Source organism: Xanthobacter sp. NM-25 (genome assembly GCF_022138605.1).
GTDB lineage: Bacteria > Pseudomonadota > Alphaproteobacteria > Rhizobiales > Xanthobacteraceae > Xanthobacter.
Map to the genome: position 1 here is coordinate 57,672 of NZ_JACBFS010000007.1, position 57,329 is coordinate 115,000.

Annotated in this window: 49 protein-coding genes (2 of these 49 cut by a window edge); 19 read left to right on the top strand and 30 right to left on the bottom strand. The window is 68.8% G+C overall.

The genetic code is table 11. The features are described from left to right. Window positions 1–919 carry the 5' portion of a nucleobase:cation symporter-2 family protein gene (locus tag MEU52_RS18270; protein WP_238123737.1) on the bottom strand. It extends 473 nt beyond the left edge of the window, so only the first 919 of its 1,392 coding nucleotides appear in the window; it begins with the start codon at window positions 917–919; its stop codon lies beyond the left edge, outside the window. 293 nt (window positions 920–1,212) lie between these two features. Between MEU52_RS18270 and uraH the strand changes: the two genes are divergently transcribed. The 3 genes from uraH to MEU52_RS18285 are packed head-to-tail and all read left to right on the top strand — an operon-like array spanning window position 1,213 to window position 4,325. Continuing rightward, the gene (gene uraH, locus MEU52_RS18275; protein ID WP_238123738.1) at window positions 1,213–1,566 is read left to right on the top strand and encodes a hydroxyisourate hydrolase; all 354 of its coding nucleotides are present in this window, start codon (window positions 1,213–1,215) and stop codon (window positions 1,564–1,566) included. 5 nt (window positions 1,567–1,571) lie between these two features. Beyond that, entirely contained in the window at window positions 1,572–3,044 is a 1,473-nt protein-coding gene (puuE, locus tag MEU52_RS18280; protein ID WP_238123739.1) for an allantoinase PuuE, read from the top strand. Window positions 3,045–3,056: 12 nt separating this feature from the next. Next, entirely contained in the window at window positions 3,057–4,325 is a 1,269-nt protein-coding gene (locus MEU52_RS18285) for an allantoate amidohydrolase (protein WP_238123740.1), read from the top strand. A 75-nt stretch (window positions 4,326–4,400) separates the two neighbouring features. Here MEU52_RS18285 and MEU52_RS18290 read toward each other — a convergent pair whose 3' ends face one another. From MEU52_RS18290 to MEU52_RS18300, 3 genes are all read right to left on the bottom strand, one after another. Then, window positions 4,401–5,399 carry an Hsp33 family molecular chaperone gene (locus tag MEU52_RS18290; RefSeq protein WP_238123741.1) on the bottom strand — a complete coding sequence of 333 codons (999 nt, stop codon included), beginning with the start codon at window positions 5,397–5,399 and terminating at the stop codon, window positions 4,401–4,403. Window positions 5,400–5,510: 111 nt separating this feature from the next. Further along, window positions 5,511–6,440, bottom strand: coding sequence for an ornithine carbamoyltransferase (gene argF, locus MEU52_RS18295; protein ID WP_238123742.1), 930 nt, complete (start codon window positions 6,438–6,440; stop codon window positions 5,511–5,513). Then, window positions 6,437–7,645 (bottom strand): aspartate aminotransferase family protein, encoded by a 1,209-nt coding sequence (locus MEU52_RS18300; protein WP_238123743.1) that lies wholly within the window; start codon window positions 7,643–7,645, stop codon window positions 6,437–6,439. Before MEU52_RS18300 ends, argF begins: the two co-directional genes overlap by 4 nt. Before the next feature lie 604 nt (window positions 7,646–8,249). Here MEU52_RS18300 and MEU52_RS18305 point away from each other — a divergent pair. Beyond that, window positions 8,250–8,774, top strand: coding sequence for a GcrA family cell cycle regulator (locus tag MEU52_RS18305; protein WP_238123744.1), 525 nt, complete (start codon window positions 8,250–8,252; stop codon window positions 8,772–8,774). A 271-nt stretch (window positions 8,775–9,045) separates the two neighbouring features. On the opposite strand, the gene phoB is transcribed toward MEU52_RS18305, so the two are convergent. The 7 genes from phoB to MEU52_RS18340 all read right to left on the bottom strand — a co-directional run bounded on the left by phoB (window position 9,046) and on the right by MEU52_RS18340 (window position 16,130). Next, window positions 9,046–9,747, bottom strand: a complete 702-nt coding sequence (gene phoB, locus MEU52_RS18310) for a phosphate regulon transcriptional regulator PhoB (RefSeq protein WP_238123745.1) — start codon at window positions 9,745–9,747, stop codon at window positions 9,046–9,048. Between the two features lie 107 nt (window positions 9,748–9,854). Beyond that, window positions 9,855–10,583 carry a phosphate signaling complex protein PhoU gene (phoU, locus tag MEU52_RS18315; protein WP_238123746.1) on the bottom strand — a complete coding sequence of 243 codons (729 nt, stop codon included), beginning with the start codon at window positions 10,581–10,583 and terminating at the stop codon, window positions 9,855–9,857. A gap of 19 nt (window positions 10,584–10,602) precedes the next feature. Beyond that, window positions 10,603–11,427 (bottom strand): phosphate ABC transporter ATP-binding protein PstB, encoded by an 825-nt coding sequence (gene pstB, locus MEU52_RS18320; protein ID WP_238123747.1) that lies wholly within the window; start codon window positions 11,425–11,427, stop codon window positions 10,603–10,605. Between the two features lie 108 nt (window positions 11,428–11,535). After that, entirely contained in the window at window positions 11,536–12,369 is an 834-nt protein-coding gene (pstA, locus tag MEU52_RS18325; protein WP_238123748.1) for a phosphate ABC transporter permease PstA, read from the bottom strand. A gap of 15 nt (window positions 12,370–12,384) precedes the next feature. Further along, entirely contained in the window at window positions 12,385–13,362 is a 978-nt protein-coding gene (gene pstC / locus MEU52_RS18330) for a phosphate ABC transporter permease subunit PstC (protein WP_443267607.1), read from the bottom strand. A gap of 227 nt (window positions 13,363–13,589) precedes the next feature. Next, window positions 13,590–14,630, bottom strand: a complete 1,041-nt coding sequence (gene pstS, locus MEU52_RS18335; RefSeq protein ID WP_443267609.1) for a phosphate ABC transporter substrate-binding protein PstS — start codon at window positions 14,628–14,630, stop codon at window positions 13,590–13,592. Between the two features lie 174 nt (window positions 14,631–14,804). After that, window positions 14,805–16,130: an ATP-binding protein gene (locus tag MEU52_RS18340; protein WP_238123751.1), complete on the bottom strand. Its 1,326-nt coding sequence runs from the start codon at window positions 16,128–16,130 to the stop codon at window positions 14,805–14,807. A 389-nt stretch (window positions 16,131–16,519) separates the two neighbouring features. Here MEU52_RS18340 and MEU52_RS18345 point away from each other — a divergent pair, with 389 nt between their 5' ends. After that, window positions 16,520–17,224 carry a hypothetical protein gene (locus MEU52_RS18345; protein WP_238123752.1) on the top strand — a complete coding sequence of 235 codons (705 nt, stop codon included), beginning with the start codon at window positions 16,520–16,522 and terminating at the stop codon, window positions 17,222–17,224. Between the two features lie 74 nt (window positions 17,225–17,298). Here the strand turns inward: MEU52_RS18345 and MEU52_RS18350 are convergent, their stop codons facing one another. Together MEU52_RS18350 and MEU52_RS18355 are read right to left on the bottom strand one after the other, a co-directional pair. Next, on the bottom strand, window positions 17,299–18,399 hold the full coding sequence (locus MEU52_RS18350; protein ID WP_238123753.1) for a lysylphosphatidylglycerol synthase domain-containing protein: 1,101 nt from the start codon (window positions 18,397–18,399) through the stop codon (window positions 17,299–17,301). A 166-nt stretch (window positions 18,400–18,565) separates the two neighbouring features. Then, window positions 18,566–20,452 (bottom strand): potassium transporter Kup, encoded by a 1,887-nt coding sequence (locus MEU52_RS18355; RefSeq protein WP_238123754.1) that lies wholly within the window; start codon window positions 20,450–20,452, stop codon window positions 18,566–18,568. Between the two features lie 327 nt (window positions 20,453–20,779). On the opposite strand from MEU52_RS18355, the gene trmD reads away from it, so the two are divergent. Together trmD and rplS are read left to right on the top strand one after the other, a co-directional pair. Next, on the top strand, window positions 20,780–21,499 hold the full coding sequence (gene trmD / locus MEU52_RS18360; protein ID WP_238123755.1) for a tRNA (guanosine(37)-N1)-methyltransferase TrmD: 720 nt from the start codon (window positions 20,780–20,782) through the stop codon (window positions 21,497–21,499). A gap of 122 nt (window positions 21,500–21,621) precedes the next feature. Beyond that, entirely contained in the window at window positions 21,622–22,041 is a 420-nt protein-coding gene (gene rplS / locus MEU52_RS18365) for a 50S ribosomal protein L19 (RefSeq protein ID WP_238123756.1), read from the top strand. A 104-nt stretch (window positions 22,042–22,145) separates the two neighbouring features. On the opposite strand, the gene MEU52_RS18370 is transcribed toward rplS, so the two are convergent. The 5 genes from MEU52_RS18370 to MEU52_RS18390 all read right to left on the bottom strand — a co-directional run bounded on the left by MEU52_RS18370 (window position 22,146) and on the right by MEU52_RS18390 (window position 27,671). Then, on the bottom strand, window positions 22,146–23,081 hold the full coding sequence (locus tag MEU52_RS18370; RefSeq protein WP_238123757.1) for a hypothetical protein: 936 nt from the start codon (window positions 23,079–23,081) through the stop codon (window positions 22,146–22,148). A 2-nt stretch (window positions 23,082–23,083) separates the two neighbouring features. Beyond that, on the bottom strand, window positions 23,084–24,004 hold the full coding sequence (locus MEU52_RS18375) for a hypothetical protein (RefSeq protein ID WP_238123758.1): 921 nt from the start codon (window positions 24,002–24,004) through the stop codon (window positions 23,084–23,086). Window positions 24,005–24,008: 4 nt separating this feature from the next. Continuing rightward, window positions 24,009–25,769 (bottom strand): hypothetical protein, encoded by a 1,761-nt coding sequence (locus MEU52_RS18380; protein ID WP_238123759.1) that lies wholly within the window; start codon window positions 25,767–25,769, stop codon window positions 24,009–24,011. Window positions 25,770–26,192: 423 nt separating this feature from the next. Beyond that, on the bottom strand, window positions 26,193–26,414 hold the full coding sequence (locus tag MEU52_RS18385; RefSeq protein ID WP_238123760.1) for an FmdB family zinc ribbon protein: 222 nt from the start codon (window positions 26,412–26,414) through the stop codon (window positions 26,193–26,195). Window positions 26,415–26,585: 171 nt separating this feature from the next. Continuing rightward, window positions 26,586–27,671, bottom strand: a complete 1,086-nt coding sequence (locus tag MEU52_RS18390) for a PA0069 family radical SAM protein (protein WP_238123792.1) — start codon at window positions 27,669–27,671, stop codon at window positions 26,586–26,588. A 582-nt stretch (window positions 27,672–28,253) separates the two neighbouring features. Between MEU52_RS18390 and MEU52_RS18395 the strand changes: the two genes are divergently transcribed. The 5 genes from MEU52_RS18395 to treY all read left to right on the top strand — a co-directional run bounded on the left by MEU52_RS18395 (window position 28,254) and on the right by treY (window position 34,706). Then, on the top strand, window positions 28,254–28,406 hold the full coding sequence (locus MEU52_RS18395) for an aa3-type cytochrome c oxidase subunit IV (protein WP_238123761.1): 153 nt from the start codon (window positions 28,254–28,256) through the stop codon (window positions 28,404–28,406). A gap of 34 nt (window positions 28,407–28,440) precedes the next feature. Beyond that, window positions 28,441–29,601, top strand: a complete 1,161-nt coding sequence (locus tag MEU52_RS18400; RefSeq protein ID WP_238123762.1) for a Re/Si-specific NAD(P)(+) transhydrogenase subunit alpha — start codon at window positions 28,441–28,443, stop codon at window positions 29,599–29,601. Next, the gene (locus MEU52_RS18405; protein WP_238123763.1) at window positions 29,598–30,056 is read left to right on the top strand and encodes a proton-translocating transhydrogenase family protein; all 459 of its coding nucleotides are present in this window, start codon (window positions 29,598–29,600) and stop codon (window positions 30,054–30,056) included. Before MEU52_RS18400 ends, MEU52_RS18405 begins: the two co-directional genes overlap by 4 nt. Window positions 30,057–30,066: 10 nt before the next feature. Beyond that, window positions 30,067–31,473 (top strand): NAD(P)(+) transhydrogenase (Re/Si-specific) subunit beta, encoded by a 1,407-nt coding sequence (locus tag MEU52_RS18410; RefSeq protein WP_238123764.1) that lies wholly within the window; start codon window positions 30,067–30,069, stop codon window positions 31,471–31,473. Window positions 31,474–31,943: 470 nt separating this feature from the next. Next, on the top strand, window positions 31,944–34,706 hold the full coding sequence (gene treY, locus MEU52_RS18415) for a malto-oligosyltrehalose synthase (protein WP_238123765.1): 2,763 nt from the start codon (window positions 31,944–31,946) through the stop codon (window positions 34,704–34,706). Between the two features lie 85 nt (window positions 34,707–34,791). Here the strand turns inward: treY and MEU52_RS18420 are convergent, their stop codons facing one another. Further along, window positions 34,792–35,745 (bottom strand): pirin family protein, encoded by a 954-nt coding sequence (locus MEU52_RS18420; RefSeq protein WP_238123766.1) that lies wholly within the window; start codon window positions 35,743–35,745, stop codon window positions 34,792–34,794. A 148-nt stretch (window positions 35,746–35,893) separates the two neighbouring features. Here MEU52_RS18420 and MEU52_RS18425 point away from each other — a divergent pair, with 148 nt between their 5' ends. Then, on the top strand, window positions 35,894–36,172 hold the full coding sequence (locus tag MEU52_RS18425; protein WP_238123767.1) for a TM2 domain-containing protein: 279 nt from the start codon (window positions 35,894–35,896) through the stop codon (window positions 36,170–36,172). A gap of 89 nt (window positions 36,173–36,261) precedes the next feature. Here the strand turns inward: MEU52_RS18425 and typA are convergent, their stop codons facing one another. After that, on the bottom strand, window positions 36,262–38,091 hold the full coding sequence (gene typA, locus MEU52_RS18430; protein ID WP_238123768.1) for a translational GTPase TypA: 1,830 nt from the start codon (window positions 38,089–38,091) through the stop codon (window positions 36,262–36,264). Window positions 38,092–38,250: 159 nt separating this feature from the next. On the opposite strand from typA, the gene MEU52_RS18435 reads away from it, so the two are divergent. Next, the gene (locus MEU52_RS18435) at window positions 38,251–38,679 is read left to right on the top strand and encodes an ion channel (protein ID WP_238123769.1); all 429 of its coding nucleotides are present in this window, start codon (window positions 38,251–38,253) and stop codon (window positions 38,677–38,679) included. 298 nt (window positions 38,680–38,977) lie between these two features. Beyond that, window positions 38,978–40,222, top strand: a complete 1,245-nt coding sequence (locus MEU52_RS18440) for a PP2C family protein-serine/threonine phosphatase (protein WP_238123770.1) — start codon at window positions 38,978–38,980, stop codon at window positions 40,220–40,222. Window positions 40,223–40,244: 22 nt separating this feature from the next. Here the strand turns inward: MEU52_RS18440 and MEU52_RS18445 are convergent, their stop codons facing one another. Further along, window positions 40,245–41,717, bottom strand: coding sequence for a hypothetical protein (locus MEU52_RS18445; protein WP_238123771.1), 1,473 nt, complete (start codon window positions 41,715–41,717; stop codon window positions 40,245–40,247). Between the two features lie 411 nt (window positions 41,718–42,128). Between MEU52_RS18445 and MEU52_RS18450 the strand changes: the two genes are divergently transcribed. From MEU52_RS18450 to MEU52_RS18465, 4 genes are all read left to right on the top strand, one after another. Further along, window positions 42,129–43,265, top strand: a complete 1,137-nt coding sequence (locus MEU52_RS18450) for a helix-turn-helix transcriptional regulator (RefSeq protein WP_238123772.1) — start codon at window positions 42,129–42,131, stop codon at window positions 43,263–43,265. Window positions 43,266–43,426: 161 nt separating this feature from the next. Continuing rightward, complete coding sequence (locus MEU52_RS18455; protein ID WP_238123773.1) at window positions 43,427–45,148, top strand: di-heme-cytochrome C peroxidase; 1,722 nt, start codon at window positions 43,427–43,429, stop codon at window positions 45,146–45,148. After that, the gene (locus MEU52_RS18460; protein WP_238123774.1) at window positions 45,132–46,379 is read left to right on the top strand and encodes a cytochrome P450; all 1,248 of its coding nucleotides are present in this window, start codon (window positions 45,132–45,134) and stop codon (window positions 46,377–46,379) included. Before MEU52_RS18455 ends, MEU52_RS18460 begins: the two co-directional genes overlap by 17 nt. A gap of 132 nt (window positions 46,380–46,511) precedes the next feature. Beyond that, window positions 46,512–47,252: a TetR/AcrR family transcriptional regulator gene (locus tag MEU52_RS18465; protein WP_238123775.1), complete on the top strand. Its 741-nt coding sequence runs from the start codon at window positions 46,512–46,514 to the stop codon at window positions 47,250–47,252. A 62-nt stretch (window positions 47,253–47,314) separates the two neighbouring features. Here MEU52_RS18465 and bktB read toward each other — a convergent pair whose 3' ends face one another. The 9 genes from bktB to MEU52_RS18510 form a co-directional block, all read right to left on the bottom strand. After that, window positions 47,315–48,499, bottom strand: coding sequence for a beta-ketothiolase BktB (bktB, locus tag MEU52_RS18470; RefSeq protein ID WP_238123776.1), 1,185 nt, complete (start codon window positions 48,497–48,499; stop codon window positions 47,315–47,317). Window positions 48,500–48,657: 158 nt separating this feature from the next. After that, window positions 48,658–49,728 (bottom strand): 3-hydroxyacyl-CoA dehydrogenase family protein, encoded by a 1,071-nt coding sequence (locus MEU52_RS18475; protein ID WP_238123777.1) that lies wholly within the window; start codon window positions 49,726–49,728, stop codon window positions 48,658–48,660. Between the two features lie 176 nt (window positions 49,729–49,904). Beyond that, window positions 49,905–50,933 carry a phosphotransferase family protein gene (locus MEU52_RS18480; RefSeq protein WP_238123778.1) on the bottom strand — a complete coding sequence of 343 codons (1,029 nt, stop codon included), beginning with the start codon at window positions 50,931–50,933 and terminating at the stop codon, window positions 49,905–49,907. Then, on the bottom strand, window positions 50,930–52,147 hold the full coding sequence (locus MEU52_RS18485; RefSeq protein WP_238123779.1) for an acyl-CoA dehydrogenase family protein: 1,218 nt from the start codon (window positions 52,145–52,147) through the stop codon (window positions 50,930–50,932). The genes MEU52_RS18480 and MEU52_RS18485 overlap by 4 nt, the downstream gene beginning before the upstream one ends. 269 nt (window positions 52,148–52,416) lie before the next feature. Then, complete coding sequence (locus MEU52_RS18490) at window positions 52,417–53,058, bottom strand: CoA transferase subunit B (protein WP_238123780.1); 642 nt, start codon at window positions 53,056–53,058, stop codon at window positions 52,417–52,419. Window position 53,059: 1 nt separating this feature from the next. Then, complete coding sequence (locus MEU52_RS18495; RefSeq protein ID WP_238123781.1) at window positions 53,060–53,773, bottom strand: CoA transferase subunit A; 714 nt, start codon at window positions 53,771–53,773, stop codon at window positions 53,060–53,062. 367 nt (window positions 53,774–54,140) lie between these two features. Next, window positions 54,141–55,709 (bottom strand): 2-isopropylmalate synthase, encoded by a 1,569-nt coding sequence (locus MEU52_RS18500; RefSeq protein WP_238123782.1) that lies wholly within the window; start codon window positions 55,707–55,709, stop codon window positions 54,141–54,143. A 377-nt stretch (window positions 55,710–56,086) separates the two neighbouring features. Continuing rightward, the gene (locus tag MEU52_RS18505) at window positions 56,087–56,863 is read right to left on the bottom strand and encodes a DUF1499 domain-containing protein (protein WP_238123783.1); all 777 of its coding nucleotides are present in this window, start codon (window positions 56,861–56,863) and stop codon (window positions 56,087–56,089) included. A 143-nt stretch (window positions 56,864–57,006) separates the two neighbouring features. After that, window positions 57,007–57,329: the 3' portion of a L,D-transpeptidase gene (locus MEU52_RS18510; protein ID WP_238123784.1), read on the bottom strand. It continues 280 nt past the right edge of the window; 323 of the gene's 603 nt are visible here — the last part of the coding sequence; the start codon falls outside the window, past its right edge; it ends in the stop codon at window positions 57,007–57,009.

Sequence of the window (57,329 nt, forward strand, 5' to 3'; positions counted from 1 at the left end):
TGCCGCCGATGAGCGTGCCCACGCCATCGGCGCGCAGGCCGCGGGAGAGCGCCTTCTGGTCCACCGGCTTGCCGGTGATCTCCGACAGCGCCAGGAACATGCCGGTGGATTCAATCATCACCACCACCATCACGATGCACATGGTGACGATGGGCACCAGGTGGAACGTCGGCGTGCCGAAGTGGAAGGGCAGGATCACGTCCACCCAGGCCGCCTTGGCCACCTTGTCGAAATTCATCAGGCCGAGCGAGCTCGCCAGCACCGCGCCGGCGATGATGCCCAGCAGCACCGCCACATTAGCGACGAAGCCCTTGCCCCAGCGGATCAGGGTGAGGATCACCACCATCACGAACAGGGAGATGCCGAGGCCGGCAAGCTGCCCGTAGTTGGGGTTGGCCACCTGCACCACCTTGCCCTCGATGGTCTGGGTGAAGAAGGGCAACCCGCCACCGGCCCAGTTGATGCCCACCCGCATCAAGGAAATGCCGATGATCATGATGATGGTGCCCGTCACCACCGGCGGGAACAGCGGCAGCAGGCGCGAGACGAATGGCGCCGCGACGATGCCGAACAGGCCGGCGGCGATCACCGAGCCGTAGATGCCGAGCAGCCCGATCTCGGGGCTGGCCGCCATGGCCAGCATGGGGCCGACCGAGGCGAATGTGACGCCCATCATCACCGGCATGCGGATGCCGACGCCGAAGATGCCCAGCGACTGCACCAGGGTGGCGATGCCACAGGCGAACAGATCGGCGCTGATGAGGAAGGCCACTTCCTCCGGCGAGAGCTTCAGCGCGCGGCCAATGATGAGCGGGACCGCAACCGCGCCGGCATACATCACCAGCACATGCTGCAATCCCAATACGAAGAGCTTAGGTGCCGGCAGCACCTCGTCCACGGGGTTGACGGCTTCAGACATGAATGTCCCCTCGAAGGTATCATGAGGCAGATCTGGGAAGGTTCGTTATTCGGCGCTGTCGCGCTCGATATTGGCGCCGTCGCTTGCAAGCCCTGGCGGCTGAGACCATGGGCCCGCGACCTCGACGCTGTCGCTCTTTGGCGATCGCTGCAATGCATCAAAGACCATTTTGTCGGCTTGGAAAATGGTTGGAAAATCGGAATATCTTCCAATTTTTTTGGAAAATGCTCGCGCCGCGGCTCCGCTATCATTTTCGCAATGCGGGATGAGCCTGCGACGGCGCGAGGAGCAACATGGGACGTCTGTCGACCCACGTACTGGACACGGTGTCCGGCGGCCCCGCCGCCGGGGTGATCGTGGAGCTGAACCGCATCGAGGCCGATGGCACCCGCACCGCGCTGGCCCGGCACACCACCAATGCGGACGGGCGCACCGACACGCCCCTGCTGTCCGGCGAGAGCTTCGCCGCCGGCACCTATGAGCTGGTGTTCCACATGGCCGACTATTTCCGCGCCAGCGGCGCCAAGGTGGCCGAGCCGCCGTTCCTCGATCTCATTCCGCTGCGCTTCTCCATGGCGGCGGACGGCCATTACCACGTGCCGCTGCTGGCCTCGCCGTGGAGCTATTCCACCTATCGGGGGTCCTGAACCTCATGCCCCAATCCCTGCCGCCGGACGTGCCGCCCCGCGATCCCGTCACCGGCCAGCCCTATCCACGCGATCTCATCGGCTATGGGCGCACGCCGCCCCACCCCCATTGGCCGGGCGAGGCGCGCATCGCGGTGCAGTTCGTCATCAATTACGAGGAAGGCGGGGAGAACAGCATCCTGCACGGCGATGCCGCCTCGGAAGCCTTTCTGTCGGAGATCATCGGCGCCCAGCCGTGGCCCGGCCAGCGACACATGAACATGGAGTCCAATTACGAATACGGCGCCCGCGCCGGCTTCTGGCGGCTCCATCGCATGTTCACCAGCCGGGCGATGCCGGTCACCGTCTATGGCGTCGCCACCGCCATGGCGCGCAACCCCGAGGCCGTCGCGGCCATGCGCGAAGCCGAATGGGAGATCGCCAGCCACGGCTATAAGTGGCTTGAATACAGGGATTTCAGCCGCGAGGACGAGCGCGCCCACATTCTCGAGGCGGTGCGGCTGCACACCGAGGTCACCGGCGCCCGGCCGCTCGGCTTCTACCAGGGCCGCTCGGCGGAGAACACCATTCCGCTGGCCATGGAGGAAGGCGGCTTCCTCTATCTCGCCGACAGCTATGCCGACGACCTGCCCTATTGGATCACCGGCCCCAAGGGCCCGCAGCTGATCGTGCCCTATACGCTGGAAGCCAACGACATGCGCTTCTCGGTGGCGGCCGGCTTCGGCTCGGGCACCGAATTCTACGACTATCTGAAAGACAGCTTCGACTGCCTCTACGCGGAGGGCGAGAGCGCGCCGAAAATGCTGTCCATCGGCCTGCATCCGCGCCTCGTCGGTCGCCCGGGCCGGGCGGCGGCGCTCGGCCGCTTCCTCGATTATGTGGCGGCCCACGACAAGGTGTGGGTGGCGCGCCGCGTCGACATCGCCCGGCACTGGATCGCCCGGCACCCGCCCAAGGGCGGCTACCGCCCCTCCTTCATGCCCAAAGGTCTGTTCGTGGAGCGGTTCGGCGGCGTGTTCGAGCACTCCCCCTGGGTCGCCGAAGGCGCCTATGCCCGCGGCCTCACCCCGGCGGAGGACACCGCCGCAGGACTGGCCGAGGCCATGAACGCGGTCCTGGAGGCGGCGCCCCGCGAGCAGCAGCTGGCGGTGATCCACGCCCATCCCGATCTCGCCGGCAAGCTGGCGGAAGCCAAGCTGCTGACGGCGGACTCCACCGCCGAGCAGGCCTCCGCCGGGCTCGACCGGCTCACGGCGGAGGAGAAGGCCCGCTTCACCGCCCTCAACGACGCTTACAAGACCAAGTTCGGCTTCGTCTTCATCATGGCCATCCGCGGCCGCAGCAAGGATGAGATCCTCGCCGCCTTCAGCCGCCGGCTGGAGCATGATGTCGAGGCCGAATTGGCCGAGGCCATCACCCAGATCGAGCGCATCGCCCGCCTGCGGCTCGACCAGATGCTGCCCGCCACGGCGCCCTGAGGGAGGCTCACCATGCCCGCCGCTGCCCCGATCGATCCGGCGCCCCTCGACGGCGCCACCCTCACCGAGCGCCTGAAGGAGCTGGCCGCCTTCTCCGACGTGCCCGGCGAGCTCACCCGCCTCACTTTGTCGCCGGCGCACAAGCGCGCGGCGGCCCAGGTGTCCTTCTGGATGCGCCAGGCCGGCATGAGCCAGGTGCATATGGATGCCACCGGCACCATCACCGGCCGCTATGCCGCTGACCGAGAGAATGCCAAGACCCTGCTGGTGGGCTCCCATATCGACACGGTGCGCAACGCCGGTATTTACGACGGCAACCTCGGGGTCGTCGTCGCCATCGCCGCGGTGGAGGAGCTCAGCCGCCAGGGCCGGCGGCTGCCGTTCGCCATCGAGGTGGCGGCCTTCGCCGATGAGGAGGGCGTCCGCTTCCTCTCCACCCTCACCTCCTCCAAGGCCATGGCCGGCCTGTTCGACCCCTCAGCCCTCGACGACATGGATGCCCAGGGCATCTCCCGGGCCGAGGCGCTCAAGAGCTTCGGCGCCCCGGTGGAAACCCTGGCGGAATGCCGGCGCGATCCCGCGACCACCCTCGGCTATGTGGAAGTGCATATCGAGCAGGGGCCGGTGCTGGAGGCGGCGGGCGCGCCGCTGGGCATCGTCACCGGCATCGCCGGCGCCTCCCGGGGCCATGTGCGGGTCCGCGGCCAGGCCGGCCATTCCGGCACCCTGCCCATGCCCATGCGCCATGATGCTCTGGCCGCCGCCGCCGAGATGATCCTGGCGGTGGAGGCCCGTGGCCGGGCCGATGCCGACACGCTGGTGACCACCGTGGGCACCCTGCTGGTGGGCGGCGGCGCGGTGAATGTGGTGCCGGGCGAGGTGCAATTCTCCCTCGACATCCGCTCGCTCTCCGACGCGTTGCGGGCCCGCGCCATCGCCGACATCGAGGAGGCCGCGCGCGCCATCGCCGCCCATCGCGGGGTTCAGGTGACGTTCGACATGCGCCACCACGTCCCCGCGGCCCTGTGCCACGGCCCGCTCAAGGATCGCATGGCTGAGGTGGTGGAGGATCTCGGGGTGCCGCTGGTGCGCCTGCCTTCGGGGGCGGGCCACGATGCCATGGTGTTCCGCGACGTACTGCCCATGGCCATGCTGTTCGTGCGCTCGGAAAATGGCAGCCACAATCCGCGTGAATACGCCTCGCCCGCCGACATCGGCCTCGCCGCGCGGGCCCTCTACGCCTTCTTCCTGAAGACCGCCGAGGCGACCACCGACGCCTGAACGCGGCGCGGTCAGGCGCAAGGGGCGCGGAGAACCGACGCCCTTAGGCGCAACGAAGGTTTGAAACCGACGCCGTCAGGCGTCGGTGTGGCCGCCCAGGACTTCCTCGGCGGTGAAGCCGTAGCTGCGGCCGCAGAACTCGCAGGTGACGGAGACCTTGCCGTCGTCCTGGATCATGCCGCGCCGCTCCTCCACGGAGAAGGAGGCGAGCACGCCGGCCACCCGTTCCCGATTGCAGGAGCAGTGGGCGGTCATCGGCAGCGCCTCGAACACGCGGACCCCGCGTTCGTGGAACAGGCGGAACAAGAGCCGCTCGCTGGACAGATCCTTGTCCAGCAGCTCCACATCCTCCAGCGTGCCCACCAGGGAGCGCGCCTCGGTCCAGGCATCGTCCTCGGCGAGGGCGTGGCCCTCGGTGCCCGCCGGCGCATCGCCGGGGTGAAGATCAGCCATGCGGGCGCGGGAGGGATCGTCGGGCAGGAACTGGGCGAGCAGCCCGCCCGCCCGCCAGGACGAGGCCTTGCCGCCGGGCCGCACCTCCTCGCCCACGGCGAGGCGCACCCGGGTGGGGATCTGCTCGGACTGCTGGAAATACTCGTGGGCGGCCGCCTCCAGTCCCTCGCCATCCAGCGCCACGACGCCCTGGTAGCGATTGGTGGACAGGCCCTGGTCGATGGTCATGGCCAGATGCCCGCGCCCCAGCAGATCCGCCGGGCTGGTGGCATTGCGGCGCTCGGCCTCGGCCAGCGCATCCTTGTCGAAGCGGGCATAGGCGCGGATCTTGTCGGGGCTGACGAAGTCGGCCACCACCATGTCCACCGGCCCGTCGGTCTGGGTCTGTAGGATGAAGCGGCCCTCGAACTTGAGGGACGAGCCGAGCAGCACGGCCAGCGTCACCGCCTCGCCCACCACCCGCTTCACCGCCGGGGGATAATCATGGTGGGCCAGCACCGCGTCGAGGGTCGGCCCCAGGCGCACGATGCGCCCTCGCAGATCGAGGGCATCCACCTGAAAAGCGGTGACGATATCGTCCTGCGCGACGTCACTGGCGCCACGCGAGCGCTCGGCACTCATGCGCTCCTCCCTGAAAGGATGGCCATGCGCCCCGGCAAGCGCGGCGCATGGAACACGACATGCCCCCTCATAGCGCGGCGCCGCGGCCTCGGCCACAGCGGCGCGATGGGGTCAGCTGCCCGCGGCGTGGAAACACCAGGCAAGGATGCCCTTCTGCGCGTGCAGGCGGTTCTCCGCCTCGTCGAACACCACCGACTGCGGCCCATCCATCACCTCGCTGGTCACCTCCTCGCCGCGATGGGCGGGCAGGCAATGCATGAAGATGGCGTCCTTGTGGGCGCGGGCCATCAGGGCACCGTTGACCTGATAGGGCTTCAGCAGATTGTGCCGGCGCTCCGCCTCCTTGTCGCCCATGGAGACCCAGGTGTCGGTGAGGACGCAGTCCACCCCCTCCACCGCCTCTTCCGGATCCCGCATGAAGGTGACCTTGGCCTTGGTGCGCTTCACGAAATCCTTCAGCGCCTGGCGCGGGCCCAGCTCCTTCGGCGTCGCCACCTTCATGGAGAAATCGAACCGCTCGGCGGCATGCACCCACGAGACCAGCACATTGTTGGCATCGCCGGTCCAGGCCACCTGCCGGCCCCGGATGGGGCCGCGGTGTTCCTCGAAGGTCATCACATCCGCCATCACCTGACAGGGATGCGACACGCGGGTGAGCCCGTTGATGACCGGAACGGTGGCATAGGCCGCCAGTTCCATCAGGTCGTCATGGTCCAGGATGCGGATCATGATGGCATCGACGAAGCGCGACAGCACGCGCGCCGTATCGGCGATGGTTTCGCCGCGGCCGAGCTGCATCTCGGCGCCGGTGAGCATCACCGTCTCGCCGCCCAGCTGGCGCATGCCCACGTCGAACGACACCCGGGTCCGGGTGGAGGGCTTGTCGAACACCATCGCCAGGGTCTTGCCCACCAGCGGGCGTTCTTCTTCCCCCGCCTTCCGCTTTGCCTTGAGATCCTTGGACAATTCCAGAACCCGCCGCAGCTCGGCCGCCGGGATTTCCGACAGGTCGAGGAAGTGGCGCACACCGTTCTTCGTCATTCCGCAGCCCCCTTGACCGGAGCGGAGGCCAGCGCCTGCTCCAGCCGCACACATGCGGCCTCGATCTTCTCCACAGCCAGATCCGCCTCGTCCGCCGAAACGGTCAGCGGCGGCAGCAGCCGCACCACATTGTCGGCGGCGCCGGGCGCGAGCAGTCCCTCGACCCGCAACGCCACCACCAGATCGGCGGCCGGCACCTGGGCCTTCAGACCCAGCAGCAGCCCCCGTCCACGCACCTCCGCAAGGATCTGCGGATGGCGCGCGGCCACCGCGCCCAGCTTTTCCACGAGCCGGGCGCTGATGGCATTCACATGGTCGAGGAAGCCCTCGGCCAGAACAATGTCGAGCACCGCGTTGCCCACCGCCATGGCGAGCGGGTTGCCGCCGTAGGTGGAGCCGTGGGTGCCCAGAGTCATGCCCTTGGCGGCCACCTCGGTGGCGAGGCACGCCCCCATGGGGAAGCCGCCGCCGATGCCCTTGGCCACCGCCATGATGTCCGGCGTGATGCCGGCCCATTCATGGGCGAACAGCTTGCCGGTGCGGCCGACGCCGGACTGCACCTCGTCCAGCACCAGCAGCAGGCCCTTCTCGTCGCACAGGGCGCGCAGGCCCTTCAGGAAGGATTCCGGCGGCACGCGCACGCCGCCTTCACCCTGCACCGGCTCCAGCAGGATGGCGCCGGTCTGATGGGTGATCGCGGCCTTCACCGCGTCGAGATCGCCGAACGGCACATGGTCGAAGCCGGGCAGCGCCGGCTCGAACCCCTCCAGATACTTGGCATTGCCGCCGGCCGAGATGGTGGCCAGCGTGCGGCCATGGAAGGCGCCCTGGAAGGTGATGATCCGGTTCTTCTCCGGATTGCCGTTGGCGAACTGATACTTGCGCGCCATCTTGATGGCGCACTCCAGCGCTTCCGCACCGGAATTGGTGAAGAACATGGTGTCAGCGAAGGTGACCGCCGACAGCCGCGCGGCCAATTCTTCGCCGCCGGGAATGCGGAACAAGTTGGAGGTGTGCCACAGCTTGTGCGCCTGGGCGCTCAGCGCCTTCACCAGATAGGGATGCGCATGGCCGAGCACGTTCACCGCGATGCCGGCGGTGAAATCGAGATAACGTCGCCCGTCCGTCGTGACGAGCCAGCAGCCCTCTCCCCGCTCGAATTCGAGGTCGATGCGCGCATAGGTCGGCAGAACGGCGGTGATCACGAGATCCTCCTGAATGCGCCTCCGCCGACACGCAGGCCGACGAAGACAGCAGTCTCCTTCTTCGGGTGGGGCCGCACCCGGCCCCGGGCTTGTCCCCTTCCAATGGGGACGGCCGGACCTTGTCCGATCAGGGCGGGATGCCCCGTTCGGACCGGGCCCGGGCAAGCGGGAATTAAAAAGGGCCGCCCCAGCGGGGGAGCGGCCCGACGCCCGGAATACTAATGATCGCGCGCGCGAGGTCAACAGATCTCCAAAGCCGCGCCAAAGAGCGGCACCTTCCAGGCCCGCGCTCCACGTCCATGCTCCAGACCCGTGCGCGCGCGGATCGTCCCATCGGCAACGATCTGGGGAAAACAGCCCGTGAGTGTTAACGGACTCTGTCGCCGGCGGCCGCCATATTGTAGCGTATTGAACATCGCCTACGAGATCTCGTGCGACCGACCTTCCTGGGACCTGCGGGTGTTAACGTTTCGCGTGCCATGTGGCGGCGGGATCGGGAAGAGAGTCCGAGTCCTCTCAGGCAGCATGGCGGTGCTGTCGGTGAGGCGATGTTGGGACGTCGCCCACGGGTGACGTCAGCTGATGCGGCAAATGGAGAAGAGCGATGAGCTGGAATGACGAGCGCGTCGAACTCTTGAAGAAGCTCTGGAGCGAAGGCCTCTCCGCGAGCCAGATTGCAGCCGAGCTCGGCGAAGTGACCCGCAATGCGGTGATCGGCAAGGTGCATCGCCTCGGCCTGTCCGGCCGCACCAAGGCGGCGCCCGCCCCCACCACCCGTCCGCGCACCAGCGCCCGGCCGGAAGGGCGCGAGCAGGCCCGGCCACAGCGGCCACTCACCCAGGGCAACGTGGCCCTGGCCCCCGAGCTCGAAGACCTGGTGGAGGAAGCTCCCGCCCCCGCGCCGGAGCCCGAGATGGCCAGCAACGTGGTGCCCATGGGCCAGCGCTGCACCATCATGAACCTCACCGAAAGCACCTGCCGCTGGCCCATGGGCGAGCCGGGCACGGACAGCTTCTATTTCTGCGGCTCCAAGAGCAATCCGGGCTCGCCCTATTGCGCGCACCACGCCCGCATCGCCTATCAGCCGGTCCAGGATCGCCGTCGCGATCGTCGGCTGGCCTATCTCTGAGCCGTCAACGCCGGCCCCATCCGGGGCCGGGTCGGCCATCGCCACCTGATGGCGCGGCGAGCCCATGAAGGCGTCCTCCCCCCGGGCAAGGCCGGGCGGCGGTGGGCGCCTTTGTCATGCCTGGAGCAGGCATGCCCCGGCCACGCGCGGGCCACGGCGCCAAGCGACGTCAATGCCCCGCAGCCGGACGGGCGCCCCCAATGGCGCGCAGCACGGGCCCCACGCCCTTTCGCCACGCGGCGACCGGCACCCGAACCTCGAGCGACGCGCCTCAGCTGGCGCGGGCGAACATTTCGTTGAAGGAATAGCCGGCGCCACGCACGGTGCGGATGGGATCCAGCTGGCGGCCGCGGTTGAGCGCCTTGCGCAGCCGGCCCACGTGCACATCCACGGTGCGCTCGTCGATATAGACGTCCTGGCCCCACACCCCGTCGAGCAGCTGCTCGCGGGAAAACACGCGGCCGGGGCTCTGCATCAGAAACTCCAACAGGCGGAACTCGGTGGGGCCGAGATGAATCTCGCGACCGCCGCGATGCACCCGGTGGGTCTCGCGGTCGAGCTCGATGTCACCGGCCCGCAGCAGGGTCGCCACATGCTCGGGCTTGGCCCGGCGCAGCAGGGCCCGCACCCGCGCCAGCAGCTCGGGCACCGAGAACGGCTTCACCACATAATCGTCGGCGCCGGTGGCCAGGCCCCGCACCCGCTCGGTTTCCTCGCCGCGGGCGGTGAGCATGATGACCGGCAGGCGCTCGGTTTCCGGACGGGTGCGCAGCCGGCGGCACAGCTCGATGCCGGAGAGCCCCGGCAGCATCCAGTCGAGGATGACGAGATCCGGTACGCTCTCGCGCAGCCGCGTCTCGGCGTCGTCGCCGCGGTCGACACTTTCCACGCCGTAGCCTTCCGACTCCAGATTGTAGCGGAGCAGAAGGGTCAGGGGTTCCTCGTCCTCGACGATCAGAATACGCGCCGGCACAGTTTCTCACCCATCGAACAAAGCTCGCCTCACATCCGACCGCACCGCGACGGCGACGGAGCCAAGGCGACGGCCTGCGCCGTCCCACCCCGCGCCGCCAGCCGCGTTCAGCCCTGGACGGTGCGCGCCGGGAAGGCGACGGTGGTGTCGCTGGAGGCGTCCGCCTTCGGGCGGCTCTCCGGCAGCACCTCGCCGGTGACCATGTAATAGACCACTTCGGCAATATTGGTAGCGTGATCCCCCATGCGCTCAATGTTCTTGGCGCAGAATAGGAGATGGGTGCACACGGAAATATTGCGCGGATCTTCCATCATGTAGGTCAGAAGCTCGCGGAACAGCGAGGTATACATGGTGTCGATGGCGTCGTCGCGCCCCCACACCTCCAGCGCCTTGGCGGGATTGCGGCCGGCATAGGCGTCGAGCACCTCTTTCAGCTGCTCCAGCACCAGTTCCGACATGTGCTCCACGCCGCGCACCAGCTTCTGCGGGTGATACTCGCCCTCGATGGCGATGACGCGCTTGCCCACGTTCTTGGCGAGGTCGCCGATCCGCTCCAGATCGTTGGCGATCCGGATCGCCGCCACGATCTCGCGCAGGTCGCTGGCCACCGGCTGGCGCTTGGCGATGACGAGGACGGCCTTGTCCTCGATGTCGCGCTGGGCCTGGTCGATGCCGGTGTCGAGGGTGACCACCTTCTGGGCCACCGAGATGTCGCGCTTGATGAGGGCGGTGACGCTGTCGGCCACCAAGCGCTCGGCCTGGCCGCCCATCTCCACCACGCTGCGGCCGATTTCCTTCAGCTCGACGTCGAAGGACGTCACGGTATGATCAGGCATCTGAGCCATCCTTCTCGCCTCAGCCGAAGCGGCCGGTGATGTAGTCGCGGGTCTTGATCTCCTTCGGATTGGTGAAGATCACGTCCGAAGGCGCCACCTCGATCAGTTCGCCCAGATAGAAGAAGGCGGTGATGTCGGCGCAACGCGCGGCCTGCTGCATGTTGTGGGTGACGATGACGATGGTGAATTCCCGCTTCAGCTCGTCGATCAGGTCCTCGATCTTCGAGGTGGAGATGGGATCGAGCGCCGAGGTGGGCTCGTCCAGCAGGATCACCTCCGGCCGCACCGCGATGGTGCGGGCGATGCACAGGCGCTGCTGCTGGCCGCCGGACATGCCCAGGGCCGAGGTGTTCAGGCGGTCCTTGGTCTCGTCCCAGATGGCCGCCTTGCGCAGGCACCATTCCACCCGCTCGTCCATCTGTGCCTTGTTCAGCTTCTCGTGCAGGCGCACGCCGAAGGCGATGTTGTCGTAGATGGACATGGGGAAGGGGGTGGGCTTCTGGAACACCATGCCGATGCGGCTGCGCACCACGGTGGAGTCCAGCTCCTTGCCGACGATGTTCACGCCGTCGAACAGCACCTGCCCCTCGGCGCGCTGGCCGGGGTAGAGGTCATACATGCGGTTGAACACCCGCAGCAGGGTGGACTTGCCGCAGCCCGAGGGACCGATCATGGCGGTCACGCGCTTCTCGGGAATGTCGAAGTTGATGTTCTTCAGGGCATGGTTCTGCCCGTAATAGAACTGCAGGCCCTCGACCTTGAGCTTCACCGGCGCCACCGGGGCATCGGGCTTGGCCGCGACGGAGGACGCGAGATTGAAGGTGGGATCGACCGCAGACGTCATCTGAGCCTCACTTGACTGTCGTCCACCCGGCGCGCGCCGGGCCGATGGAATATCCGAGGCCCGGCGCCAGGCGCGGGCCCCACGGGGTCTTCGTCAGCAGTGCCGCTCTCAGTGCATCCGCGCCAGAACCAGGCGAGACACCACGTTGAGAAGGAGCACGCCGACCGTGATCAGCAGCGCACCGGCCCACGCCAGCGCCACCCAATCGTCGAACGGGCTCCCCGCGTACTGATAGATGGCGATGGGCAGGCTGGCCATGGGCTTGTTGAGGTCCACGGACCACGCATTGTTGCCGAGCGAGGTGAACAGCAGCGGCGCCGTCTCGCCCGCCGCGCGGGCGATGGCCAAGAGCACGCCGGTGACGATGCCGGCCCGCGCCGCCCGCCAGGTGATGAACATCACCACCTTCCACTGCGGCGCGCCGAGGGCGAACGCGGCTTCGCGCAGGCCCACCGGCACCAGGTTCAGCATGTCCTCGGTGGTGCGCACCACCACCGGGATCACCAGGATGGCGAGGGCCACCGAGCCGGCCCAGCCGGAGAAGCCGCCGAACGGCACCACCAGCAGCGAGTAGATGAACAGGCCGACCAGGATGGAGGGCGCCGACAACAGGATGTCGTTGACGAAGCGGGCGGCGGCGCCGAGCTTCGTCTTCTTGCCGTTTTCGGCCAGGAAGGTGCCGCAGAAGATGCCGATGGGGCCGCCGATGAGCATGGCGATGCCCACCTGGATCAGCGAGCCGACGATGGCGTTCAGAAGGCCGCCATGCTGGCCGGGCGGCATGGTGATGTTGGTGAAGACGTTGAGGCCAAGGGCCGGCAGGCCCCGGGCGAGCAGGGTCCACAGGATCCAGCCCAGAAGGAAGATCGCGAACACCGCGAAGCCGATGGAGACGGCCTTGATGGTGGTGTCCTTGGCGCGACGGGCGGCAAGCGAAGCCATGAGAGAGCCTCCCGGTCAGTCCATCCGCGAGCGCACGAGCGCCCGGGACACGGCCAGAACGATGAACGAGATCACGAACAGGATGAAGCCCAGCTGCAGGAGCGAGGTCAGCTTCAGCGAGCCGATGGGCGCTTCCGGGAACTCGTTGGCGATGGTGGAGGCGATGGTGGCCCCCGGCGCGAACAGCGAGGCCGAGAGGCGGTTGGCATTGCCGATGACGAAGGTCACCGCCATGGTCTCGCCCAGGGCCCGGCCGAGGCCCAGCATCACCGCGCCCACCATGGCCGTGCGCCCATAGGGCACCGACACGTTCTTGTAGACCTCATAGGTGGTGCCACCGACGCCGTAGGCGGATTCCTTCAGCATGGGCGGCACGGATTCCAGCGTCTCCACGAACATGGCGGTGATGAAGGGCAGGATCATCACCGCCAGGATGAGGCCGGCGGTGAACATGCCCGAGCCCAGCGGCGGGCCCTGGAACAGAAGGCCGATGATCGGCAGCTGGCCGAAGGTGTCGATGAGCGGCGGCTGCACATAGGCGGCCATCAGCGGGACAATGACGAAGAAGCCCCACATGCCGAAGATGATGGAGGGCACCGCCGCCAGCAACTGCACGGCCACGCCGATGGGCCGCTTGAGCGCGGGGGGCGCGATCTCGGTGAGGAAGAAGGCGATGCCGAAGGACAGCGGCAGCGCCACCACCACGGCGATCACGGCGCTGAACAAGGTGCCGTAGATCTGCACCAGGGCGCCGTAATTCTCGGTCACCGGGTTCCAGGCGGAACTCCAGACGAACTCGAGGCCGAAATGCTGGAGGGCCGGCAGGCCGCCCATGAACAGCTCGGCGATGATGAGCCCGAGCAGCACCAGCACGAAGATGCCACTGGCCCAGAGCAGGCCGACGAAGATCGGGTCGGAAACCGCACCGGTCCCCTTCGCCTCGCTGATGGGAAGGGCCGAGCCCGTCCGCATACCGTCCACCGTCGCGTCCATTGGATGATGAACCCCCGCATGCCGCGCGCGGCGCGGCGAGAAAATTGCGTTCAAAGTCCCCCAGCCGGGGGTACGCGCACCGTGACTCTGCGAAACCGTGACTTCGCGAAACAATTGCGGCCAAAGGGATGCCGCAGGGTTATCGACCCAACCGAAGGCGGCGGCAAGCCGCCTTCGGCCGGTGTGCGATCAACCGATCAGAGCACCGCGGATCAAAGCACCGCGGATCAAAGCACCGGCTTGCCGTCGGGACCCTTGATCTCGGCCTTCCAGGCGTCTTCCACCTGCTTCACCACGGAGGCGGGCAGCGGGATGTAGTGCAGGCCGGTGGCGATCTCGGCGCCGTCCTTGCCATAGGCCCAGCTGAAGAACTTCATGACCTCGCGAGAGGCCTCCACATTGCTGGGGTTCTTCGGCAGCAGCACATAGGTGGGGCTGACGATCGGCCAGGCCTTGGCGCCGGCGGTGTCGATCATGGACGCGGCGAAGTTCTTGGCGCCAGCCCAGTCGGCGGCGGCAGCGGCTTCGACGAAGTTGTCGACGGTCGGGGCGACGAAGTTGCCGGCCTTGTTCTTCAGCTCGGTCACCACCAGATTGTTGGCCGAGGCGTAGATGTATTCCACGTAGCCGATGGCGCCCTTGAGGTTCTTCACGTTGGAAGCGATGCCCTCGTTGCCCTTGGCGCCGGAGCCGGCCGGCCACTGCACGGAGGTGGCGGCGCCCACCTTGCTCTTCCAATCGGCGCTGACGCTGGAGAGATAGGTGGTGAAGATGTAGGAGGTGCCGGAAGCGTCGGACCGGTAGACCGGCACGATGGCCTGGCTGGGCAGCTTCACGCCGGGGTTGAGCTCGGCAATGGCCTTGTCATCCCACTTGGTGATCTTGCCCATGTAGATGTCGGCCAGCACCGGGCCGGTGAGCTTGAGTTCGCCGCTCTTGATGCCGTCCAGATTGAAGGTGGCCACCACGGCGCCGATCACGGTCGGGAACTGCAGCAGCTTGTTGGCTTCGAGCTTCTCGGCGGGAACCGGAGCGTCGGACGCGCCGAAGTCCACGGTGCGGTTGATGATCTGGTTCTGACCGCCGCCCGAGCCGATGGACTGGTAGTTCAGGGCGTTGCCGGTCTTCTCCTTATATTTCGCGCCCCAGGCCTGATAGACGGGAGCGGGGAAGGAGGCACCGGCACCGTTGAAGTCGGTGGCCTGGGCGACGCCGGCGAACATGGTGCCAGCCACGGCGATCGCGCCGAGAGCGGTGGTGAGCTTCACGATTTCTCTCCTTGCCAATGTCATTGCTGCCCGACGATCCCGGCGACCCCTGGCCCCGGCCGTGACGCAACACTGGGCGCCGGACTCTTAAAGCCGGCGCGCCACGGTTCTATGACGTGGACGTGACATGCACATGACGGACCAGGGGCTTGTTTTCAAACGATTCTTTTAGTTCTACGGCAAAACATCCAGGCGAACGGTGAACGCCGCCCCCTCGCCCAGCACGCTATCCACCGCCAAGCGGCCCCGATGCCGGGCGACGATATGCTTCACAATGGCGAGGCCGAGACCGGTACCACCCTGCTCCCGGCTGGCGGCCACATCCACCCGGTAGAAGCGCTCGGTGAGGCGCGGCAGATGCTCGGGTGCGATGCCCGGGCCGAAATCCCGCACGGTGATGACCGCCACCCGCCCCTTCGGCCCGGCCTCATGGCCCACCGTGACCAGCACCTGCTGGCCGGCGGCTCCATATTTCAGGGCATTTTCCACCAGGTTCTCGAACAGGCGGATGAGCTCGTCGCGGTCGCCGCGCACCGCCAGGCGCTCCGGATCGGCCACCAGCTCCAGTGCCACGCCGCGGTCGGCGGCCAGCGGCGAGAGGGTGTCGCAGACATGGGTGACGATGGCGCCCAGCTCCACCGGCGTCTCGGGCTGCACATGGGCGTTGAGCTCGATCCGCGACAGCGACAGCAGGTCGTCGATCAGTCGCGACATGCGACGGGCCTGCGCCGCCATGATGGCCAGAAAGCGCTCGCGGGCCGCAGCATCGTTGCGCGCCGGCCCCTGCAGGGTCTCGATGAAGCCGGACAGGGACGCCAGCGGCGTGCGCAGCTCGTGGCTGGCATTGGCGACGAAATCGGCGCGCATCTGCTCCACCCGCCGCTGCTGGGTGAGATCGCGAAAGGTCAAAAGCACCGCATCCGGTGAGGCGCCCGAGCGCCTGTCGCCGCCGGCGTCCAGGTGCAGGGGCACCACATGGGCCTCCAGCCAGCGGTCGAGGGGCACCCGCTCGGCGAATTCCACGCGGCGGGGCAGCCCGTCGGTGGCGGCCGCCCGCACCGCATCGAGGACTTCCGGCACCCGCACCAGGAACGACAGGGGATCCCCCACCCGCACCGGACCGATGGCCAGGCCCACGCGCGCATTGGCGGTGACGATCTCGCCCTCCGTGGTCAAGAGCAGCGCCGGCTCCGGCAGCGCGCTCACCACCGCCTCCACTTTGGCATCGCTGCCCGGCTGCGGGGCCGCCGCGGCCGCGACGGGCGAGGCGCGGAACGGGGGCGGCGCGGATGCCGGGCGCGGCACCACCAGAGCCAGCACCAGCAGCAGGCCCATCATGAAGGCCAGGGTGGGATGGAGCAGGTCCATCGCCAGCCCCACCGCCACCAGGGCGACGAGGCCCAGCCAGATCCAGAAGGCCGGCGCCCGCAGCCGCGCCCCCGCCCGGGACCGCGCGCCACCTGCCGCGCCACCTGCGGAGCTCTCCATGTCCTGGCTCATGTCCCCATCTCTCCCGGCCCCTGGAGCCACCGGCGCCACCGCCCCCGTCGTGCCTGCGGCCGCCCCAGGATGCCCGGCCCGATCCCAAAGTCATCCCGGGATCACCTCGGAATCGTCCCAAGGTTCTCCCCGACCGCCCCCCGATGGTCGCCTTTCAGCTACCTTGCGACCATGCCTTCCGGCGAATCGGCGTCAAGGCCTTAAACGCCCATGGTCATCGGCTGTCACGAAGGCATTACGACACTGTCCACCGGCCGCCGGACCGGACGCGTTTTCACCCGCGGCCCCTGTCCCATTCGGTCACGCAATGTGATGACGCCGCCGGGAAATGACACCGATTGGGCCACATGGCTCTGCTATGAGGGCGCAACACTTCAGGAGGTAGGGACATGCTCGCAACGCGCATCTTTCAGGGTCCTGGCCGGGTTGCCGCAATGGCCCTGGGCCTGGGGCTCGGCGCGGCGCTGGCCGATCCGGTGCCGCAATCCCTGCCCCAGCCGCTGCCCATGCCGCTGCCCATGCCCACCGCCGACTTCAGCCTCAAGGCCAAGCTGCTCCACGGTGGCCTCGTCGACCTGTCCCACAGCGGCGGACGCATGCGCGTGGAGGTCACCCGCCCCAACGTGCCGGGCACCATGATCGGCATCATCGACCTCAAGGCGAGCCGCATGGTGATGATGACCCCCAACCTGCCGAAGATGGCGCTGGAGGTGGAACTGCCGCCGGAATATGTGGTGGGCGCCATGACCGGCACCGGCACCAAGGTGGGCCAGGCGCAGGTGGCGGGGATGAGCTGCGATCTGTGGCAGGTCAACGGGCCGGCCCAGCGCAAGGTCCGCGCCCCCACCGTGGCCTGCATCACCGCCGACGGCATCGCCCTGCGCACCGAAACCGAGATCAAGGGCGAGAAGCGGGCGCTCTACGAGGTCCAGAGTGTCGATCTCGCGCCGCAGGACCCCACGCGCTTTCAGCTGCCGCCCGGCCTGCAGGTGATCAAGGTGCCCAAGGGCAAGCTCGGCGCACTGCTGAATCTTCCCGCCATGGGCAGCCCGACCACGCCGGTGACCACTCCCGCACCGGCGGCGCCCCGCTAGCCGCGCGCCACTCCGCCTCACCCCACACCGCCTTTGCGGAGGCCTCCGGCGACGGGCTCAGGTTGGCACGCCCCTCAGGGGGCCACCTGCCGACCCAGGGGCGGACGCGACGGCTCGACCCGCTCGGGCGCGAGAGACGCCGTCCCGGGGCTCACAGCATCCACCGCCGCCTCGGCATCGCATTGAGTCTTCCGGCGCCCCAGGCTGAAGGTGCCCAGCCGCAGCTCGCGCACCCCGAGCAGGGTCAGCGCCAGGGCGAAGGGAACGATGTAGTAGAACAGGCGGAAGATGAGCAGCGCGCCCACCATCTCGCCCTTGTCGAACTGCGGCAGCGCCACCAGCAGCGCCGCGTCGAACACCCCGAGGCCGCCCGGCGCATGGCTGGCGAAGCCCAGCAGGGTGGCGGTGACGAAGATCACCGCCAGCGACACCGGATCGATATAGGGATGCGCCGGCATCAGCATGTACATGGCCGAGGCGCACAGGGTGAGGTCGAGGATGCCGATGCCGATCTGCACCAGGGTCGAGCGCCCGTGGGGCAGCGTCACGAACCAGGAGGAGCGGCCGATGTTGCGCGGCGCCATGGACACCCAGATCACATAGGCCACCAGCAGCACCAGGGCGCCGATGCCGATGATCCGGTTCACCGCCGGCGGCAGCTGGTCCACGGCGGTGGCCGCGTCCGGGTGGATGGTGATGCCGAGACCGAGCACGGCGATATTGCCAAGCCAGAAGGTGAGGCCGGCGATGAAGCAGACCTTCGCCACGTCGATGGCCCCGAGCCCCCAGGCCGAATAGATGCGATAGCGCACCGAGCCGCCGGTGAAGACCGTGAAGCCCACATTGTGGCCGACGGAATAGGAGCAGAAGCCCGACAGCGCCGCCACCCGATAGGGCACGTCGTCCTTGCCGATGCTGCGCAGGGCGAACCAGTCATAGAAGGTGAGGGTGAGATAGGCGCAGCCCACCAGCACGAAGGCCGCCGCCACGTGCCAGGGGTTCTTCTCGGTGAGCGCGTTCACCACGTCGGCGAGCTTGAGGTCGTGGAGCATGCGGTAGAGAACCACCGCGGCGAAGGCGATCACGATCAGGCTGGCGATCAAACCCAGGCCATGCAGGCCCACCTTCTCACGCAGGAACGCCCACACCCTTGAAAGACCAGACCGTAGACTCATACCGACACCATCCCCCGCCCCTGAAAGGTCGTCGCGCTCACAACAGCACGGATCTTCCGTAGCGTGAACGTTCTTTTGTCGCGGCGTCCGCCGGTTCGTGGCGGCCGGAGCGCCCGGGCCCCGGCACAGAGCACCCTAAAAGCGTCAGCTTGCGGGCAGCCCGTCGTCACATCTTGACGGGATAGCCGATCTCCACGGTTCGCGCCCGCGGCAGACCGAAGCGGTCCACCGACCGCTCGGCATTGCGGGCCAGGAACGCGAACACATGGGCCACCAGATCGCGGACCCGCCCCAGTTCATCGGGCGGGATGATCCGCTCGTGACCGATCACATAGACCGCCGCATCCGGATCGATGCCCCGGGCGCTCAGGGCCGGGCCGAGCACCGACGGCACGTCGATCTGCTGCATGTAGCCGAAACGCAGGTCCACCCGGACAAAATTCTCGTTGAGCGTGGTCACCCGCACCCGGTCTTCCACCGAGACGCGCGGCCGGGCGGCGATCCACACCGAAACGATCACGGACTTTTCAAACCGCACCTTGAGCAGGTCCGCCATACGCGACAGGGCCACCGGCGTCATCGCCCCGGCGCGGGAGAGGAAGATGGCCGTGCGCGGGCTGTCCACGTCGTTGGCGCGGTCCTTGCGCCCCATGAAGGCATCGAGCGGCTCGGTGAAGCGCACCTGCTGGGCCACCACCGCCTCCAGGCCGCGCCGCCAGCTCACCATGACGAAGATGATGACTGCGGCGATGGAGAGGGGCAGCCAGCCGCCGTCATGGATCTTGGTGAGGTTGGCGGTGGCGAAGGAGAGGTCCACCGTCAGCATGCACACCGCCATCAGCGCCACCGCCGGCGCCGGCCAGCCCCAGGACCGCTTCACCTGGGCGATGAACAGGATGGAGGTGGTGACCATGGCGAACGCCACGGCGATGCCATAGGCCGACGCCAGCCGCTCGGAGCCGCCGAAGCCGATCACCACGGCGATGCAGGAGATCATGAGCAGCCAGTTCAGCCGGCCCACATAGATATGCTGCTCGTTGTGCTCGGAGGTGTAGCGGATGCGCATGGGCGGCAGATAGCCGAGCTCGATGGCCTGCTTGGCCAGGGAGAACACGCCGGTGATGATGGATTGCGAGGCGATCACGGTCGCCGCGGTGGCAAGGAACAGCAGCGGAATGTCGAACAGGTCCGGTGACAGATCGTAGAACGGGTTGCGAACCGCATTGGGGTCCACCAGCAGGATCGCGCCCTGGCCGAAATAGTTGAGCAGCAGCGCCGGCATGGCCACGAACAGCCAGGCCCGGCCGATGACCCGGCGGCCGAAATGGCCCAGATCCGCATAGAGCGCCTCGCCGCCGGTCACCGCCAGGAAGCAGGCCCCGAGGATGACGCCGGCCAGCCCCGGGTGGCCCAGCATCAGCATGATGCCGTGGCGCGGATCGAGCCCCGCCAGCACCTGCGGCGCCTGGACGATGCCATAAAGCCCCAATGCCGCCAGCGAGCCGAACCACAGCAGCATCACCGGCCCGTAGAAAGCGGCGATGCGCTCGGTGCCCAGCCGCTGGGACAGAAACACCGCCAGCAGCACCAGAACGGTGAGGACCACCACCCAATGCTCCAGCTCGGGAGCGATCACCTGCAGCCCCTCGATGGCGGAGAGCACCGACATGGCCGGCGTGAGCACCCCATCGCCGATGAGCATGGCGGCGCCGATGAGGCCCGCCGCCAGGAGATACCACCGCAGCCCCAGGGCGCTGCGGTGCAGATCCAGCAGGGTCACCAGCGCCAGGATGCCGCCTTCGCCGTCATTGTCGGCACGCAGCACCAGCATCACATATTTCACGGTGACCGAAAGAATGATGCTCCAGGTGATCAGCGACAGCAGGCCGAGCACGTCCTCGCCGAGGAAATTGGTGCCGCCCACCGCCAGCACGCCCTGCTTGAGGGCATAGAGCGGGCTGGTGCCGATATCGCCGAAGACAACGCCGAGCGCGCCGATCTCCGCCGCGAAAGGCAGGATTCGCGTCCGGTCGCGGGTCATGCTGGTGGCCATGATGGGGGTTCGGCTCCTCAGCCTGCACAGCGGCGGGCAAGCATGCCGGGTCGCATGCACGGTCGCAAACAGGGCAGCGCGAAAGCATGCGAGCGGACGAACCTGCGGCTTCCGCGCCACCTCGCGGCCTGTGACCCGCGCACCACTTCGATCAAGGGAAGCCCCCGCAGCGCCTGACCTCCGCCGGAAGGCGGATCATCGACTCGTAGCTCTGTTCGCGGGGGAAGACAATGGAGCGCAACAGGCCCGCCGGCGCGCCGCGACGCCCCGCGCCATTTGACCTTGCGGCCCGCCTCCCCCATGACCATGGCGAAACACGAGCCATCCATGACCTTTCGCGCCAGCCTCCTCACGCTTTATCCCGAGATGTTCCCCGGCCCGCTCGGCCACGCCCTCGCCGGCAAGGCGCTGGCCCGGGGGCTGTGGTCCCTCGATGCCCTGCAGATCCGCGACCATGCCCTCGACCGCCACCGCTCGGTGGACGACACCCCCGCCGGCGGCGGTCCCGGCATGGTGATGCGCGCCGACGTGCTGGCCCGCGCCATCGACGCCGCCGCCCCCGCCGGTGACCCCCGGCCGCGGCTGCTGATGACGCCGCGCGGCCGGCCGCTGACCCAGGCGCGGGTGCGCGAGCTGGCGGCCGGTCCCGGCGTGGTCATCCTGTGCGGCCGGTTCGAGGGGGTGGATGAACGCATCGTCGCGGCCCGCGGCCTGGAGGAGATCTGCGTCGGCGATGTGGTGCTGTCCGGCGGCGAGGCGGCGGCGCTGCTGCTGCTGGATGCCTGCGTGCGGCTCATTCCGGGGGTGATGGGCAAGACCGAGAGCGGTGATGACGAGAGCTTTTCCGCCAACCTGCTCGAATACCCCCAATATACCCGCCCCCAGATGTTCGAGGGCGCGGGCATTCCCGAGGTGCTGGTCTCCGGCGACCATGCGCGCATCGCCCGTTGGCGCCGTGCCGAGGCGGAAGCCATCACCCGTGCCCGCCGCCCCGATCTGCTGGCGCGCACCGGGGCCTGTGACAGCGCCATGAAGGAAAGGGAATGACACGCGCCCTAATCTCATGTATGGAGCCGCGTCCCCTGAACTGACAACGACACGATGTGGCGCCGGGACCTGCCGCGGAACGCTCCGTGGCCGCCTGCGGCAGCTGCTAAAAGGTTGGTGACATGAATATTATCGAGACGCTCGAGCAGGAGCAGGCCACCAAGCTGGCCGAAAAGCGCGCCATTCCGGAATTCCAGCCGGGTGACACCGTCATCGTCAACGTGAAGGTCGTCGAAGGCGAGCGCTCTCGCGTGCAGGCTTACGAGGGCGTGGTGATCGCCCGTTCCGGCGGTGGCCTGAACGAGAGCTTCACCGTCCGCAAGATCTCCTATGGAGAAGGCGTGGAGCGTGTGTTCCCGGTCTATTCGCCCATGATCGATTCCATCAAGGTGGTGCGGCGCGGCAAGGTCCGGCGCGCCAAGCTCTATTATCTGCGCGACCGGCGCGGCAAGTCGGCCCGTATCGCCGAGCGCCAGGACCGCACCGCCGACGGCAAGATCAAGAAGACGAAGGCCGCCCCCGCCCCCACCGCGGCGGAGTGAGACGGCGTCGGCTGTCACAGGCCGACACGATATTTGGCGTCGCCGCCCGTCGGCGACGCCTTTTTTATTGCCCGTTTCTCTGCGCCTCCCGTGCCCGCCACCATTCAGCGCGCGGCATCGCGCAGCCGCGCGAACAGGCCGTCCGGGTCCGCGTCGTAGGCGCGGCGGATCGCCTCCAAAGCGGTGACGCCGCCGCGATAGCTGGCGCCGCCCACGTGCAGCCAGCCGTCCACCAGCATCTTCGGCTCGCTCCAGCCGCCATCCACTTCCGGCACATGCACGGTGCGCAGCTTCGGCCAGGCGAGCGCGTCGTCGTCCAGCCGGCGATAGAGCACATACCAGTTGCGGCCGCCGGTATCGGTGCCCAGCAGGCGATCGGGGCCGAAATCCAGCGGCAGCCGCGCCAGGCTGCCGTTGAATACCGCGAAGCCGGGCCACAGATACCAGGCCTTGGCCCGGCCGCTCCAGCGCCGCAGCCCATACACCGGCTGGTCGGCCACATGGGCGGCGAGGTCCATGGGCTGCAGCGCCACCAGGTCGTGATCGAGCATGGCGAAGCTGTCGGGCGCCACCGGGCGCACGATATTGTGGAACGCCCAGTTGGCCGCCGCCGCATGGGAGCGGGCCGAGCGCGCCCGCACGAACAGCGCCGGCGGTGCCGACACATAGAACAGCCCGCGCTCCGCCGCGATGTTGGCCAGCGCCACCCGCGCCTCCAGCTCGGTGGAATTGTCGCACACCACCAGCGGCGTATCGGGCAGGAAGCGGGCCATGGAATCCGCCAGCAGGGCCACCGCCTCGGGCACGTTATAGGCAATGGTCAGGGCCAGCGTGCGTGGACGCCGCGCGCACAGCCCCTGCACGGTGGCCACCAGGCCGGCCGCGCCGCGCGCCCGGTGCAGGCGATCCAGCAGCGCATAGCGCGCGTGGTTGACCCAGTGCAGCCCCGGCACCGCCGCCATGCGACCCGCCAGGGTCAGCGGCTCCAGCTTCTTGGCCCGGCGCAGCTTCTGCGCCCGCAGTTCCGGCCCCTTTGCCATGCTCAGGCTCCACCTCGCGCCACCGGCGGCTCGCTCGCGGCCGTCAGCCGGGCCAGCACCCCTTCGGGATCCGCCAGATAGGCGACCCGCACATTCTCGAATGATCCGTCGCGCCAACCGTGGCCGGCGCCGCCGGCGTGCAGCCAGCTATCGGCCAGCAGATGGGGTTCCGGTGCGCCGGTCCGCACATCTCTCACAAACACCCGCCGCACCTGCGCCCAGGTCAAGGCCGAACGATCGAGGTGGCGGTAGAGCACGCCCCAGTTCTGCCCACCGGTATCCAGGGTCAGGGGCGTGTCGGTGCCGAAATCGAGGGGCAGATCACGCACCGCGGCGAAATCAAACACGCTGTAGCCGGGCCACAGGTACCAGGCCGCGCCCCGGGTCGCCTCGCGCACCATGCCGTAACAGGGCTGGCCGGCAACTTGCGCGGCGAAATCCACCGGCGCCAGCGGGATCAGGTCATGATCGAGCAGGGCAAACACCGGAGGCGCCGCCGGACGGATCAAATTGGCGAGGATCCAGTTGAGCGCCACCGCGTGGGAGCGCGAGCCATTGCGGCCGCCGCGATAGGGCGAGGGCGGCAGGCTGCAATAGGGCAGCCCCCGTCCGGCGCACAGCCGGGCGATCTCCGCCCGGGCCTGCGGGTCCGAGGAATTGTCGCACACCACCAGCAGCGTCTGCGGGGCAAAACGGGTCATGGCCTCGGCCAGCAGTGCGATGGCCTGCGGCATGTTGAACGCCACAGTGAAGGCCACCGGGGCCCCATGCGCCGCAATCCGGCGCACCAGCGCCCCCTGGTCCGGCGCTGCGCGACGGCGGTAGAGGCGATCCACCATCCGGTTGCGCAGGCGGCGCAGGCGGTGCGCCAGCGGTGCGCCCGTCAGCCATTCGCGCGGCGCGTAATCGTTCAGCTCGCGCATGGCCCTACTCCGCTCCGCTCGCCGGCACGCGGACATAAAGCCGGGTGGTGCCGCGCCCATCGGCCCGCGGGAAGCTGCCCAGGGGGCGGAACGCCTCCGGCGCGGCAGCGATCGCCCCCGCCAGCAGGGTGTGGAGCGGATCGGCATCATCGGTCCAGTCGGCCAGCGCCACATAGCCCACGCCGAGTTGCTCCAGTGCCGGGCGCACATCGTCCGGTGTCTCCAGCGGCACCCCGGCCGCTGGCCCGCGGCCGGAGATGGCCAGCGCCATGCGCCCGGGCACCACGAAGCTCTGCCGGGCACGATCCCGCTGTGCCACAGCGGCAATCAGCGCCCCCTCGCCCGCCACGTCCGCCACCACCAGGATGGCCCGCGGCGCGCCCGGATCGGCGAGAAACGTCTGCGCCACCCCATCCATGCCCACCGCCGGCTTGTGGAGGGGCACCAGCACCGAAGGCAGGGCACAGAGCAGCAGCACCAGCATCACCACCAGCCCGGACAGGGTGCTCCAGCTGCGGGTCAGCAGCTGCAGCAGGCGCATGCCGCCGAAGGCCGCCAGCATCACCAGCGGGGCGCAGAGCGGGAGCGCCGCCTGCGGACTGACGGGAGCCGCCAGCACGCCAAGCCCCACAGCGAGCAGCAGCGCGCCGAGCGCCAGCACCGCCGGCGCCAGGGCGTGGCGATGCCGCGGCGCGCGCACCCATCCGGCGATGCCGCCAATCACCGCGAGGCCCGCCAGCACCACGCCGATGGCCGCCGCCGCAAACGCGCCGACCGCCCCCGGGGCCGCGAGCGCCGCGGCGCCCAGGGGCGTCGGCAGCCGGTTCAGCACCAATGGCGCGGTGCCGATGGTCCAGGGGCCGGCCACCACCAGCACGACGAGAAAAGGCAGCCAGAAATCGAACCGCCGCGCCAGGGCCAGCCGGCCGGTGATGAGGGCGGCGATCAGCGGCAGCAGCAGCAGCGACAGGCCCGCGCTGTGCACCAGCACCGCCGCCGCCGCCAACAGGCCGAACAGGGCCGCGATGCCCCGGCCCGGTCGGGCCAGATAGGCGGCGTAGGCCAGCAGCGCCCAGAGGGTGAGCAGCGCCAGCGGCAGCTCGAGACCGACAACGATGGTGGCCTCACGCACCACGGGCAGCACCATAAGCACCGCGCCGACGGCAAGGCCCGGCAGGATGCCCAGCGCGCGGCTGGTGGCCCAGCCGGCCGTGACCACCAGCAGCGCCGTCAGCACCGCCGGCAGCAGCAGGATGGCGGGCGTGGCCGCCGTCAGCAGCAGGATCCAGGCGCCCTCTGCCAGATAATAAAGTGGCGGCGTTGCCCCGAGCACCACACGCGGGAAATGCAGGGCGAAATCGGAGATGAAAGCCAGCAGCGGGGGAAAGCCGGCGGCGACATAGTCCGCCAGCATGAGGCCGGTGACCACGTGGCCGGCCTCCGCCGGGCTGGTGGCGGAGAATTCGGCCATGTAGGCCCCGGCCGCCCGCTGCTGCAGCAGCACCAGCACGGTCATCAGCGCCGCCAGGATCAGGAAGCCGAGACCGCGCAGCGCCGAAGCCCCGCGGCTGCGGTGGCCCTCCGGCTCCGCCGGCGCCTCGTTCGGGAGCGCGTCATCGGCCCGCGCGGCTCCGGGCTGAAGCTGTGCCGCTGCGGCCGACGCCGGTTGGACGTCCTCGGCGGCGGGCGCGCGGTCCTCCGGTGCGGGGCCGCCCTGCCCGACGCTGTGCTGACCCGTGCCCTGCCGGCCCATCTGCTGCGCCAACTGTTCCTCCGCGACCACGCGGGCCGGGCCGGACCGAAGACCGGCGGGGCGCCCTGCGGGGCTCCGCCGTCTCCACCACCGCGCGCGCCGCGCCCGAGAACCGCCTCCGCCCGGCGCGACAGGGCGCGCGAGTGCCGAAGCTCTCTCGGAAGAAGTGAGGGCGCGCCTGCCGACCGCGATGTCCACGCCGCGCGCGTCCATCCGGCGCCGGCGCACCAAGACGCCTAGCCTTCTAGTAGGAGAACGGCGTGCCGTCCATGCGCGGCATGCAATCGGCCCACCGCCTCGCCCAACGGAGGGCGCGGAGCGCGGATGAAGCGGAACTGGGAAGGGGTCGGAGGCTTGGGGTCAGCTCCGCCAACCCACAGCGGGCACGGCGACGGCCCCCGGCAGACGGACCGGCGGAGCCAATGGCCAGTGGCGCTAACTGCCGTTCTTGCCGAAATTGCTCATGTGACCCTCACGCTGGGCCTGTGCCCGCCACACCTTGGCAGCGGCCTTGAGCTTGGCGTCGGGGGCAATCCGCGACATCAGGCGATCCAGATGCGCGCTACCGCACTTGGGGCACAGCGGCGTGTCCGACATGCCGATCAGCAGCTCGCTATCCGTGTTGCAATCCCGACAATGGAAGCCATAGAGCGGCATCTGGCAACCTCTAGACCCGACACGACACCGCACACGGCGGGCTCGTGCCCTTGAAAACACTTGAGTTTCCGACGCGCCGGGGGGACGGACTGCCGGAACATGCGACGACACCCCCCATCAATGCAGGAAGCGGGCCAGGGCAGCCCTCGCCCCATCCGGCCGGCGCCGGCTTCAGTCGAACAGGGACAATTGCTCGCCCACGGGCTTGCGCCGCCGGAAGTGGGCCGTCGTGAGCTTCAGCCCCCGGCCCTGCAGGCCGAGGCGCCGGGCGGCGATCTCGAAACGCCGCCCCAGGGTCCAGGCATAGGGGCCATCGCCGCGCATGCGGGCGCCGAATTCGGAATCGTAATCCTTGCCGCCGCGCATCTGCTGCAGCAGCGCCAGAACGTGGCGGGCCTTGTCGGGGAAATGGGTCACCAGCCACTCGCGGAACAGGTCGGCCACCTCCAGGGGCAGGCGCAGCAGCACATAGCCGGCCTCGCTCGCCCCCGCCGCCTTGGCCGCATCGAGAATGCGTTCCAGCTCCATGTCGTTGAGGGCGGGGATGAGCGGCGCCGTCATCACCGCCGTGGGAATGCCCGCCTCGCTGAGCCGCTGCAGGGTGCCGAGCCGCCGCTGCGGGCTCGCCGCCCGCGGCTCCATCAGCCGCGACAGGTGGGGATCGAGGGTGGTGATGGACACCGCCACCTTCACCAGCCCTTTCTCCGCCATGGGCGCGAGAATATCGATGTCGCGCGCCACCAGGCCGGATTTGGTGACGATGGCCACCGGATGGCCGAACTCCCGCAGCACCTCCAGCAGCCGCCGGGTCACCTGATATTGCCGCTCGATGGGCTGGTAGGGATCGGTATTGGTGCCCATGGCAATCACCCGCGGCTGGTAGCCGGGATGGGACAATTCCCGCGCCAGCAGCTCCGGCGCGTCGGGCTTCACGAACAGCTTGGCCTCGAAATCAAGACCCGCCGACAATCCGTGATAGGCGTGGGTCGGCCGGGCGAAGCAATAGACGCAGCCATGCTCGCAGCCCCGATAGGGATTGATGGAGCGGTCGAACCCCACATCCGGCGACTGGTTGCGGGTGATGACCGTGCGGGCGCGCTCCTCCGTCACCTCGGTCTTGAAGGCGGGCAGGTCCTCCAGGCTCTGCCAGCCATCGTCGAACCGCACCCGGGCCGCCGGCTCGAACCGCCCGGCCGCATTGGAGACCGCGCCCCGCCCGCGCCGGCGACCGGCCGCCACCTCGGCTTCCGGCCGCATTGCCTCTGCCGGCGCGGGTACCACGGTGGGCTCCACGGCCTCGATGCTCTGAGCGTCTTCGGCCTCGCGCGCCCTGCGGGCCCGATCCTGGTCCAGCCGACCGTACACCCGCGCCCGTCCGGGCGCGGCCCCCTCCCCCGGGAGCCCCCTCGCCTTGCGGCTTCCCTTACCACTTCCCTTACCAGTTCCCTTACCACTTGCCTTGGCACCTGCCTTGGCACCTGCCTTACCGCCTCCTTGGCCGTTCCCTTTGTTCTCGCCCTCGCCCCTGGTCCCGCCTTGGGGCACCACGGACGCCGCCCGGACGGCCATCGGAGCCGCCATCTGGGGCACACATGCCAGCAGGTCCCCCGCCGGTGCGGACGGGGGCGGCGCGGGTGCGCGTGGGGGGCGATGCAAGTTCATGGCGCAAAGCTAACACCCGACCGCGAACATAACAAGAACATCTGTGCGGAAAGGAGCCTCGGCCGGCCCCATGACGCTTGAGGCGCGCCTTTGCTCTATTGTACGCTGCAGCAGCGGTTGCCAGACGCTATGCCGTCCTTTAAAGCCGCAGAAGGCTTATGCGCCAGGGGGGATAAGATGGCGGATCATGCGACGATCGAATACGCCACTGCCGACGGCAACGACTATGCCGAGCACCAGCGCACCTATGCCTTGTTCACGGCGCTCACCAAATGGGTGACCATCGCGATCGCCGTCATCCTCGCCCTGATGTGGATCTTCCTCCTCTGAGCCTTGTGCGCCCGGAGCACTGGAGACTTCTCAAATGAAAATCGCTGTCCCCGCCGAGGCCGACCTCGGTGAGCCGCGGGTCGCTGCGACCCCGGATACGGTGAAGCGTCTCGTGGCGCTCGGCGCCGATGTGACCGTCGAAAGCGGAGCAGGCGTCAAATCCGGCATCCTCGATGCCGAATATGTGGCGACCGGCGCCACCATCGCAGCATCCGCCGCCGAGACCCTCGCCGGCGCCGAAGTGGTACTCAAAGTCCGTCGTCCCACGGAAGCCGAACTTTCGTTGTACAAACCCGGCACCCTGGTGCTCGCCATCATGGACCCCCACGGCCACGATGACGCTCTCGCCGCCATGGCCAAGGCCGGCGTCAGCGCCTTCGCCATGGAGCTGATGCCCCGCATCACCCGTGCGCAGGTGATGGACGTCCTGTCCTCGCAGGCCAACCTCGCGGGCTATCGCGCCATCATCGACGCGTCCTACGAGTTCAACCGCGCTTTGCCGCAGATGATGACCGCCGCCGGCACCGTGCCGGCCGGCCGCGTCTTCATCATGGGCGCCGGCGTCGCCGGCCTGCAGGCCATCGCCACCGCCCGGCGCCTCGGCGCCATCGTCACGGCGACCGACGTGCGCCCCGCCTCCAAGGACCAGGTCTCCTCCCTCGGCGCCAAGTTCATCGCCGTGGAGGACGAGGAGTTCAAGCAGGCCGAAAGCGCCACCGGCTATGCCAAGCCCATGTCGGCCGAATACCAGGCCAAGCAGGCGGCGCTGGTGGCCGAGCACATCAAGAAGCAGGACATCGTGGTCACCACCGCCCTCATCCCCGGCCGGCCCGCGCCGCGCCTGGTGAGCGCCGAGATGGTGGCCTCCATGCGTCCCGGCTCGGTCATCGTCGATCTGGCGGTGGAGCGCGGCGGCAACGTGGAAGGCGCGGTGCCCGGCGAAGTGGTGGAGATCGGCGGTGTGAAGATCATCGGCCATCTCAACGTGCCGGGCCGGCTCTCCGCCTCCGCCTCGCCGCTCTATGCCAAGAACCTCTACAACTTCTTTGAGACCATGGTGGACAAGTCGGCCAAGACGCTGGCGGTCAAGTGGGACGACGAGCTGGTGAAAGCCACCCTGCTCACCCGCGACGGCGCCGTCGTGCATCCGAACTTCGCCCCGAAGGCCCCGAACACCGAGGGAGCTGCACAATGAGCCCCATCACTGCTGATGCCGCAGCCGCCGCAGCGGCGGCCCAGGCGCGCGCCGCCGCCGAAGTGGCCCGCCAGGCCGCCGAGGCCGCGCAGATCTATGCCGACCAGGCCGCCACCGTGCTGGGCGCGGCCGCCCATGCCGCCACCGGCGGCGCCATCGACCCGTTCGTGTTCCGCCTCTCCATCTTCGTTTTGGCGGTGTTCGTGGGCTATTACGTGGTGTGGTCGGTGACCCCGGCGCTCCACACCCCGCTGATGAGCGTCACCAACGCCATCTCCTCGGTGATCGTGGTGGGCGCGCTGCTCGCCGTCGGCGTCACCACCGTGGGGGATGCCTCCCACGCCTGGGGGGCGCGGATCTTCGGCTTCATTGCCCTCATCCTCGCATCGGTGAACATCTTCGGCGGGTTCCTGGTGACCAGCCGCATGCTCGCCATGTACTCGAAGAAGAAGTGAGGCCCGCGACATGACCGCAACCCTCGCGGCCCTGCTCTATCTCGTTGCAGGCGTCCTGTTCATCCTCGCCCTGCGTGGCCTCAGCCATCCCACCACCTCGCGGCAGGGCAACCTGTTCGGCATGGTGGGCATGACGGTGGCCGTGCTCACCACCCTCGCCCTGCAGCCCCCCTCCGATCTGGTGGGCTGGGTGCTGGTGATCGCCGGTATCGCCATCGGCGGCGGCATCGGCGCCGTGGTGGCGCGGCGCATCGCCATGACCCAGATGCCGCAGCTGGTGGCGGCCTTCCACTCGCTGGTGGGCCTTGCCGCGGTGCTGGTGGCGGCGGCCGCGCTCTATGCGCCGCGCGCCTTCGGCATCGGCGATCCCGGCCATCTGCACGGGGCGAGCCTCGTGGAGATGTCGCTGGGCGTGGCCATCGGCGCCATCACCTTCACCGGCTCGCTGATCGCCTTCGCCAAGCTCAATGGCAACATGAGCGGCAAGCCGATCATGCTGCCGGCCCGGCACCTCATCAATGCCGGCCTCGGCCTGCTGCTGGTCATCCTGATCATCGCCTTCGTGCTCACCGGCTCGATCACGCTGTTCTGGATCATCACCATCCTGTCGCTGGTGCTCGGCGGCCTGCTCATCATCCCCATCGGCGGCGCCGACATGCCCGTCGTTGTGTCGATGCTGAACTCCTACTCGGGCTGGGCGGCGGCCGGCATCGGCTTCACCTTGGGCAACACCGCGCTGATCATCACCGGCGCGCTGGTGGGCTCCTCGGGCGCCATCCTCTCCTACATCATGTGCAAGGGCATGAACCGGTCCTTCATCTCCGTCATCCTCGGCGGCTTCGGCGGTGACGCCGGCGCGGCGGCCGCGGCCGGCGGCGGCGAGGCCCGTCCGGTGAAGCAGGGTTCGGCGGACGATGCCGCCTACATCATGCGCAACGCCGAGAAGGTCATCATCGTGCCCGGCTACGGCATGGCGGTGGCCCAGGCCCAGCATGCCCTGCGCGAGATGGCCGAGTTCCTGAAGGAAGAAGGCGTCGAGGTGAAGTACGCCATCCACCCGGTGGCGGGCCGCATGCCCGGGCACATGAACGTGCTGCTGGCGGAAGCCCAGGTGCCCTATGACGAGGTGTTCGAGCTCGAGGACATCAACTCCGAGTTCGCCCAGGCGGACGTGGCCTTCGTCATCGGCGCCAACGACGTGACCAACCCGGCCGCCAAGACCGACCCCAACTCGCCCATCTTCGGCATGCCGATCCTGGACGTGGAGAAGGCCAAAACCGTGCTCTTTATCAAGCGCGGCATGGCGGCGGGCTACGCCGGCGTGGAGAACGAACTGTTCTTCCGCGACAACACCATGATGCTGTTCGGCGACGCCAAGAAGGTGACCGAGGAGATCGTGAAGGCGTTCGGCCACTGAACCCGCCCGGCCAGCGCCCGCCGCTGGCCGGAGACTCTCATCGAACGGCCGCCGGGCCCCGTCCGGCGGCCGTTTTCATGCGCCACCACGGGCGGGGCGCCAGGGCGGATTGATCCCGGTCCACGCCGCTGGCCTGTGCTCACGGTTTTCTTGCGGGCAGCCGGTATCCTCTGCACTGCAAATGGCTTTACTATCGGCGCCGTCCGGCCGGACGCGGGTGACCCCGCGCTCGGTTCGGCATGGCAAGACCCCAGCCGGGCGATCCGGGCCGCTGGGGAAGGGGGTTGAAGGGTGAAGGGGCGAGCGTTGCACGGGCGCGCCATCCACGGCGCGGCGGTCGTCGAGCGGGCGTTTGAAGCAGGCCGGAGCGCCGCGATGGCCCTGGGCCGTGCGGCGACGCGCCACCCGCCGCATGCGCCCCCCCCTCTGCCGGACTCCCGCCGCGTTTCCCCGACCGGACGAGGCCGCCCGTGAGCCTTCCGCGTGGCATGGCCCGTCTGCGGCTGAACAAGAACGTCTCCTTCGACACCGCACTGGCGCTGGTGGACTATTTCGCCGATCTCGGCGTCAGCCATCTCCACCTCTCGCCGCTGCTCGCCTCCCGCCCGGGACTGGCGGGAGGCGTGCTGGACCATACCCAGGTCGACCCGGTGCTGGGCGGCGAGGCTGGCCTGCGCCGGCTGGTGGCGGCGCTGCGGCGGCGGCAGATGGGCCTGGTGGCGGACATCGCCCCCGCTTATCTGGCGGTGGGCGGCGCCGATAGCCCGGTGTGGGCCGATATCCTCGAATGGGGCCGCGACGCCAGCCATGCCCATTGGCTCGACGTCGACTGGCGCGGCGGCGAAAGCGGTCTGCGCAATACCCTGCTGGCGCCCTTCCTCGACCAGCCCTATGGCGCGGCGCTCGCCGCCGGTACCGTGGCGCTCGCCTTCGATGCCGCCCGCGGCCGCTTCGAGGTGCGCCACGGCCCCCACACCTTTCCCATCTGCCCGCGGGACTACAGCCAGATGCTGGAGGCCTCGCCCCTGCCCACAGCCGAGCAGATGCGCGCCGTGCTGGCGCGCCTGCCCCGCATGCGGCCGAGCCCGGCGGAGATCGCCGGCGCCAAGGCCAGCCTGGCGCGGCTCGCCGGCACCACGGAGGGCCGCTCGGTGGTGGCCGCCGTGCTGGCGGCGTTCGATGCCCGCACGGAGCTGGGCCGCGCCCGGCTCCACCGGCTGCTGGAGCGCCAGGCCTACCGGCTCGCCTGGTGGGGCACGGCGGGCGACGAGCTGAACTGGCGCCACCATCCCGACACCCCGGCCCTGGCCGCCCTCCGGGTGGAGCGGGCCGACGTGTTCGACGCCACCCATACGGGGCTCTTGCGGCTTTATGGCGAAGGCCTGCTGGACGGCTTCGTCATCCAGCAATGGGACCTGCTGGCCGATCCCTTGAGCTATGCCCGCCGCCTGCGGCTGAAGCTGGACGCCCTGGCGGCCCACCGCCCGCGCGAGGCGGGCGCACTGTATCTCGCCGCCGGCACGGCGGGACCGACCACCGAGCGGGCCACCACCGGCGTGCTCATGGGCACTTCAGATGCCGCCCGCGACGACGCCCTCGGCGCGCTGTTCCACGACCCCACCGCCGCCACGCCCCTCACCGACATCTGGACCGCCACGTCCGGTGACCGGCAGCGTTACGGCGACAAGCTCGCCAGCGTTCGCCGCGAGGCCATCCGCGATTGCCTCGGCGCCGAGCTGCAGCTGGTGGCCCGTGCGCTCCACGAGGTGGGCCAGGGGGATCTCACCACCCGCGACATCACCTTCGCCGCCATCAAGCGGGTGGTGCTGGAACTGGCGGTGGCCCTGCCGGTGCGCCGCACCTATGCCGATCTCGACGGGTTCGACGCCCGCGACGCCGCAGTGTTCCGCACCGCTCTCGAACGGGCCCGGCGACGCATCTCGCCGCTCGACAGCGCCGTGGCCGACCAGCTCGCCCAGTGGCTGGGCGATGAGCCACCCCGGCAATTGCGCGACATCGAGCAGAGCGGCGCCCGCGAGCATGCCATCGCCGCCTTCCAGCAGTTCACCGCCGCCCTGGCGCGGGTGGCGCTGGACGACACCCTGCTTTACCGGCTCGGCCGGCTGGTCTCCCGCAATGAGGTGGGGGCCGACCCCACGTTGCTGGGCCTGTCGGTGGACGCCTTCCACCAGCGTGCGACGGCGCGTGCGCCGCAGGACCTGATCGCCACCACCGGTCCACGCCAGAAGCGCGGCGAGGATGCCCGCCTGCGGCTGGCGGTGCTCAGCGAAATGCCCGGCGAGTGGGAGCGGGCGCTGCGCCAGCTGGTGGAGCTCACCGCGCCCTTCCGCACCCGCCTCCAGGATGGCGTGGCCCCCGAGCCCACCGATGTGGTGCTGCTGCTGCAGACCCTGGTGGGCGCCTGGCCGGCCACCCTGCGCGCCGACGATGCCCTGGCCCTCGGCGACCTGCACGACCGACTGCAGGCCTGGTGGCTGAAGGCCATCCGCGGCGCCCGGGTGCGCACCCGGGCGGTGATGGGCAGTGCGGATTATGAAGCCGGCTGTCTCGCCTTCCTCAAGACTCTCATGGAGGAGCGCGACGGGATGCCGGCGCGGCGCCTGCTGGCCGAACTGGTGGCGCGGGTGGCCCGCGCCGGCGCGCTCAACGCCCTCTCCCACTGCGTGCTGAAGCTCACCCTGCCCGGCATCCCCGAACTGTTCCACGGCGGTGAATTCTGGGACCTCAGCCTGGAGGGAACGGACGTTGGCCGCGCGGGGGATTATCTGGGCCGCACCTCGGGCCTGACCGCCGGTGCCATGCCGGACAAGCTGATGGACACCTATCTCGATGGCCGGGTGAAGCAGGCCACGGTGGCGCGGCTGCTGGAGCTGCGGGGACGGCTGCCGGCCCTGTTCAGCCAGGGCGACTATGCGCCGTTAACGGTGGAAGGCCGGCTGGCCGAGCACGCCGTGGCCTTCTCCCGCCGCCATCGCGGCCAGCACATGGTGGTGGTGGCGACACGCCTGGCCCTGCGCCTGCTGGGGCCGGAAACCACCACGCCGAAGGTGCCGACCCTGCGCTGGAGCGACACCGCCGTGGTGCTGCCCGATGCGCTCACCGGCACCTTCAGCGAGGCCCTCACCGGCCGCGTGGTCGACAGCCGGCTCGCCCGCTTCGATCTGTCCGACCTGCTGCTGACCTTCCCCGCGGCGGTGCTGGTGCGCAGCTAGCGCCCCCTTCTCCCGAACGGGATGCGGCCCGGCGCGAGGCCCCTGGAGCCCTTCAACAGGATAGCGCCCCTCATTGTCGGGCCCGTCAGCGGGGCGCCTGCGGCCGGGGCCGGCCCGGGCCATCGGGCGGCGCGGGAATGAAGGCCGTGTGGTCGGAGGGGATGAGATCGAACCGCCCCTCCCGCCACGCCGCGCGCGCCGCGTCGATGCGGTCGAGGCGCGAGGAGACGAAATTCCACCAGATATAGCGAGGCCCCTCCAGCGGCGCGCCTCCCAGCACCAGCAGCCGCGCCGCCGTGCGGGCCCGCGCCGTGGTGGCAAGGCCGTTGCGGAGCACCAGCATGCGGCCTGGGGGAAAAAGGGTGCCGTCCACCTCCACCTCGCCCTCCAGCAGGAACACCGCACGTTCCTCCGCCTCCGCATCCAGCGGCAGGGCCGCGCCGGGGGCGAGCACGGCATCCACATAGAGGGCCGGCGAGGCGAGCGGCACCGGGGCCCGCGCGCCGAACGCCTCGCCCAGGATGACCCGCGCCGACACGCCGCCATCCTCCAGGCGCGGCAGCGCCTCGGCGCCCACATGGACGAAGGCGGGCGCCTCGTCCTCCTGCGCCTGCGGCAGCGCCAGCCACAGCTGCACCCCGGAGAGCGGCCCGCCGCCCGCCTTCACCCGCGCATCATGACGCTCGGAATGCACGATGCCGCGACCGGCCGTCATCAGGTTGACGGCGCCGGGGGTGATCACCTGCGTGCTGCCGAGGCTGTCGCGATGGGTCATCTCCCCCTCGAGCAGATAGGTGACGGTGGCAAGGCCGATATGGGGATGGGGCAGCACATCATGGGCGTCGCCCGGGCCGAACCGCGCCGGGCCCATGCGATCGAAGAAGATGAAGGGGCCGATCATCTGGCCCTGGGGCGAGGGCAGCACCCGCCCCACCTCCATGCCGCCGATGTCGCGCCGGCGCGGCACCAGCACCGTCTCGATGGCATCGCAGCCGGCGGCATCACCAGCCTCGGGATCAGGACAGGGAAGGACGCTCATGGCGGGCTCCATCGGATCGGGGGATGAAAGATCGGGGAATGACGGTTCGCGCGCGCACGGTGCCGCGGGTGGTCACGTGGCTTGCCGACGCCATCGCCGACCGCCACAACAGGCCGACAGCCGCAACGGCGGCGAGAAGGAGACACCGATGGCGCCCGACCTGCAACAGCGCATCTATATCGAAACCCGCCTTGGCAACGAGGGGCCGAGCGCCGCCCTCGCCTATTTCTTCTGGCTGTTCCTCGGCATCGTCTCCGCCCACCGCTTCTATCTGGGCAAGACCGGCACGGCCATCCTGCAGATCATCTCCTATTTCTTTGTGATCGGGGTGATCTGGTTCCTGATCGACGCCCTGCTGCTGCCGGAGATGATCCGCGCCCGGCAGGACGAGATCCGCCGGCGCATCGCCGCCACCTTGCCCGCCTGAGGGGCACCGGAAACGACATCGCCCCGCATCAGCAGCTGATGCGGGGCGATGGGAAAGCGTGGACCGGCGCAAGGCCGCGTCGCGGGGCCTCAGGCCATTTCGCTGACGCCCTTGCGCTCGTTGCGCTTGCGCTCGTTGGGATCGAGGAAGCGCTTGCGCAGGCGGATGGACTTGGGCGTCACCTCCACCAGCTCGTCATCCTGGATCCAGGCCAGCGCCCGCTCCAGCGTCATGCGGATCGGCGGGGTCAGGCGCACCGCCTCATCCTTGGAGGTGGTGCGGATGTTGGAGAGCTTCTTGCCCTTCAGCACGTTCACTTCCAGGTCGTTGTCCCGGTTGTGAATGCCCACCAGCATGCCCTGATACACCTTCCAGCCCGGCTCGATGATCATCGGGCCGCGATCTTCCAGGTTCCACAGGGCATAGGCCACCGCCTCGCCCTGCTCGTTGGAGATCAGCACGCCATTGGTGCGGCCGGCGATCTCGCCCTTGTAGGGGGCGTAATCATGGAACAGCCGGTTCATGATGGCGGTGCCGCGGGTGTCGGTGAGCAGTTCCGACTGGTAGCCGATGAGGCCACGGGTGGGGGCGTAGAAGACCAGCCGCTGGCGATTGCCGCCGGAGGGGCGCATTTCCACCATCTCCGCCTTGCGCTCGCTCATCTTCTGCACGACGGTGCCGGAATATTCCTCGTCCACGTCGATGAGGACTTCCTCGATGGGCTCCATCACCGTGCCGGTGGCCTCGTCCTTCTGGAACACCACGCGCGGCCGCGACACGGCGAGCTCGAAGCCCTCGCGCCGCATGGTCTCGATCAGCACCGCCAGCTGCAGCTCGCCGCGACCGGAAACGAAAAAGGAGTCCTTTTCAGTGGACTCCTCGATCTTGAGGGCCACATTGCCCTCCGCCTCGCGCAGCAGCCGGTCGCGGATGACGCGGCTGGTCACCTTGTCGCCCTCGGTGCCGGCCAGCGGGCTGTCGTTGACGATGAACGTCATGGTCACGGTGGGCGGATCGATGGGCTGGGCGGCCATCGCCTCGGTCACTTCCGGGGCGCAGAAGGTATCGGCCACGGTGCCCTTGGTGAGGCCGGCGATGGCGACGATGTCACCGGGCACGCCCTCTTCGATGGGCTGGCGCTCGATGCCGCGGAACGCCAGGATCTTGGACACGCGGCCCTGCTCCACCAGCGAACCGTCCTGGGCCAGCACCTTGATGGCCTGGTTGGGCTTGAGGGTGCCGGAGCTGATGCGGCCGGTGATCATGCGGCCGAGGAAGGGGTTGGCCTCCAGAAGGGTGCCGATCATGCGGAACGGGCCCTCGTGGACGGTGGGCTCGGGCACGTGCTTCAGCACCAGGTCGAACAGGGGCGCCATGCCCTGGTCCATGGGGCCTTCCGGGCTGTCGGCCATCCAGCCGCTGCGGCCGGAGCCGTAGAGAATGGGGAAATCGAGCTGCTCGTCGGTGGCGTCGAGCGCCGCGAACAGGTCGAACACCTCGTTGATCACCTCGGTGGGGCGGGCGTCCTGGCGGTCCACCTTGTTGATGGCGACGATGGGTTTCAGGCCGATCTTGAGCGCCTTGCCCACCACGAACTTGGTCTGGGGCATGGGGCCTTCGGCGGCGTCCACCAGCACGATGGCGCCGTCCACCATGTTCAGGATGCGCTCCACCTCGCCGCCGAAGTCGGCGTGGCCGGGGGTGTCGACGATGTTGATGCGGGTATCCTTCCACACCACCGAAGTGGCCTTGGCGAGGATGGTGATGCCGCGTTCCTTCTCGAGATCGTTCGAGTCCATCACGCGCTCGGCGACGCGCTGGTTCTCGCGGAAAGCACCGGACTGCTTGAGAAGCTCGTCCACCAGGGTGGTCTTGCCGTGGTCGACGTGGGCGATGATGGCGATATTGCGCAGCTTCATGGGCTTCCAGCACCAAAATGCGAGTCCGAAATGCTCGGGCCCGCAGGAGAAAAGGGGAAAGTTGCGGCGCAAAATACACGGAAAGCGACGAAGATCAATGCGCGGCTGGCAATCGCACCGCGCCCGTGGCATGTCACAGCCGCAGATCAGGGAGGTCCCATGCAGGTCGGCGAGCTCGCCCTCGGCATCCTCATCAGCTTCGTCACCATCGCCATGCAGGCGGTCCTCACGGTGCTGCTGGGCCGCAGCCTCCAGGCGCTCAGTCACCGGGCGGTGAAGGAACGCTCCGTTCCCACCCTCATCCTGGTGATGTGCTACGCCGGCGGCGCCCTCACCTTCGGTCACTTCCTGCAGGTGGGCGTGTGGGCCACCTCCTATGTGGTGCTGGGGGTGGCGCCGTTGCACGACGCCTATGATCTCGCCCTGCAGAATTTCACCACCCTGGGCTATGGCGATCTGCTGCCGGCCAACGGCTGGCGCCTCTTGGCGCCCATCACCTCGGCCAACGGCCTGCTGCTGTTCGGCTGGTCCACCGCCTTTCTCTACACGGTGCTGAACCGCGCCGCCCAGGCGCTGCACCTGTTCTGATGCATCCTGCGGCATTCGCCTCTGCGAATACGATGGCGCCTTAGAAAAATCCGGCCGCGCCGCAGGTTTCCGCTCCGCCGGCCGAAGTCCTGGGGTATAAGAGCGAAACTGCACCTTCAGAGTGTTCCGCCGGCGACCGCATCAGATGCCACCTGATCACCCTCGCGACGACGACCCTGCGCCCCCCTCCGGCCGTCACGGCCCGCGCCCATCGGCCCCCGTCACCCCCGCCGAGGCGGCACAGGCGGCCCGCCGGATGGCGGATCATCCCTTTTTCCGCGGCATGGACCAGGCTGCCATGGCTGCTCTCATCGTCCAGGGAACGGCGGTGGATGCCGCGCCCGGCGAGCTACTGATCCGCCGCGGCGATCCCAGCACCTTCGCCCTACTGATGGTGGAGGGCATCGCCGATGTGGTGATCGACACCGCTTACGAACACGTGATGCTGGCGGCCTGCGAGAGCCCCACGGTGATCGGCGAGATCGGCGCCTTCACCGGCGTGGAGCGCACCGCCCACGTGCAGGCCCGCACCCGGGTGCGGGCCATCCGCTTGTCCGCCGACGCGCTGGCGGCCGCCGGCCAGGCGCACCCCGGCCTGCTGGCGGCGGTGCTGCAGCAATTCGGCCAGCGCTTTGCCACCTTCAACCGCGCCTTCGGCTTTTATGCCAATGCGTTGAACGCCCTGGAGCGGCGCGCCTTCGACCTGCGGCTCCTCGACGACCTGCGCAACCCACTGCCGGAACTCGCCAATTTCAGCGCCTCCTTTCGCCGCCTGGCGGAGGAACTGATGGTGCGCGAGGCGGAGCGGCGCGAGCTTGCCAATGCGGCGGCGATCCAGCGCGCCATGCTGCCGGCGCCACTCGGCCCCGAGGCCCTGGCCCATCGGGCCGACCTTTATGCGGACATGCGCCCCGCCCGGGCGGTGGGTGGCGATTTCTTCGATGCCTTCCTGCTGGCCGACGGGCGGCTGGTGGTCACCATTGGCGATGTGGCCGGCAAGGGCATTCCGGCGGCGCTCTTCATGTGCGCCACCCAGACTACCCTGCGCACGGTGCTGCGGCACGAGAGCGATCTGGCCCTCGCCATGGCCTCGGCCAACGCGCTGCTGTGCGCCACCAACAGCGAGCAATTGTTCGTCACCGCTTTCTGCGCGGTCATCGATCTCGCCAGCGGCGTCATGGACTATTGCAGCTGCGGCCATGCCGATGCGCTGGTACTGCGCGGCTCCGGCGCCATCGAGCGGCCGAGCGTGTGCGGCATGGCCCTCGCCATGATGGAGGGGGCGAGCTACACCGCCCGCCGGCTGGTGCTGTCGCCGGGCGACCGGCTACTGCTCTATACCGACGGCCTGACCGACGCCACCGATGGCGCGGATCACCGTTTCGGCGAGACACGGCTGGAGGCGGAGGTGGCCAAGGGCACGGCGCTGCGGGCGGCGGTGTTCGTCACCAGCCTGCTCGACCGTATCGAGGCGTTTGCCGGCACAACCGACCAGTTCGACGACATGACCGCCCTGGCAGTGGTGTTCAACGGCGGGGCATAGGCGCGCCCGCGCCCCACCGCGCTCAGTCGGCGAAGCGGTCCTGGTCGCCCGCCATCAGCACCAGATCGCTCAGGGTGAAGCGATCGAAATCCAAGGGTGCGCCGGGCACCAGGATGGAGCTGTCCGAGTGGCGCACCAGCGTCCACACGGTCTCCGCAACGATCCGGCTGCCTACCGGCCCCAGATGGGCGCCGCCGGGTCTCTCCGGATGCCCCGCCTCGGCCAGCAGATAGAACCACAGGGGCGTGGCTTCGGCGAACGGCGCCGCCGCCGCCCTCTGGTGCTCCGGCAGGGCGGCGAGCAGCGCAGCGCCGGCCAGTTCCGGCACGCCCATGTGGCGGGCCAGGGCCTGGCCGGTGGGCAGCCCCAGCCGATAGCCCTGCAGCAGATGCTGAAGGGCCAGGGCGGCCACCGTCTGCGGCGCGCCGGCCAGTTCCGTGTTCAGCGCCCGCGCCCGCTGCGGCGCGCGCGCCTCCAGCGGCAGGAACCCCTCCCAGGCAATGATCCAATGCTCGGGCAAGGCGTGCGGGCCCCGCCCGGCGGTGCCGAGGGCGAAGCGGGTGGCGAGGGCACCGCGCGCGATGTCGCGGAAGCAGGGATTGTAGTCATAGCTGCCGCGCATCATGGCGGGGGCGAGGCAGAAGGCGGCGGCGCTGAACTCCACCGGCATCAGCAGATCCGCCGCGCGCGCCACGCGCCAGAAGCGCGGCCCGTTCTCCACCACATCCTCCAGCACCGTGCGGTCGCAAATCTGGCCCAGCAGATCGAACAGCACCATCCATTGATAGCGCTGGCGCAAGCCCCGCCGCGCCGCGTCGAAGGTGCGGCCGCCGCTCACCAACGCATTGTGGGCCTTGAGAAACGCCACATGGAGCTGGCTCATCACCAGCATGTCGTCATTGCGCGGATCGCCACAGCGCGGCGCCCGGTCACGTGCAGGCTCGGTGCTGCGGGAAAAGCGCGGCAGATCGTTGCGATCCCCCTTGCGCGGCGGCCGCGGCAGCGTCCCGGGCGCCACCTTGCCCAGCAGCATGCGCCGCACCACCGCCGGATCACGCGGCGCGTCATAGACACTGTCGAGATCGAGTCGGCCGCTGCGCCGGTTCGACACGCCGTCGAGCTGCGCCAACGGCGTGAAGAGGGTGGACGGGTCGGTGCCCCCGTCATCGGCGCGGGCCAGCACCAGATCGTGCAGCACGAATTGCAGCAGGTAGGTGTAGGCGGCCGGCAGCGGTCCGTCGCCGGCGCTCTGCACGCGCGGCGCCGGCGGCACCGGCTGCGGCTCCGTCATGGCCTCCGCCAGGCGAGCCAGCGCGTGCACCGTCGCCGCCCCGTCGGGCAGGCGCTGCGCGGGAGCATCGAGGGTGGCGAACATGCGACCAAAGCGCCCGGCGCTGGTGCGTGCCCCGACATCGTGGGCCAACGCGCGGACCCGCGCCCCCACCGCATTGGTGCGCGATGGCCACGCATCGTCACACCCGATGGTCATCTCCATGGCACTCCTTCGCCACTCCTGCGCCGCTCCTGCGCCGCTCCCTCGCCCCGGCCCGCCCGGCCGGCGGCGACACCGCGACGACGCCGGTGGCCACCCGGCCATCACGCAGCACCTGCGGGCCTTTCGCCACAAGCCACCACGAGTGGCCCGCGCGCTTCATCCTCCATATGGGGGATGAGGCTCAAGCCCATCGTCTTGCAGGCTGGCACCATTATGCAATGCTGGGGTGACGCGGGCGGCAACCGCAGGTGGCCGGGTGGTATCGGGCGACATCTGGCGTCCCACGGGGGACGGGCCGCGCAATGGCGCCACGGGCCGGGTGACCACCCCGAGCGCACCGGCGCCGCACCTGGGGAGCGCCATTGACGGCCCTGGGGCCGGCGCACCGGGCAGAGACGAAATGGGGCGGACATGGACGATCTCGACCAGTATTCGCGGCTGATCCACGACGTTTACGAGCTGAGCGGCGATCCCGATCAGTGGGGCCTGCTGCTGGAAGGCATCACCCGCTTCATCGGCGGCCGTGTCACCCAGCTCGCCGTCTTCAGCCTCAAGAACAATCTGCGCCCCACCTGGCGGGTGTGGGGCGCAGATCAGCAGGAATACCGCACCTTCATCTATCGCCACGCCACCGAGGATCCGCGCCTGTCCTACATCCTCTCCAACCCCGGGCGGGTCATCTGCGCCGAGGATGGGGTGGACCCTGAGCAGTTCCGCGCCACCGCCTGGTTCCGCGAGGTGGTGGAGCCCATGGACCTCGAGCACTCGCTGGTGTCCTATTTCGCCAAGGAAGCGGACATCATGGCCACCCTCGCCTCCATGCGCGGCCGCGAGCCAGGACCGTTCGGCGCCCATGAAAAGCAGCGGCTGGGCCTGGTGGTGCCACACCTGCGGCGGGCGTTTGAATATTATGCCCTGCTCGATGAGGCGAAGGCCAAGGTGAACGACATCGGCGCCGCCCTCGACATCGTCGATGCCGGCATCTTCCTCACCGACGCCGACCTCAATGTCGCCCATGTGAACCGCGCCGGCGAAGCCATGCTGAAGGCCGGCGACATCGCCGTGCGCAGCGGCCGGCTGGTGTTCAAGGACACGCGCGCCGCCCGCCAGATGCCGGCGGCGGTGGCCCAGGCCCTCGCCGCCGCCCGGGGCGAGACTCACCTCAGCCACGCGGACCACATGGAAGTGCCGCGACAGGAGGGCGACGAGGCCCCCTATCGGGTCTCCCTGCATCCCCTGCCGGAAACCGCCGAGGCCGCGCGGCTCACCCAGCGCTCGCAGATCGCCGTGGTGGTGCGGGCGCCGGCCCGCAGCGGCGCCGACGTGGCGCGCCGGCTGCAGACCACCTTTCACCTCACCCCCGCCGAGGCCGGGCTGGCGGCGGCGCTGGCATCCGGCGCGGCCCTGGCGGACTATGCCCAGCAGCGCAGCGTGGCCCTCTCCACGGTGCGCAGCCAGCTCAAGGCGCTCTATGAGAAGACCGAAACCCGCCGCCAAGGCGAATTGGTCGCACGGCTGCGCGGCAGCCTGGACTTGAGCCTGGCCTGAACTCAGATTGTACTTCAACGGGACACAACTGACATGATGCGTGCGGGAGCGATCCGCATCGGCGCCTGACGGGTCCGGCCGGCGATGCGAATCTCTCCCGCCCTCTCTCCAGCCAGCGCGCCCCTGCGGCGCGCCTGCAAGACAGGTGATCAGGGGGCGACATGGTGGGGCGGACGACCAAGGTGGTGCTGGGCGGCATCGCCAGCGTGGTGGTGCTCGCGGCATTGACCAACGCCGTGGTGCGCAAGGAGCCGGCGGCGCCCGGCAAGGCGGAAACCGTGCTCCATCTCGACCAGGGATGGGATGCGGCGCGGCGCGAGCAATTCTATTTCACCCCCCAGGGCAGCACCCTTCTGCCCTATGCCTTCCTCAAGGCGCTGGAGCAGCCGGAGGGCGAGGGCCTGTTCCTTGATCCCAAGGCGGTCGCCCAGACCGGCTTCCTGCCGTCCCTGGGCCCCTCCCCGCTCAATCCGGACGGGCTGCCCATCGGCTTCGTGAAGGACCCACGCCCCGGCGGCGCCTTCGGGCCCATGGCCGGCCTCACCTGTTCCGCCTGCCACACCAACGACATCAAGGTGGGCACCACCCGCATCCGCATCGACGGCGGCGCCTCCCTCGGCGACTTCCAGATGCTGATGACGCGCCTCTCCCAGGCGCTGGATGCCACTTTGGCCGACCCCGCCAAGTTTCAGCGCTTCGCCGCGCGGCTTTCGGCCAAACCGGAAGCGGTGCGCCCGGCCCTGGAAGCCACCGCCAGCGAGATCCGCCGGCTCGATGCCGCCGGCTGGACCCCCTCGCCTTACGGCCGCGGCCGGCTCGACGCCTTCGGCCACATCCTCAATGCGGTGGCCGCCGAGGCGCTGCACAGTCCCGCCAACTTCCGGGTGCCGGATGCACCGGTGAGCTATCCCTTCCTGTGGACCACCCCGTTCCAGCGCTATGCCCAGTGGAACGGCGTCGCCGGCAATCCCATCGGCCGCAATGTGGGCGAGGTGCTGGGCGTGTTCGGCCATCCGAGCATCGGCACCGGCGCGCCGGCCACCTTCTCCTCCACCGCCCTCGCCGACAATCTCCATGCCCTGGAGACCTGGGTGGCCGAGCTGAAGCCGCCGCCGTGGCCGCGGGAGCTGGGCCGGGTGAGCCCGTCCCGCGCCCGCAAGGGGGCCGCGCTCTTCGCCACCCATTGCAGCGGCTGCCATGGGGGCCCCGACTATCCGCTGACGCCGGCGGCCGACACCATCGGCGGGCGGCAATGGCTGGCGGTGAAGATGGTGGATCTCGGCACCATCAGGACCGACCCCAAGATGCTGCAGAATTTCGCCACCCGCACCGCCGAGACCGGCGTCCTCGCGCCCCTGTTCGGCGGCGCGCCGCAAGTGCCGGCGGGCGGCGTGCTGCTGGCCGTGGTGGGCACCATCGTCGAGAACGACCTCAAGTCCCTCGGCATCACCGGCGACGCCCGCAAGGCCTATTACGGCTGGCGCTTCGCTCCAGACAGCGAGAAGCCGCAATCGGGCTGGACCACGCCGCTCGCCTACAAGGCCGGGCCGCTGGCCGGCGTCTGGGCCACCGGGCCGTTCCTGCACAACGGCTCGGTGCCCACCATCTATGACCTGCTCTCGCCGCCGGAGGAGCGGCCGAAGCGCTTCTATGTGGGCTCGGAGCGCTACGATCCGAAGATGCTCGGCTATGTCTCGCAGCTGGAGAAGATCCCCGAGAGCGAGCGCGCCGGCCTGTTCCTGTTCGACACGGCGCAGCCCGGCAATTCCAACGCCGGCCATGCCTTTCCCGATCCTTCGGTGGCGCGCCTGTCGCCCTCCGATCGCTATGCCATCATCGAATATCTCAAGGTGCTGGAGGGACCCGATGTCCGCACGCACTGACACGCCCTATCTCGACCAGCTCGACGCCCTCACCCCCAAGGACCGCTGGCCGCTGGCCCGCACCCTCATCAGCACGGACCCGCGCGGCTTCTTCGCCGAGCTGCGGGCCCATGCCCCCATCTACGAGACCGCCGAGGTGACCCTCATCGCCAGGCGGGCCGACGTGATCGAGGTGCTGTCGGCGCCCAAGGTGTTCACGGTGGAGCTCTACAGGCCGAAGATGGGCGACTTCATGCTCGCCCAGGACGAGACGGTGGTGAACTACCGCGACAAGTCGGTCATGCGCGCCATCCTCACCTGGGACGATCTGCCCAGGGTCCGCGCGCTGGTGGCCGAATGCGCCGAAGCGGCGCTGGATGGCGCCGGGGCAGAGATCGAGCTGGTCTCCGCTTATGCCCGGCTGGTGCCGCTGCGCCTGGTGCAGCGCTATTTCGGCATCAATGGCCCGGACGCCGACCTGCTCGACTGGTCCTATGCCAACCAGATGGACCAGTTCAACAACCTGCCCTACGACGGCCGCCCCGACGCCGACGCCATCCACGCGGCGGCGGAAGCCTCGCGGGTGAAGCTGAGGGCGCTGTTTGCCCAGCTGATCCCGCTGCGGCTCGCTGAGATCAAGGCCGGCACCGCCCCGGACGACATGCTCACCCGCATCCTCTCCCTCCACCTGCCGGCGAGCGCCCAGTTCGGCATGGACCGGGTGGTGATCAATGTGGGCGGGCTGCTCATCGGCGCCATCGAGACCACCGCCGAGGCGGTGGTGAATGCCCTCGCCGAGCTGTTCGCCCGGCCCGAGGTGCTGGCCGGCGCACGGGCCGCCGCCCTCGCCGACGACGATGCCACCCTCGACGGCTACGTCTGGGAGGCTCTGCGCTTCTCGCCCATCGTCGCCTTCATGTTCCGGGAGGCCTCGGCCACCTCTACACTGGCCGGCGGCACCGCGCGGGAGAAGGTGATCGGCGCCGGCACGGTGCTGCTGCCCCTGAGCCTCTCGGCCATGTTCGACCCCGACTTCGTCGCCGCGCCGGAGGAGTTCCGGCCCGACCGGCCGCTCCACACCTACCTCCATTTCGGCTACGGCCACCACGAATGCCTGGGCCGCTACGTGGGCTCCGTGATGATCCCGGAGCTGGTCAAGCACGTACTGAAACGCCCGGCCGCCCACCCCAAGGGACCGGTGGAGATGGACGGGACCCCCTTCCCCCAGCGCTGGCCGCTCGCTCTCGCCTGAAGCCGGCCCCGGCGCTGCAACGCCGAACGAACGCTCGCTTGACTTTTTGCGTCCAGCACCTGTCATACAAGGGACACCAAAGCCAAAAGAGCGCTCACTGAAGCGCCCTGGGGAGCGATCTGGGAGAGCGATGTGACCAACGACCGGCGTCCACCCGCCAGCGCGGACTATTCGCTGGAGGGCCTGTGCGGGCGCATCTATGAGCGGCATCGCGACACCATCAAGGTGCAGAAGCCCCGGGTGGCGGTGGCCAATCTCGCGCGGATCGTCGAGGCCGTGCTCACTTTGTCCAACCGCCAGGGCTTCCACGCCACCTCCCTGCGCGACCTGTCCCGCGCCGCCGGGATCAGCATGGGCGGCCTCTATTCCTATTTCGATACCAAGGACACCCTGCTGCTCATGATCCTGGAGCAGGTGGCCGGCGCGGTGGAAGAGGCGCTGTCCCAGCCGCCCGAGGAGGTGGCGGGGGATCCGGCGCGGCATCTGCGCTGGCTCATCGAAACCCATGTGGGCCTGTCGGAGGCCATGCAGCCCTGGTTCGTGTTCGCCTACATGGAAGCCAAGGCCTTTCCCGCCCCCGCCCGCACGGCGGCGGTGGAAAGCGAATTGGCCACCGAGCGCATGTTCGCTGCGGTGCTGGAGGCCGGTGCGGCCAGCGGCCGGCTGAAGGTGGACGATGTGGAGTTCACCGCCACCCTGATCAAGCCGCTGCTGCAGGATTGGTATGTGAAGCGCGGCAAGTACCGCAAGCGCGGGGTGACTGCGGTGACCTATGCCGCGCGGGTGGCCGATTTCGTGTTGGCCGCCCTCGCGCCGCCGGCTCCGCTGCCGGTTCCCGCCGCGCTACGCCGCGCGCCGAAGCCGGCCGTGTAACGAAAAAGGCCCCGGAACCGATCCGGGGCCTCTTTCATTTCAATGCCGCACGTTCGCGCGAGTCACACCCGCTCGACGATGGCGGCGATGCCCTGGCCGCCGCCGATGCACATGGTGATGAGGCCATAGCGCTTGCCGGTCCGCTGCAGCTCATAAAGGGTCTTCACCATCAGCACCGCGCCGGACGCCCCCACCGGGTGGCCGAGGGCGATGGCGCCGCCATTGGGATTGACCTTGGCGGGATCGAAGCCGAGCGCCCGCCCCACCGCGCAGGACTGGGCCGCGAACGCCTCGTTGGATTCGATGACGTCGATGTCGGCCACGGTGAGGCCGGCCTTGGCGAGGGCGGTCTTCACCGCCGGCACCGGGCCCATGCCCATTTCCGAGGGATCGACGCCGGCGAGCCCGTAGGAGACGAGGCGCGCCATGGGCTTTAGCCCCTTGGCCGCCACCGCCGTGCCGGTGGCCAGCACCACCATCGCGCCACCGTCATTGATGCCGGAAGCGTTGCCGGCGGTGACCGTGCCGTCCTTCTTGAACACCGGCTTCAGCTTGGTCATGTCGGCCAGGGTGACGTCGCGGCGTACGTGCTCGTCGGTGTCGAACACCACGGTGCCCTTGCGGCCGGCGATCTCCACCGGGGCGATCTGGTCCTTGAAGTAGCCCGCGTCGATGGCGGCGGCGGCGCGCTTGTGGCTCTCCACCGCAGCCGCGTCCTGCACATCGCGGCTTACCTGGTAGCGCTCCGAGATGTTCTCGGCGGTCACGCCCATGTGGCCGTGGCCGAACGGGTCGGTGAGCACGCCGATCATCATGTCGATGGCCGAGGTCGGGCCCATGCGCTGGCCCCACCGCACCGCCGGCATCAGATAGCCGCCGCGGCTCATGCTCTCGGCACCGCCGGCCAGCGCCATCTCGGCATCGCCCAGCTTGAGGATCTGGGTAGCGTTGACGATGGCCTGCAGGCCCGAGCCGCACAGCCGGTTGACGGTGAGGGCCGGGGCCTCCTTCGGCACGCCGGCCTCGATGGCCACCACGCGGGAGATGTACATGTCGCGCGGCTCGGTGTGGATCACATTGCCCACCACCGTGTGGCCGATCTCATCGGCGGCGATGCCGGCCCGGGCGATGGCGGCCTTGGCCGCATGGGCGCCGAGGGCGGTGGGGGGAATGTCCTTCAGCGCGCCGCCGAAGCTGCCCACCGGCGTGCGGGCGCCGGCAACGATGAAGACGTCGGGATTGCTCATGGTGAAAACCTCCCAGAACGGTCAGGACGCAGGCCACCGCGCGCGATGGAGCCGCGGGCGACAGTCAGCGGATGAAACAGGGCCCTGCTCAAAGATCAAGCCGACGCGGCGGGGGCGCTGCGTCGGCCGAGGGTGCGCCGGCCACGGACGCGGCGCATTCAGGCTGCCGCGGCGGCGAAAGCGGGCACCGGGTGGCCATCGCGCGCGCACAGGGCCTCCACCGCCTGCTCGACGGTTGCGGCACCATAGCGGCGCATGAGAGCGAACGGCCCCTCCTTGAACTTCAGGGCCAGCACCGCCCCCTGGTCCACGGCTTCGGGCGCGGCCACCTTTTCGGCCGCCAATTCCAAGGCCGGCAGCGCCAGGGCGCCCAGCAGGCGGCGCTCCACCAGGTCGAGGTCGGCGCCGGCAACGCGGCTCTCAAGGGGCCAGTCCGCCCCGGTGGCCGCCTGCGCGTTCAGGGTGCGGCTGGTTTTGTAGAAGGGGCCGAGGGAGCCGAGATTGGTCATGGCATGGGCGGAGACCGCCGGCCGGATCAGGTTCATGACGGTGAACGGCCCCGCCGCCGCGCCGAGCCGCTCTTGCGCCACCTGGTCCACATCCGCCGTGCCGGCGATGCCATCCTCGATGATGCGGGTAGCCTCGTTGTAATAGGGACAGAAGAAGCGGTTGATGGCGAAGCCCGGCCGATCGAGGCACGGCAGCGGCGTGCGGCGGGTCGCCTTGAGGAAGGCGAGCGCAGCGTCAACCGTCGCCTGCGTCGTCGCGTCGGAACGGACCACTTCCACCAGCGGCGAGACCTCCGCCGGGCTGAAATAGTGCAGCCCCAGGAAGCGCGGGGCGAAGGCGAAGCCCACTGACAGATCGCCTACCTTCAGGGCGCTGGTGTTGGTGGCGAGCACCGCCGCCGGCGACAGATGGGGCTGAAGCTCCGTGAACAGCGCCCGCTTCACGGCGAGATCCTCGAACACCGCCTCGATCACCACATCGGCGGCGCCGGCCTCGGCCAGGGTGGCGGGACGCAGACGGGCGAGCGCCGCCTGGGCATCGGCCTCGGCCATGCGGCCGTTCTTGACCCAGCGGGCATAGACGCTGGCGGCGCGGGCCCGGAGCTTCTCAACCCCGTCGGCGCGAGCATCGAAGACCTGGACCTCGAAGCCATGACGCGCCGCATCGAGGGCGATGCCGCCGCCCATGAGGCCGGCTCCAATGACAGCCAATCGGTTCATCTGTGCTCCTCCCACGTCGCGACCGGCGGGCACGGCCGCATGCGCCTGACCGTCGGCCGGCACCGCGGAGGCGGTCATCGGAACAGACTGGATCAAACGTTTGTTTGGTGAACCTGCATACGCCCGTCGCCCACGTCGTGCAATGGCGGGCTCATTTATGAAATGCTATTTCATAATTATATGGGCGCTGAGGTCAACTCCGCGGCACGACGGGCGAAGGCGGCGGCGAGGCGCCCCGTATCCCCGGCATTGGCGGAATTGGCGTTTCCGGCCTTGGCGCGGGCGGCGATGCCCTCGAAAATCACCGCCCAGCGGAACAGCGCGAACGCCATGTGAAAATCCGTCAGCGCCTGGCCATGGTGGGCGGCGGCGCTGTAGTCCGCCACGAACTGTGCACGGCTCGGGATGCCGAGGGCGGCAAGGTCCAGCCCTTCGATGCCGCCATATTCATCGGGCTTCGACACCCAGGCCATGGCGCAATGGGCGAGATCCGCCAGCGGATGGCCGAGGGTGGACAATTCCCAATCCAGCACCGCCACCACCTCGGGCTTCTGCGGATGGAACATGAGATTGCCGATGCGATAATCGCCATGCACCAGGCTGGTGGTGTCGTCGGCGGGAATATGCGCCGGCAGCCACGCCACCAGGCGATCGATATTCTTGTCGTCACGGGTGCGGGAGAGCTCCCATTGCCGGGTCCAGCGGCCGATCTGCCGGGCGAAATAATTGCCCGGCTTGCCGAAATCGGCGAGCCCCACCGCCGCGACGTCCACATTGTGGAAGGCGGCGAGGGTGCGCGCCATGGCGCCATACATGGCCCGTCGCTCCTCCGGTGACACCCCCGGCAGGGTGCAATCGTGGAACACCCGGCCTTCCACCTTCTCCATCACATAGAAGGGGGTGCCGATGACCGTGCGATCGCTGCAATAGAGCAACGCCGGCGGCACCGGCACATCGGTGCCGGCCAGCGCCCGGATGATGCGGTATTCCCGATCGATGGCATGGGCCGAGGGCAAAAGCTCTCCCGGCGGCTGCTTGCGCAGCACCAGGGCACGGCCGTCATAATCCACGAAGAAGGTGGGGTTGGACTGGCCGCCGGCAATGGGGGTGAGCCGCGGCGCCCCGGCGAGCCCCTCCACATGAGCCTTCAGATGGGCATCGAGGGCTCCGACATCGAAGCCCGGCTGAACGGCGGCGTCGCTCATGCGCGCGCCTCCGCCACCGGCCAGCGCCAGAACGCGCCTTCTTCCTTCTCCAGGAAGCGGTTGAGCACCATCTGGTGCACCTCGTCGGCGCCATCCACCAGCCGCGCCTGGCGGGCGTAGCGGTAGATCCACTCCAGCACCGTATCCTTGGAATAGCCCCGCGCGCCATTGATCTGGATGGCGGTGTCGGCGGCCTTGTGCAGGGTGTTGGCGGCCTGGATCTTGGCCATGGACACCTCCTTGCGGGCGAGCCCGCCGCGATCAAGCTCCCACGCCGCCTTCATCACCAGCAGCCGGCCGATCTCGATCTCCATGGCGAGGCGCCCGAGCATCAGCTGCACGCTCTCCCGGTCCGCCAGCCGCACGCCGAAGCCATGCCGCTCGGCGGCATACTCCCGGGCAATCTCCACGCAGCGGGCGGCGAGGCCCAGCCAGCGCATGCAGTGAGTGAGGCGCGCCGGACCAAGGCGGATCTGCGTCACCTTCAGCCCCTTGCCCACGCCCAGCAGAATGTCCTCAGGGGGAATCTCCAGTCCGTCGAACTCGATCTCGCAATGGCCGCCGTGCTCCTCCGGCCCCATGATGGGAATGCGCCGGAGAATGCGCCAGCCGGGGGTGTCGCGGTGGAAGGCGAAGGCGGTCAGGCCCGTGCGCGGATCATCTGAGGTGCGGGCGATGACGGTGAGATGGGCCGCCTCCTCCGCGCCGGTGATGAACCATTTGCGGCCATAGATGCGATAGGCGCCGCTGGGCTGCGCTTCGGCACGGGTGAGCATCATGCCCGGATCGGAGCCGCCGCCGGGATGGGGCTCGGTCATGGCGAAGGCCGAGCGCACCGCGCCGGAGACGATGGGGGCGAGCCAGCGGGCCTTCTGATCGGCCGTGCCCACCGCCTCGAACATCATCATGTTGCCATCGTCGGGGGCGGCGGAGTTGAACACCACTGGGCCGAAGATGGAGCGGTTCATTTCCGGATAGCACACCGCCATGCCCACGCGGCCAACCCCAAGCCCGCCATTCTCCGGCTTCAGCTGCAGGCACCACAGGCCCGCCGCCCGCGCCTTCTCCCGCAGGGTGGCCAGCAGATCGGCACAGATGTTCTCGTGGGCATCATAGGCCTGCGGATCCGCCTCATGGGGCAGGATCACCTCCGCCACGAAGGCGGCGATGCGGGCCCTGAGGGCCTCGAGCTCCGGAGAGATAGCGAAATCCATGATGTTTCCCCCTTATGCGCCGGGACAGCGACCCCGCCTCCAGCGGCACCGGAAAAGATGCCCGCATGCGTCGGGACATCTTGCAGTGCAATAGCAACGCCCTGAAAATCCGAGCGAGCGCTCGCTTTTTATAGCATCGGAATGAGGCGCACAAGGCCGGCCGATCCTGCGACCGGGGCACCAAGCAAAACGGGCGGGAGGCTGATCGCCATCCCGCCCGTCGCATGCCTCGTCACCACGCCGGTGCACAGCGGCACCGGCGCCTCACATCACAGACCAACCTCGAACCTGGCGGCGGTCTTGGCCTTGATCTCGTCCAGCGAGACACCCGGCGCCAGTTCCTTCAGCACCAGGGTGCCACCGCGCTTGGTGAACTCGAACACAGCGAGATCGGTGATGACGAAATCGGTCACGTGGGTGCCGGTGAGCGGCAGGGTGCAGCGTTCCACCAGCTTGGGGGCGCCGGACTTCTCCACATGCTCCATGAGCACGATCACCTCACGGGCGCCGGCCACCAGGTCCATGGCGCCGCCCATGCCCTTCACCATCTTGCCCGGCACCATCCAATTGGCGATGTCGCCGTGCTCGGACACCTGCATGGAGCCGAGAATGGACAGGTCCATGTGGCCGCCACGGATCATGGCGAACGAGTCGGCGCTGGAGAAATAGGCGGTTTCCGGCACCTCGGTGACGGTCTGCTTGCCGGCGTTGATGAGGTCCGCATCCTCCTCGCCCTCATAGGGGAAGGGGCCGATGCCGAGCATGCCGTTCTCGCTCTGGAACGTCACCGTCATGCCCGGGGGCAGAGCGTTGGCCACCAGGGTAGGGATGCCGATGCCGAGGTTCACGTAGAAGCCGTCGCGGATCTGCTGGGCGGCCCGGGCCGCCATCTGGTCACGGTTCCAGGCCATCTCACTTCACCTCTTCGCGCTTGCGGGTGGTCACCTTCTCGATCCGCTTCTCGGCGTCCTTGGAGACGATGATGCGATCCACATAGATGCCCGGGGTGTGGATGAGATCGCCGTCGAGCGCGCCCACTTCCACCACCTCTTCCACCTCGACCACCGTGATCTTGCCGGCGGTGGCCATCATCGGGTTAAAGTTGCGGGCGGTCTTGCGGTAGACGAGGTTGCCCGCCTTGTCGGCCTTCCAGGCCTTGACGATGGAGAGGTCGGCATGCAGCGCGCGCTCCATCACATACATCTGCCCGTCGAACTCGGCGGTGGGCTTGCCCTCGGCGATGATCGTGCCGTAGCCGGTCTTGGTGTAGAAGGCCGGAATGCCCGCGCCGCCGGCGCGGATGCGCTCGGCCAGGGTGCCCTGGGGGTTGAACTCCAGCTCCAGGTCGCCATTCAGATAGAGCTGCTCGAACAGCTTGTTCTCGCCCACATAGGACGAGACCATCTTCTTGATCTGGCCGTTGGCCAGCAGGATGCCGAGGCCGAAATCGTCCACGCCGCAATTGTTGGAAATGACGGTGAGGTGCTTGGGGCCGAGCTCACGAATGGCGGCGATCAGGTTCTCGGGGATGCCGCACAGGCCGAAGCCGCCGGCCATGATGGTCATCCCGTCGGCAACAACGCCCTCGAGAGCACTTTTCGCGTCGGCGAAAACCTTGTTACGCATTGAAGAAGTCCCTCCGTGGTGCCGGTTCCATCCCCCGATTCGTTCGGCGGCCTCGCCGGCGAAGGCAACCGTGATCCGCGTCTGATGTCCGCGCGGCGAACAGGCGCTTCCCCCGAAACCCCGGCCCGGACTTGTGGTGAGGCTCTCGACAATCACCGCAAGGGGGGCTGGATGGGACCTCGTGACGGGTGGCACCCGCGCGCCGAAGCGAAGGCGGCGGTATGGATGTTTCGTAATCCGCCCCGCCGGTCATGCCAAGGGGTTGCCGCACAGCTTCTGCCGCGATGTGCGGAAAGGGTGAAGGCCGGGCGCAAACGAAAACGCCCGGCCAGACGACCGGGCGTTTCCAGAAGCTGTTCGGATGGCCTCAGCCCACCGCGGTCTGCGGGTTCACGCTCTGGCGCTTCATCTGCAGCTTGTTGAGGGCGGTGATATAGGCCCGGGCGGAGGCCACCAGCGTGTCGGGATCGGCCGCGCGGGCGGTCACCACCTTGCCGTTCTCCTCCAGCCGCACGGACACTTCCGCCTGGGCATCGGTGCCCTCGGTCACTGCGTGCACCTGGTAGAGCTCCAGCTTCGCCGTGTGGGGCACCAGCGCCTTGATGGCGTTGAAGGTGGCGTCCACCGGGCCGTTGCCCTCGGCCTCCTCGGTCTTCACCACGCCATCCACCTCCACCTTCATGGTGGCGCGCTGCGGCCCATGGGTGCCGGCGATGATGGACAGAGAGATGAGCTTGATGCGATCGCTGGCCGCCACGATGCCCTGATCCACCAGCGCCTCGATGTCCTCGTCGTAGACCACCTTCTTCCGGTCGGCGAGATCCTTGAAGCGGGCGAAGGCGTCGTTCAGGGCGTTCTCGCCCAGTTCGTAGCCCATGGTCTTGAGCTTGTCGCGGAAGGCGGCGCGGCCGGAGTGCTTGCCCATCACCAGCGAGGTCTTGGAGACGCCCACGCTCTCGGGGGTCATGATCTCATAGGTCTGGGTGTGCTTGAGCATGCCATCCTGGTGGATGCCGCTTTCGTGGGCAAACGCGTTCCGGCCGACGATGGCCTTGTTGTACTGCACCGGGAACGAGGTGACTGCCGACACCAGCTTGGAAGCGCGGGTGAGCATGCGGGTATTGATGCCGGTGGCATAGGGGAAGGCATCGGACCGGGTGTCTATGGCCATCACCACCTCTTCCAGCGCCGCATTGCCGGCCCGCTCGCCGATGCCGTTCACCGTGCATTCGATCTGCCGCGCACCGCCGGCGATGCCGGCCAGCGAATTGGCCACCGCCATGCCGAGATCATTGTGGCAATGGACCGAGAACACCGCCTTGTCCGAATTGGGGACCCGCTCGATCACGGTGCGGAACAGGGCCTGATATTCGGCCGGCGTGGTGTAGCCCACCGTATCGGGGATGTTGATGGTGGTGGCGCCGGCAGCGATGGCCGCCTCGACGCAGCGGCACAGGAAATCGATCTCCGTGCGCGTGCCGTCTTCCGACGACCATTCCACATCCGCCACATGGTTGCGGGCGCGCGTGACCGAAGCCACGATCATCTCCAGAACCTCGTGCGGCTCCTTCTGGAGCTTGTACTTCATGTGCACCGGCGAGGTGGACAGGAAGGTGTGGATGCGGGCGCGCGCGGCGTGCTTCACCGCCTCGGCGCAGCGGTCGATATCATGGAGCGCGGCGCGGGACAGGCCGCAGATTGTGGCACGCTTGGCCCGCCGGGCGATCTCCGACACGCTCTCGAAATCGCCGATGGAGGCGATGGGGAAGCCAGCCTCAATGACATCGACGCCCATGTCGTCGAGCAATTCGGCCACCTGCAGCTTCTCCTCGAAGGTCATGGAGGCGCCGGGGCACTGCTCGCCATCACGCAGGGTGGTGTCGAAGATGATGACGCGGTCTTTGGCGACCGGGGCGGTGGAGGCGGTATCGGTCATCGGAACGGTCCTTCTCGCATTCCGGCGGGCGCCGCTCTCAGCAGGGAGAGGCTTCGGGCGCGGGATTATGCCGGATCATAAGCCGAAATCGTCACCGGGTCTCGGCCCGGCGGTGGCGCGATCCCCTGAGTGCCCAGGCGTAGCCCGGCCGGCCCTCAGGGGCGGCTAAGGAGAAGAAGCGCGCGCAGAATAAGAGCGTTGCCCGGAACCGTGATGGTCCGGGGGGCAGAGGCTGCAGTCTTGGTCGTGCGGGACGACACGGTGGCAATGCTCTCGGCGGTTGCGCTCAGGAGTGGTTCTGATAGCTGACGGCGGCGCGCGGTGCAAGGGGTCTCAAAGCAATGGGTGACGAACCGCCCCTCGGCGCACGGCGCCTCTCAATGCTTGCGGCGTTCCGCGGAGAGATCGGCCATCAGGCCCTCGATGCGCTCCGCATTGGTGCCGAGGTCATGGGTGCCGTAGCGCGACGTGGAGCGCATATCCACCCGCGCACCCTTGGCCGTGGGGCGGATGCGGATCACCACGTCGTTGCGATAGCCCATCACGTGCGAGGTGGCCACCGCCTCGATGCGCCCATCCCGCTGCGTGCCGCGCGGCGGCGTCGCGTCAAGAATGTGCCAGCCGCGTTTCTGCACCAGTGCCAGCACCGCGTTGAAGGCCTCCTCAGGTGTGGCGCTCAGGTCCGCCGGCTTGATACCGGGATAGCCTGCGCGCTGCGCGCCGGCCGAGGCGCCAGCGAAGAGATGGGAGTTCGCCTCGCGCGGATGGGCGAGGAGCAGGGCGCGGAACTGGGGCGGATCCTCCAGATCCGTGGAAATGTCCGATAGCGGCGGCAGCATCAGCCCGCGGGCGACCACCACCGCCGGCGCGGCAAGCACCACCAGGGCCAGGGCCACCGCGGCCATGGCCCGGCCGATGCCGACCCAGCCGCTCTCCCACACGATGAAGAAGCCGATCGCGCCCAATAGCCCGCCGGCCGCCGCCAGGAACAGGCCGGTGCCGAAGGCCACCATGGCGGGCTGAAAATCGAGCACGCCGAGACGGTAGAGCACGATGGAGAGCACCAGCACCGGCACGGCGAACAAAGCGAGCCGGAAGCCCCACTGCGCCGTGGGCGATACCCGCTCCTCCACATAAAGGCGGCGTCTGATCATGGATGGTGCCGCTCGCTCCGCCGGGGGCCACGCCCATCACTCGCCCAATGCCGGCGGCTTTTCAAGCCTCTCGGCCCCAAAACAAAACGGGCGTGGAAAGCCCACGCCCGTTTCAACCCGATGACTGACCTGTCAGGCAGGGCTCAGAGCACCACCACCTCGGCGCCCACCGGGACGCGGCTGTAGAGGTCGATCACATCCTCGTTCAGCATGCGGATGCAGCCGGAGGAGATGGCCTGGCCCAGCAGTTCCGGCTGATTGGTGCCGTGGATGCGGAACAGCGTGTCCTGCCCGCTCTGATAGAGGTAGAGCGCGCGGGCACCCATGGGATTATGCGGGCCGGGGCCCACATAGGACGGCAAGCCGGCAATGCGCTGATGGATTTCCGGGGTCGGGGTCCAGCTCGGCCACTCGGACTTGCGACCGACCTTGGCGCTGCCGCGGAAGGCCAGGCTCTCTTCGCCCA

Coding starts and splice junctions, on each gene's coding strand:
- uraH (WP_238123738.1), top strand. CDS start 1,213: ATGGGACGTCTGTCGACCCACGTACTGGACACGGTGTCCGGCGGCCCC.
- puuE (WP_238123739.1), top strand. CDS start 1,572: ATGCCCCAATCCCTGCCGCCGGACGTGCCGCCCCGCGATCCCGTCACC.
- MEU52_RS18285 (WP_238123740.1), top strand. CDS start 3,057: ATGCCCGCCGCTGCCCCGATCGATCCGGCGCCCCTCGACGGCGCCACC.
- MEU52_RS18290 (WP_238123741.1), bottom strand. CDS start 5,399: ATGAGTGCCGAGCGCTCGCGTGGCGCCAGTGACGTCGCGCAGGACGAT.
- argF (WP_238123742.1), bottom strand. CDS start 6,440: ATGACGAAGAACGGTGTGCGCCACTTCCTCGACCTGTCGGAAATCCCG.
- MEU52_RS18305 (WP_238123744.1), top strand. CDS start 8,250: ATGAGCTGGAATGACGAGCGCGTCGAACTCTTGAAGAAGCTCTGGAGC.
- phoU (WP_238123746.1), bottom strand. CDS start 10,583: ATGCCTGATCATACCGTGACGTCCTTCGACGTCGAGCTGAAGGAAATC.
- pstB (WP_238123747.1), bottom strand. CDS start 11,427: ATGACGTCTGCGGTCGATCCCACCTTCAATCTCGCGTCCTCCGTCGCG.
- pstA (WP_238123748.1), bottom strand. CDS start 12,369: ATGGCTTCGCTTGCCGCCCGTCGCGCCAAGGACACCACCATCAAGGCC.
- pstC (WP_443267607.1), bottom strand. CDS start 13,362: ATGGACGCGACGGTGGACGGTATGCGGACGGGCTCGGCCCTTCCCATC.
- MEU52_RS18340 (WP_238123751.1), bottom strand. CDS start 16,130: ATGAGCCAGGACATGGAGAGCTCCGCAGGTGGCGCGGCAGGTGGCGCG.
- MEU52_RS18345 (WP_238123752.1), top strand. CDS start 16,520: ATGCTCGCAACGCGCATCTTTCAGGGTCCTGGCCGGGTTGCCGCAATG.
- MEU52_RS18350 (WP_238123753.1), bottom strand. CDS start 18,399: ATGAGTCTACGGTCTGGTCTTTCAAGGGTGTGGGCGTTCCTGCGTGAG.
- MEU52_RS18355 (WP_238123754.1), bottom strand. CDS start 20,452: ATGGCCACCAGCATGACCCGCGACCGGACGCGAATCCTGCCTTTCGCG.
- trmD (WP_238123755.1), top strand. CDS start 20,780: ATGACCTTTCGCGCCAGCCTCCTCACGCTTTATCCCGAGATGTTCCCC.
- rplS (WP_238123756.1), top strand. CDS start 21,622: ATGAATATTATCGAGACGCTCGAGCAGGAGCAGGCCACCAAGCTGGCC.
- MEU52_RS18370 (WP_238123757.1), bottom strand. CDS start 23,081: ATGGCAAAGGGGCCGGAACTGCGGGCGCAGAAGCTGCGCCGGGCCAAG.
- MEU52_RS18375 (WP_238123758.1), bottom strand. CDS start 24,004: ATGCGCGAGCTGAACGATTACGCGCCGCGCGAATGGCTGACGGGCGCA.
- MEU52_RS18385 (WP_238123760.1), bottom strand. CDS start 26,414: ATGCCGCTCTATGGCTTCCATTGTCGGGATTGCAACACGGATAGCGAG.
- MEU52_RS18390 (WP_238123792.1), bottom strand. CDS start 27,671: ATGCGGCCGGAAGCCGAGGTGGCGGCCGGTCGCCGGCGCGGGCGGGGC.
- MEU52_RS18395 (WP_238123761.1), top strand. CDS start 28,254: ATGGCGGATCATGCGACGATCGAATACGCCACTGCCGACGGCAACGAC.
- MEU52_RS18400 (WP_238123762.1), top strand. CDS start 28,441: ATGAAAATCGCTGTCCCCGCCGAGGCCGACCTCGGTGAGCCGCGGGTC.
- MEU52_RS18405 (WP_238123763.1), top strand. CDS start 29,598: ATGAGCCCCATCACTGCTGATGCCGCAGCCGCCGCAGCGGCGGCCCAG.
- MEU52_RS18410 (WP_238123764.1), top strand. CDS start 30,067: ATGACCGCAACCCTCGCGGCCCTGCTCTATCTCGTTGCAGGCGTCCTG.
- MEU52_RS18420 (WP_238123766.1), bottom strand. CDS start 35,745: ATGAGCGTCCTTCCCTGTCCTGATCCCGAGGCTGGTGATGCCGCCGGC.
- MEU52_RS18425 (WP_238123767.1), top strand. CDS start 35,894: ATGGCGCCCGACCTGCAACAGCGCATCTATATCGAAACCCGCCTTGGC.
- typA (WP_238123768.1), bottom strand. CDS start 38,091: ATGAAGCTGCGCAATATCGCCATCATCGCCCACGTCGACCACGGCAAG.
- MEU52_RS18435 (WP_238123769.1), top strand. CDS start 38,251: ATGCAGGTCGGCGAGCTCGCCCTCGGCATCCTCATCAGCTTCGTCACC.
- MEU52_RS18440 (WP_238123770.1), top strand. CDS start 38,978: ATGGCTGCTCTCATCGTCCAGGGAACGGCGGTGGATGCCGCGCCCGGC.
- MEU52_RS18445 (WP_238123771.1), bottom strand. CDS start 41,717: ATGGAGATGACCATCGGGTGTGACGATGCGTGGCCATCGCGCACCAAT.
- MEU52_RS18450 (WP_238123772.1), top strand. CDS start 42,129: ATGGACGATCTCGACCAGTATTCGCGGCTGATCCACGACGTTTACGAG.
- MEU52_RS18455 (WP_238123773.1), top strand. CDS start 43,427: ATGGTGGGGCGGACGACCAAGGTGGTGCTGGGCGGCATCGCCAGCGTG.
- MEU52_RS18460 (WP_238123774.1), top strand. CDS start 45,132: ATGTCCGCACGCACTGACACGCCCTATCTCGACCAGCTCGACGCCCTC.
- bktB (WP_238123776.1), bottom strand. CDS start 48,499: ATGAGCAATCCCGACGTCTTCATCGTTGCCGGCGCCCGCACGCCGGTG.
- MEU52_RS18475 (WP_238123777.1), bottom strand. CDS start 49,728: ATGAACCGATTGGCTGTCATTGGAGCCGGCCTCATGGGCGGCGGCATC.
- MEU52_RS18480 (WP_238123778.1), bottom strand. CDS start 50,933: ATGAGCGACGCCGCCGTTCAGCCGGGCTTCGATGTCGGAGCCCTCGAT.
- MEU52_RS18485 (WP_238123779.1), bottom strand. CDS start 52,147: ATGGATTTCGCTATCTCTCCGGAGCTCGAGGCCCTCAGGGCCCGCATC.
- MEU52_RS18490 (WP_238123780.1), bottom strand. CDS start 53,058: ATGGCCTGGAACCGTGACCAGATGGCGGCCCGGGCCGCCCAGCAGATC.
- MEU52_RS18495 (WP_238123781.1), bottom strand. CDS start 53,773: ATGCGTAACAAGGTTTTCGCCGACGCGAAAAGTGCTCTCGAGGGCGTT.
- MEU52_RS18500 (WP_238123782.1), bottom strand. CDS start 55,709: ATGACCGATACCGCCTCCACCGCCCCGGTCGCCAAAGACCGCGTCATC.
- MEU52_RS18505 (WP_238123783.1), bottom strand. CDS start 56,863: ATGATCAGACGCCGCCTTTATGTGGAGGAGCGGGTATCGCCCACGGCG.